Source organism: Klebsiella sp. K47 (assembly GCF_051858335.1).
GTDB classification, from domain to species: domain Bacteria; phylum Pseudomonadota; class Gammaproteobacteria; order Enterobacterales; family Enterobacteriaceae; genus Klebsiella; species Klebsiella pneumoniae.
The window spans coordinates 1-56272 of record NZ_JBPYUI010000003.1; the positions used below are offsets into that span (position 1 = coordinate 1).

Consider the following 56272-nt stretch of genomic DNA (forward strand, 5'->3'; position numbering starts at 1 on the left):
GGCGACGTAATGGGTGCGGTGAAAATCGCCTAAGGCGGCCTGCAGCGCAGCGAGATCGCCCGCCAGCGCGTCGGCGCTGCCTACCTGAAAGCGGCGAAACGCCGCGGGCGCGCTGGCGGCGTGGCGCACCGCGGCTTCCCGGCGCGATGGCTCATGCTGCTGGATCAGGCGGTACTCGGCGTCAATCACCGCCACTTCGCGCTGAATATCTTCCCTGAGCAGCAGCGGGGCCTGCAGCATCTCCTGTAGACGCGCGACACCATCAGCCAGAGCATCGGCGGCAACCTCGAAAAAGAACGCGCTATGGCGAGCCAGGGTGGTGGCATTCACGCTTCCGCCCTGGCGCTGCACCCAGCCCATCAGTCGGTCATCATCCTGGTAGCGCTCTCCGCCGTAAAACAGCAGGTGTTCCAGCAGGTGCGCCAGCCCAGGGAAGCGCGACGGTTCGTGGTGGCTGCCGGCGGCGACCCGCGCCAGGGCAGCCGCGCGATCCGCCTGCGGCTGATGGACCAGGGTGGCCTGCAGGCCGCCCGGCAAAGTGACGGTGCGGGTCGCCAGCGTCATTACAGGTCCCGGGTTTGGTAGATCAGCTGCGAGCGGGTACGGTTGCGGAACTGCAGCTGGCTGACTTTTATGTCGCTGCAGGCCGCTTCGCGCCGGGCCTCGAGGATTTTGTGATGATGCGGAGATTTGCTGCACACCGGGTCGGCGTTATCGGCGCTGCCGGTCAGCATAAAGGCCTGGCAGCGACAGCCGCCGAAGTCCTTCTCTTTTTCATCACAGGAGCGGCACGGCTCCGGCATCCAGTCATACCCGCGGTAGCGATTGAAGCCGAATGAGTCATACCAGATCGATTCCAGACTCTGCTCCAGCACCGACGGAAACGCCACCGGCAGCTGGCGCGCGCTGTGGCAAGGCAGGGCGGTGCCTTCCGGGGTGACGCTGAGGAAAATCGATCCCCAGCCGCCCATGCAGCCTTTCGGCCGCTCTTCGTAATAGTCCGGGGTGACGAACAGCAGGTTGGTGAGGTTGCCGCTGGCGGCCATTTTCTGCCGGTAGTCAGCGACCACCTGCTCGGCGCGGGCGATCTGTTCCCGGGTCGGCAGCAGCCCTTCGCGATTAAGAAACGCCCACCCGTAGAACTGGCAGGTGGCCAGCTCAACGTCATCGGCTTCCAGCTCAATGCACAGCTCGATAATTTTATCGAGCTGGTCGATGTTGTGCCGGTGGAGAACGAAGTTGAGCACCATCGGGTAGTCGCGCGCTTTCACTGCTTTGGCCATGGCCAGCTTCTGCTGGAAGGCTTTTTTGTTGCCGGCCAGCGCGGCGTTGAGCACTTCATCGCTGGCCTGGAAGCTAATCTGGATATGGTCCAGCCCGGCCTCGCTGAAGGCGTCCAGTTTGCTCTCCGTCAGCCCTATCCCGGAGGTGATCAGGTTGGTATAGAACCCGAGGTCGCGCGCGGCGCGGATCAGCTCCGGCAGATCTTTACGGGTCAGCGGCTCGCCGCCGGAAAAGCCCAGCTGAACGCTGCCCATCGCCCGCGCCTGGCGAAAGACCTCGATCCATTGTTCGGTGGTCAGCTCCTTATCCTGCCGGGCGAAGTCCAGCGGATTGGAACAGTAGGGACACTGCAGCGGGCAGCGGTAGGTCAGCTCTGCCAGCAGCCACAGCGGCGGATTGACGGTGGGTTTACTCTGGCTCACGGCAGGTGATCCACTTCTGTTGACAGGCGATCTGCAGGAACTCGATGACGTCGTCATCGACGCCGCCGGCTTCCGGGAAACGTTCATTAAGCATGGCGATAATCGCCGCGACGTCGCGCCGGCCATCGACCAGCTCGAGGATCGCCGCGGCGGTCTCATTGAGTTTGGCCATACCCTCCGGATAGAGGATCACATGGCTCTCCTGGGCGGCTTCCCACTGCAGTCGGTAGCCGCGACGAAAGGCAACGATGGACGTTTTTTGCATGATTACACCAGTCGGGTCGTGTGCCAGGCCGCCTTGTCGGTGACCGTGTGATAGGGCGGGCGCTGCAGGGCATAGGCCATGGTCATGGCATCGAGCATCGACCACAGAATGTCGAGCTTAAACTGCAGGATCTCCAGCATCCGGTTCTGTTTTTCAGCGCTGTCGCAGTAGGCCTTCGCCAGCGCCAGACCATGCTCAACGTCGCGATTGGCCTGGCTCAGACGACTGCGGAAGTAAAAATAGCCTTCCTCTTTGATCCATGGATAGTGCTGCGGCCAGCTGTCGAGACGCGACTGATGGATCTGCGGGGCGAACAGCTCGGTCAGGGAGCTGCAGGCCGCCTCCTGCCAGCAGGCGCGACGGGCGAAATTAAGATAGGCATCCACCGCGAAGCGAACGCCGGGCAGCACGTGACGCTCGCTGAGCAGATCGTCGCGGCTCAAACCGACCGCTTCCCCCAGCCGCAGCCAGGCTTCAATCCCGCCGTCCTCGCCGTGGCTGCCGTCGTGGTCGAGGATCCGCTGCACCCATTTGCGCCGGGTCTGCGCATCCGGGCAGTTGGCCATAATCGCCGCGTCTTTCAGCGGAATAGTGGTCTGGTAATAAAACCGGTTCGCCACCCAACCCTGAATTTGCTCGCGGGTCGCGTCGCCGTTATGCATGGCGATGTGGTAAGGGTGGTGAATATGGTAGAAGGCGCCTTTAGCCCGCAGAGCCTCTTCAAAGGCCTGCGGCGACAGCGTGTCAGTGATCAGCATGCGGTATCCTGAAGGGTGATTGCCATCCCGTCCCAGCTCACTTCGATCCCCTGTTGCGTTAGCGCCTGGCGCTGGGGAGACTGCTCGTTAAGGATCGGGTTGGTGTTATTAATATGAATGAGAATTTTGCGTTTTGCCGGCAGAGAGGCCAGCAGGGCCATCATCCCGTGCTCGTCGCCGAGCGCCAGGTGGCCCATATCGCGGCCGGTATTGCGCCCGACGCCGGCGGCCTGCAGCTCGTCATCCTGCCAGACGGTGCCATCGATCAGCAGACAGTCCGCTTTTTGCAGCCACGGCAGAAGGGTTTCATCCGGCTCACCCAGCCCCGGGGCATAGAACAGCGTCTGCCCGTTGCGGCGGTTTTCGATAAACAGCGCCACGTTATGACCCGGCAGCGGCCGGTCGCGATACGGCGAATAGGGCGGCGCGTTGCTGGCGATAGGCACCGCGGTAAACTGCAAATCAGGACAGGCGTCAACGGTAAAAGGCTGCTGCGGAGCGATGGGATGATGCACCAGGCCGCCGTTCCAGTGCTGCAGCATGGTAAACACCGGGAAGCCGGTGGAGAGATCCTCATGAACCTCCGGGGTGCACCAGACCTGATGTGGGCAGCCTTCCCGCAGGCTCAGCAACCCGGTGGTGTGGTCGATCTGGCTGTCGGTGAGAATAATGCCGCCGATATGCGTTCCGCGCAGTACGCCGGCTTTATTTAACTCGGGGGTATGGGCAATCTGCTGGCTGATATCCGGCGAGGCGTTGCACAGCACCCACTCTTTACCGTTGTCGCTGACGATAATTGACGACTGGGTGCGGGGGACAGCCTGAATGGTGCCATCGCGCAGACCCTGACAGTTGGCGCAGTTGCAGTTCCATTGCGGGAAACCGCCGCCGGCGGCGGAACCGAGGACTTTAATGAACATGAAGACGGACCGGGTAATGAATGAAGGTGCCCGCGCGAACGGCGGGCGGGGCGATTAACGGTTAGAAATGTACAGCGTCACTTCCAGACCGAGACGTAAATCGATAAAAGCAGGTTTCTTCCACATGTTTTGTTCCTCTTAAAAATGACTACAGGCCTCACGGATAATGGTGGATCTGTGACGGCTGCCGCATATTGCGCTTCACCGGGAGAGAGATCAACCCGGAATCTGTAAGGAATTAACTTTATGTTTACAATATAACCTATTGTTGCCAAACATTTTTTAATACTCGTAGCCAGTTACGCCACAGCAGCTTATCCAGCATCAATTGATCATAGCCGCTAGCGCGCAACGTATTGATAAGCCGCGGTAAGCCGGCCACATCGCCCAGCTCGTCCGGCAGGGTGATGCCGTCAAAATCCGAGCCAAGGGCCACATGATCCTCACCCATTATGTTAATAAGATAGTCGATATGCCGGACAATGGTGGTTAAGGGCGTGTCGCTATCGCGCCGGCCGTCGGCGCGCAGGAAAGCATTGCCGAAATTGACGCCCACCACGCCGCCGCTGTCGCGGATCGCCCGCAGTTGCTGGTCGGTCAGATTACGCGGCTGCGGGCACAGGGCGTGGGCATTGGAGTGGGTGGCCACCAGCGGTGACGTCGAGTGATGGGCGGTATCCCAGAACGCTTTTTCATTCATATGAGACACGTCAATCTGCATCTTCAAGGCATTGGCCTGCTTAATCAGATCGATACCTGCCGCTGTCAGTCCAGGCCCAGTGTCCGGGCTACCGGGAAACGAACCGTTAACGCCGCTGCCGAAGCGGTTCGCAATATTCCAGAACGGACCAATGCTGCGGACCCCGGCGGCATAAAAGGCCTGCAGGTCGCGGCCCTCGCCATCAAAACCTCCGGCACCCTCAATATGCGCCACCATCGCCAGTACCTTATCCTCGCGGCAGCGTTCGATATCCGACGCGCTCAGACACAATCTCAAGCGTCCAGCGGAGTGGACGATAAGTTGCTTCAGGATGGCCAGTTGCTGCCAGAGGATATCGATCGGATCCCATCGTTGGCTGGCGTATTGCGGCGTCATACGGGCAATATATTCCTGCGGTGGCACGAATAGCGCGAATAGCCCGCCGGCAAATCCGCCTTGCAGCATGCGCGGATAGTCGAGATGGCCGTTCTCTATCCCGGCAAAGAAGGCGCTCACCGGATCCTCGCGATGGTGAAGCCAGAGATTCAGCAGCAGGTCATTGTGACCATCAAAAATCGCCATAGCGGGTTTCTGCGTTCTTAAGTGGTGAAAAATGCCTGCCACGGTAACGGATTTATCTCCCGGGGCAAGCATAAATTCACATGCCCGCAACAATTGCCAACCTCGACTTTGTATCACACTGTATCTCGCGGTGCTGCGCTGACATTAAGAGATAAAAATGGCCCCGGTCGGGCACATGGCGGATACAAATTTCCGCTTTACTGGTCACGTACTCTCTTGATGACGATAAAAGGTGAGAAAACGATGAACAGATTATCCCTGATCCGCTATACCAGCGCCGTGGCGCTGGGGTTATCCACCCTGTGGTCCGCCGCCGTTTGCGCCGCTGAAGACGCGGGGGCGTTCGACAAGATCCAGCAGATCCGCGCCGGCGACCTGAATATTGGCTACGTGGATATCGGCCCACGCGACGGCCAGCCGGTGATCCTGCTGCACGGCTGGCCCTACGACATTCAGAGCTATGCCCAGGTGGCGCCGGCTCTAGTGCAGAAGGGTTACCGGGTGATCGTGCCGTATCTGCGTGGCTACGGCACGACCCGTTTCCTCTCCGCCAGCACGCCGCGTAACGGTCAGCCGTCGGCGATGGCGGCCGATATTGTCCGTCTGATGGACGCCCTTAACATCAGGCAGGCGGATCTGGCCGGTTTTGACTGGGGCGCGCGCACGGCGGATATCGTCGCCGCGCTGTGGCCGCAGCGGGTGAAATCCCTGGTCTCGGTGAGCGGGTATCTGATCAGCAGTCAGCAGATTGGCGAATAACCGCTGCCGCCGCAGGCTGAGCTGTCGTGGTGGTATCAATTCTATTTTGCCACCCCGCGTGGGGAGGCCGGTTACCGGCAAAACACCCACGACTTTGCGAAATTTATCTGGCATCAGGCGTCGCCGCAGTGGCAATTCAGCGACGCGACCTTTGCCAAAACCGCCCGGGCGCTGGATAACCCGGACCATGTGGCGATCACCATCAGCAACTACCGCTGGCGCCTGGGGCTGGAGAAAGGGGAAGCGAAGTATGCCGGCTATGAACAACGGCTGGCGGCGCTACCGCCGATAACCGTGCCCACCATCACCCTGGAAGGGGCTAATAACGGCGCGCCGCATCCGGCTCCCGCCAGCTACCGTGCCAAATTTACCGGTAAATATGAGCACCGGGATCTGCCGGGAGCGGTGGGCCATAACCCGCCGCAGGAGGATCCGACGGCGTTTGTGCAGGCGGTGGTGGACGCCGATCGTTTGTAACCCGCGCCTTGCCGGAGGCGCGACGTTGCGCTTCCGGCAACACGGCTTATGCTTGTGAAGAGTTTATTTTGCCGCAGGAGCAGCCTTTGGAGCGTATTGACCACATCCTGGTCGTCGACGACGACCGCGACATCCGGGAACTGATTGTCGACTATCTGGAAAAATCGGGATATCGCGCCAGCGGCGCGGCGAACGGCAAAGCCATGTGGTCGGTACTCAAAAACCATCAAATTGACCTGATTGTGCTGGATATTATGATGCCGGGCGAGGATGGCTTAACGCTCTGTCGCCAGCTGCGCGCCAACCCGCAGCAGGATATCCCGGTGCTGATGCTCACCGCCCGCACCGATGACAGCGACCGGATCCTCGGCCTGGAAATGGGGGCTGACGATTATCTGATTAAGCCCTTTGTGGCCCGCGAACTGCTGGCGCGCATCAAAGCCATTTTACGCCGCACCCGGGCGCTGCCGCCCAACCTGCAGATCACCGAGGCGGGCAGGCTGATCGTCTTTGGCGACTGGCTGCTCGATACCGCCGCCCGTCATCTGCTGGACGACAGCGGCGCCATCGTCGCCCTCAGCGGGGCGGAGTATCGGCTGCTGCGGGTGTTTCTCGACCATCCCCAGCGGGTGCTGAACCGCGATCAGCTGCTCAATCTGACCCAGGGACGCGACGCGGAACTGTTTGAGCGGTCAATTGACCTGCTGGTGAGCCGACTGCGCCAGCGGCTACGGGAGGATGCTCGTGAGCCGGCCTACATTAAAACGGTGCGCAGCGAAGGCTATGTGCTGTCGGTACCGGTCTCCATTCGCGAGAGGCATGAATGAGGTTCTGGCCCGCCTCGCTGCAGTCGAGGCTGATGGCGCTGCTGTTTCTGGCGCTGCTGCTGGCGAATACCTTAACCCTGTCGCTGCTGTTTTATGAGCGTATGAGCAGCGCTCGCAGCGTGATGCTGGGCAATCTGGCTTCCGATGTCGCCACCAGCGTGGCGATCCTTGACCGCCTGCCGGCCGCTGAGCGCCCACAATGGCTGCCGAAGCTGGCGCGCGGCAATTATCGCTATCTGCTGGACACCGGGGAGCGCGGCGATTACCCGGACAGCTGGCGCGCCCGGGACGCAGCGCGCTCCCTGCAGGAGGCGCTGAGCGCGCAGTATCCGGTAAGTATTGTGGCGATCCCCGGCCCGCGGCAGCATATTCAGGCCCATATTACCCTTCACGACGGCGCGCCGTTGACCCTCGACCTGTGGCCGAAACTACCGGCCATCGCCCGCTGGCTGCCGGTGGTGCTGATCGCTCAGTTTGTCCTCCTGCTGGCCTGCGCCTGGTACGCGGTTCGCCAGGTATTGCTGCCCATCTCCCGCTTTACCCACGCGGTAAATGCCCTGGAGCCGGCCAGCGACACGGCGGGAACTATGGCCGAGCAGGGGCCGGAGGAGGTGCGTCGCGCCGCTCGCGCGTTTAACGCGATGCAGGCGCGCATCCACGATCATCTGCAGGAGCGAGCGCGGATCCTTGCCGCCATCTCCCACGATCTGCAAACCCCGATAACCCGAATGAAGCTGCGGGTGGAGATGGCCGACCAGCCGGAACTGCGCGATAAGCTACTGCAGGATCTCGACAATATGACCCGTCTGGTGCGGGAGGGCATCGCCTTCGCCCGCACCTCGCAGCCGCTGGAGGAGGCGCGACAGCGGCTGAATCTCGATGCGTTTCTCGACACCATCGTCTGCGATTATGCTGATGTCGGCCGGCCGGTCCAGTTTTGTCCCGAAGAGACCGCCGGGGTGGTGTGGATCCCGCCGCAGGCTCTGCGCCGGGTGATGACTAACCTTATCGATAATGGGCTGAAATTCGGCACCACGGTCACGGTAACCCTGACCCGCGACGCCGCCGGGGATGTCACCCTCCATGTACTGGATGAGGGGCCGGGGATCCCGGAGGCCGCGCTACAGGCGGTGCTGCAGCCGTTTTATCGCCTGGAGGACTCACGCAATCGCGATACCGGCGGCACCGGTCTGGGACTGGCGATCGCCGCGCAGCTGGTCAGCCAGATGGACAGCGCGCTGCGCCTGGCCAACCGCCCGCAGGGCGGCCTGGACGCCAGCGTTCGCCTTGCCGCGGCGGGATTGTATCCTGATGTATCTCCGGGGAAGACGGATAATTAAGCCGACAATTCTCCCCCTTTCCCGACACATTCGCCTTACATGGCCTTGCTGTAATGTCGTGGCTGCCACTCTCGGCAGCGACGGCATAATGAGGAGAAGGCGATGTCGATATTAATTGCATTTTTGGGCGGAATGTTAACCCTGCTGAGCCCCTGTACACTGCCGGTGATCCCGCTGCTTTTCGCCAGCGTCCGGGGCCGTCGGGGGCAGATGGCGATCATGCTGGCAGGAATGGCGCTGATGTTCGGCGCTGTCTCCTGGCTGGTGACGGTCGCCAGCGGCTGGGTGGTGAATCTGACCCTCGCAGGCCGCGGTCTGGCGCTGGCGTTCTTCGCCCTGGTCGGGCTGAGTCTGCTTTCGCAACGCGTCGCGCAACGGCTGACCTCACCCCTGGTAGCGTTGGGGAATCAGCTTAACGATGCCAGTTCACGCCAGCGCGGCTGGATCGGTTCTCTGCTGGCCGGGCTGGCGGTGGGCCTGCTGTGGGCGCCGTGCGCCGGGCCGGTATTGGGGGCGATACTTAGCCTGGGCTTTGTGCATCCGGGGCAGGCGACTACCGGCGGCTTGCTGCTGGCCTACGGCAGCGGCGGGGCGCTGATGTTATTCATGCTGGGGTGGTGCGGGGCGGCGTTGATCACCAGATTGCGTCGCGGACAGGCGTTCGGCGAACGGCTGCGCCGGTTGGCAGGGGGGGCAATGCTGGCCTCGGTGGCGCTGATCGCCAGCGGCGGCGATCGCTATCTGCAGAGCGCTGGTGGACTGAGCCAGGCGCTGGAGCAGCGGCTGGCCGCCCGTCTGCCGCAGCCGGAGCAAAAGACCAGCCTCCAGCCGATCGCCGCGCCGCAGCCCAGCAGCGCGATGCCCTCTCTGGCGGGGGGCAGCGCATGGATCAACAGCCCGGCGTTAACTCCGGAGCGTCTGAAGGGCAAAGTGGTGCTGGTGGATTTCTGGACCCGGGAGTGTATCAACTGTCAGCATACCCTGCCTTACGTGCGCGACTGGGCGAACAAATACCGCGCGGCGGGCCTGGTGGTGATTGGCGTTCATACCCCGGAATATCCCTGGGAGCGTTCGTTGCCCCTGCTGCGCCAGGCGGTGAAGGACTGGCGGATAACCTACCCGGTGGTGGCGGATAATGAGTACGCCATCTGGAACGCCTTCGGCAATCAGTACTGGCCGGCGCATTACATTTTCGACGCTCGCGGGCAGCTGCGTTATACCGCCTTCGGCGAAGGGGATTATGCCCGCCAGGAGCAGGTGATCCAGCAGCTGCTGCAGGAGAGCAAAGCCTGACCCGCGGCGCAGGCGTCTGGCGGACGGAACCCTCCAGCCCTTATACCCATTGCCGGGCGGCGCTGCGCTTGCCCGGCCTACATCAGCGCGCAGGGATGGCGTGACAGTGTCACCTGTCGAGCCATTCCTGCAGGGCCTCGGTCATCAGTTCGCCGAGCAGCGCCACGGCGGCGGAATGGTGTTCCTCACGCGGGGTTTGTCGCAGGCTAACGGCCAGACTTCCTGGAGCTGGCAGGAGTCCTCCTGCGGGGCGCAGGTTGCCTGGCATGCCGATGCGGGTGCGTATCGTCAGGCCCAGCCCGGCCTGCACCGCTGCCCAAATGCCGCTCAGGCTGTGGCTGACGAACACCACCTGCCAGGGGATCCCCGCGGCATCGAGACAGGCAATGGCGCGGGAGCGCATCAGGCACGGGCTGTCGAACATCACCAGCGGCAGCGGCTCGCCGGAGACCAGCAGAGCGCGAATGTCCAGGTCAGGATGCGCAATCCACGCCAGCGGGCAGAGACCCAGCCCGGGACCCTGATCTTCGGTTTGCCACAGCAGCGCCAGATCCAGCGCCTCTTCCGCCAGCGCCTGGCGCAGCGGACCATTGCGATCCACCCTGGCGACTATCCGCACCTGCGGATGATGCCGTTTAAATTGCCCGAGGATCTCCGGCATCAGCGATTCGCCAAAATCTTCCTGCATACCAAGGTGGATCTCGCCGGTGAGCCGCTCACCCTGCAGCGCGCGCAGGGTTTCATCATTGAGCGCCAGCAGGCGTCTGGCGTAGCTCATCAGCTTTTCGCCTTCCGCGGTGAGCACCAGATGGCGCCCCTGTTTGGTCACCAGCGCCGCACCGCACTGACTCTCCAGCTTTTTAAGCTGGGCGCTGACCGCGGAGGTGGAACGCGACAGGCGCAGCGCTGCCTGGGCGAAACTGCCGCACTCCATGCCGGTCACAAAGCTGCGCAGGGCGTCGAGATCCAGCCCTGGTAAGCGTTTCTCCATCATCATCCCCATTTTCAGGACGTTTATCCTGAACGTTGTTATTTTCGAGATAGTACTGTGGCATCGCGAGAGGCAGGGGTCAACGGGCCCTGCGAAGAGAGCATTAGCGGTGCGGAAAGAAATAAAAAAAGCCGATAAGGACATTATCGGCTTATTGCAGGCAAGGCTGACAGCGGGGCGGCAGGCGCCGCCTCGCTAAGGCAGGTTATTGCGCCAGCAGCTCCTGAGCGGTGCGCTCCACCAGGTTCAGCAGAACCTTCACGTCATCCAGCGTCACCACCGGGTTCAGCAGAGTCAGCTTCAGGCAGGTAACGCCGTTGTGCTCGGTTACGCCGACGTTAGCGCGGCCGGAGGCCAGCAGGGCGTCGCCGACCCGCTGGTTGAGCAGCGCGATAGCCGCCGCGTCGCTCCCGGCCATCTGCGCCGGACGGGAACGGAACAGCACGCTCGCCAGCTGCGGCTGCATCACCAGCTCCAGCGTCGGCTGCGACTTCACGTACTCCGCCACGTTTTTCGCCATCGTGACGCCGTGATCGATGATCGCCGCATACTGTTTCTGGCCCAGCGCTTCCAGACCCATCCACAGCTTCAGCGCATCGAAGCGACGGGTGGTCTGCAGCGACTTAGACACCAGGTTCGGTACGCCGTGTTCTTCATCGAACTCGGAGTTCAGATAGGCCGCCTGATAACGCATCAGCTCGTAATGGCGCGCGTCCTTCAGCAGGAAGGCGCCGCAGCTGATGGTCTGGAAGAACTGCTTGTGGAAGTCCAGGGTAACGGAATCCACCAGCTCCAGACCGTCAAGGTAGTCGCGATACTGCTCAGACAGCAGCAGGGCGCCGCCCCAGGCTGCGTCAACGTGCAGCCAGATCTGATGTTCCGCAGCGATACCGGCGATGTCGCGCAGCGGGTCGATAGCGCCCGCGTCGGTGGTGCCGGCGGTGGCGACGATCGCCATGATCTGCTCGCCGTTAGCCTGCGCTTGCGCAATCTTCGCCTGCAGGTCGGACACGTTCATCCGCGCGAATTCGTCGGTTTTCACCAGCGTTACCGAGCGGTAGCCGAGGCCCATCAGCGCCATGTTCTTCTGCACCGAGAAGTGGGCGTTTTCCGAGCACAAGACTTTGTACTTGCGGATATCCCCCGGCAGCCCATCCTGCTGGATGGAGTGGCCCTGACGGGCGAAGAAGGCGTCGCGCGCCAGCATCAGGCCCATCAGGTTGCTCTGGGTGCCGCCGCTGGTGAAGACGCCGGCGTCGCCCGCCGGAAAACCGACCCGGGCGCGCAGCCATTCGATCAGCTTCATCTCGATAATGGTTGCCGACGGGCTCTGATCCCAGGAGTCCATGCTCTGGTTGGTGGCGTTAATCAGCACTTCCGCCGCCTGGCTAATCACCAGGCTCGGGCAGTGCAGGTGCGCCACGCACTGCGGGTGATGCACCGACAGGCTGTCTTTCAGGAAGTACTCGATCGCACGATCAATCGCCGCCTGGTTACCCAAACCCTGTTCGTTAAATTCAAGGGAGATACGCTCACGCAGCTCGTCAACGCTTTTCCCCTGATACATCTCAGGTTGCTTCAGCCACTGCACAACGGCCTGGCTGGTCTGCTCGATAACCTGCTGATAGGCTTCAACGCTCTGCGCTGAACCAGCAAGAATCGGATTCAATGTGGACATGGCGGTCACTTACTCCACTCAGACCGGTTTTACGCCGGCGGCCAGCAGGGCCTGTTCAAATTTGTCGAGGAACACGTCCAGCTCCGCGTCGCTGATCAGCAGGGACGGCAGCAGGCGCAGCACGCAGCCGTGACGACCGCCACGCTCGAGGATCAGGCCCGCTTCGAAGCATTTCTTCTGCAGCAGGGCAGAGAGTTCGCCGTCAGCCGGGTAGCAGCCCATGTGATCCTGCGCTTCGTTCGGCTTGACGATTTCGATACCGATCATCAGACCGAGACCGCGAACGTGGCCAATCACCGGGTAGCGTTTCTGCAGCTCGGCCAGTTTACCTTTCAGCCACTCGCCCTGGGCGGCGACTTTGTCGGCGATCTTGTTGTCGCGCAGATGACGCAGGGTGGTCAGGCCGGTGGCCATCGCCAGCTGGTTGCCGCGGAAGGTGCCGGTGTGGTGACCCGGTTCCCAGGCGTCGAACTGCTTTTTAATGCCCAGCACCGCCAGCGGCAGCCCGCCGCCAACCGCTTTCGACATCACGATGATGTCCGGCTGAATACCGGCGTGCTCGAAGGCGAAGAATTTACCGGTACGGGCAAAGCCGGCCTGCACTTCATCGACGATCAGCAGAATGCCGTGCTCTTCGGTCACTTTGCGGATGCGCTGCAGCCACTCGACCGGCGCCGGGTTCACACCGCCTTCGCCCTGAACGGCTTCAAGGATCACCGCCGCCGGTTTACGGACGCCGCTCTCCACGTCGTTGATCAGGTTTTCGAAGTAGTAGGTCAGGGCTTTCACGCCGGCTTCGCCGCCGATGCCCAGCGGGCAACGATACAGGTGCGGGTAAGGCATGAACTGGACTTCCGGCATCATGCCGTTAACCGCCGCTTTCGGCGACAGGTTGCCGGTGACGGACAGCGCGCCGTGGGTCATCCCGTGATAGCCGCCGGAGAAGCTGATCACCGCGGTACGACCGGTGTATTTTTTCGCCAGCTTCAGCGCGGCTTCCACGGCGTCAGCGCCGGACGGGCCGGTGAACTGCAGGCAATATTCTTTCCCTTCGCCCGGCAGGCAAGAGAGCAGGTATTCGGAGAAGCGATCTTTTAACGGGGTGGTAAGATCGAGAGTATGTAACGGCAAGCCGCTGGTAATGACACTTTGGATGCTCTGCAATACATCAGGGTGGTTGTGGCCCAGAGCGAGAGTACCGGCGCCCGCGAGGCAGTCCAGGTACTGTTTGTTATCCGCATCCGTCAGCCACACGCCTTCGGCTTTAGTGATAGCCAGCGGCAGCTTACGCGGGTAACTCCTGACATTCGATTCGAATTCGGCCTGACGGGCCAAAAAGGTTTCGTTGTTTGCGTCTAATAAATCGGCACGTAAAGTATCAATACGGACTTTATCCGTCATCATATCACTCCCACAACCAGCATTGCGGTTGAACGCTGGTTGAATAATTGGTGTAAGAAATTGAATTGGCATTCATAAAGCGCGCACAATATATGGCTTTTTAAATCTGCATTCAACGTTTTATTGATTGCGCTATTTTGACGTTATTCTTACCAGGGGCAAAATTAACGTAACTTGCTGAATTATAATAGAACAACGCTCTGTCACTATAACCCTTTAAAGTGTAATTATTAGTGAGAAAGTCTCTATATTTTTATTGCCGCTACGTTAAAGCGCTGACGGAATGCCTTCCGTCAGCGATAGCAAGACTCAATGCAGTTCCACCGCATAATTTGTTAAAGGTGTAACTTTTTTCACCAACTTATTGTTATATAAAAACTGTTCGTAAGTCTCGTAGCGCGCTTTATCAAGCGCTGCCGGATCGGTGGCGAACAGGGGCACGGTTTGCAACCACGCCTGGTGGTTGAGTTCGGTCCTAAGCTCCGGGTGGGCGGCGGCGAACGCCTCCCAGCTCTTCTGCGGATGGGCGCGCAGATAGCCCACTCCCGCCTGCAGGGCGGTGAGGAATTTACGGATCTTCGCCTCTTGAATTGCGTCGCGATGGGCGACAATCACCAGCTCGTCATAGGCCGGCACGCCGTAATCTTCGACGTTCATCACTACCGGCGTTTTGCCCTGCAGCTTCAGCTCCTGCGCTTCTATATTACGATAGCCGCCGATAACCGCGTCCACCTGGCCGGCCAGCAGGGCGCTGGTCAGCTGGAAATTGACGTTCACCAGTTTGATGCTGGCCGGATCGATCCCTGCATGTTGCGCCATGGTCGCCAGGGTGGCCTGCTCAATGCCGCTGACCGAGTAGCCCACCTTCTTGCCTTGCAGATCTGCCGGGGTTTTGATCTGCTTATCCAGGGCGATAACCGTATTCAGCGGCGAATTAATCAGAGTCCCTACACGCACCAGCGGTAACCCTTCGTCAGCAAAGAAGTGCACCTGCGGCTGGTAGGTGATGGCCAGATCCGCTTGACGGGCGGCCACCATGCGCGGAGGCAGCGCGGGATCGGAAGGGGGGATAATCCTGACGTCCAGCCCCTGGGCCTTAAAGGCGCCGATCTGCTCGGCCACCATAATCGGCGCATGGTCGGGATTAATGTACCAGTCCAGCACCAGCGTCAGCGGTTCATTGGCCAGCGCGTGGCCGCTGAACAGGGCGGTCAAGGTTGCCCCGGCGAATAGCGACTTTTTCATCTGTTTTCCTTTATTACGTCATTCTTATTCCGGCGACCAGTCGATCAGCCGGTGTAGCAGGGTATCTACCGCCAGCCACAGCAGGAGGGTCAGTAGTACTAAAATAAACAGCGCGGCGAAGCAGATATCGGTTTGCAGTCGCGCATTGGCGTTGAGCATGACGTAGCCCAGCCCCTCGGCGGAGCCGACCCATTCGCCGATGATCGCGCCAATGGGCGCCACCGCCGCCGCCATGCGCAGGCCAGAGCCCAGCGCCGGCAGGGCGGCCATCAGGCGGACATGTCGCAGTTGAGCGCCGAAGGAGGCATTCATGCTGCGCGCCAGATCGAGATACTCCTGGTTGACCCGCCGCAAGCCATCAAAGAAGGCGGAAGTCACCGGAAAGAAAATCACCAGCACCGCCATCGCCACTTTGGCGCTCATGCCAAAGCCCAGCCACAGCACCAGCAGCGGGGCGAGGGCAAAGACCGGGATCGCCTGACTGGTGAGCACCAGCGGCATCAGCCAGCGCTGCAGACGGGGGGAGAGGATCATGCCCAGCGCCAGGGTGACGCCGAGCGTCACGCCCAGCGCCAGGCCGCTCAGGATCTCACTGAGCGTGATAAGCGTATGCCAGCCGAGATAGGCGCGATTTACCCATAGCGCCTCGGCGACCGCCAGCGGGGACGGTAAAAGAAAATGGGGAATGCCGCTGCGGCTGGCCAGACCCCAGAGGAGCATCAGCCCGCCGAATACCATGCCGCCGCGCCAGAGACGTCCAGTCATGGTTGGGCCCTCATCAGCTGCTGCAGCAGGGCGGCCTGGCCGATCAGGAGATCGGGCGCGTCCGGCGCGCGCGGAGGTGTGCCGGCGAGGTGATGGCTATCATCAATGTCGCCGTCGGCCGCCGAGAGGACCAGCAGGCGGTGGCTCAACCGGCAGGCCTCCTGCGGATCGTGGGTGATAAGCACCACCGTGCGACCGGCCAGCAGGGTGGCCGCCAGGGTCTGAATCCGCGTACGGGTGAGGGTATCCAGCGCCGAGAAAGGCTCATCCATCAGCACGATGGGGCGATCCTCATACAGCGTGCGCGCCAGCGCGGCGCGCTGACGCATGCCGCCGGAGAGAGTCGCCGGGCGGGCGTCGGCGCAGGATGAAAGCTCAACCTGTTCAAGCAGCGCGGCGACCCGGGCACGATCGACTTTTTCACCGCGCAGCCGCGCGCCGAGGGCGACGTTGTCCCGAACGCTCAGCCAGGGGTAGAGCAGATCTTTCTGCCCCATCCACGCCAGACGGCCCTGAATAGGCTGCCCATCGCTGGCGACCACTTCTCCCCGGGTGGCGGGCGCCAGACCGGCCATCACCCGCAGCAGGCTGGTTTTGCCGGCGCCGCTGGCGCCGAGGAGCGACACCCACTGCCCGCCGGGGACCGTAAACGACAGGTTGTCGAACAACCGACGGTCGCCGACATGCAGGCTCAGGCCACGGACCTCAATACCCGGCGCCGTCACGCCCGGGTCTCCGCCGTCGCGTTGAGGCCCATCTGCCAGAACTGCGCCTCAAGGCGGGTGGCAGTGGTGAAAATCTCGCTCAGCTCAGTGATCCGGGCCTCGCTCCCGCGCTGCTGCCACACCGTTTCCAGCAGCGCCAGCGCGGCGTTGACGCCGTGCAGATAGCCTTCATCGCCATAGTTGCGGATCCACGAGGCGTAGGGGTTATCGTCCAGTCGGGTGGCGGGATGCTGCAGCAGGCCGAGACCGATTTCCGCATAACCGGCCACGCAGGGCATCAGCGCGACCAGTAGATCCAGCGCGTCACCCGAGTGGCCAATATCCAGCACGTAGCGGGTATAGTTAATGGTTTCCGGCGCTTCAGGCTGGGTAGCCATCTCCTGCTCGCTAATGCCCCACCGGGCGCAGTAACCGACGTGCAGCGGCAGTTCGTTGAGGATGGCGTTCATCGAGGCGGCCGCGGCCCGCATCTCCGGCAGCGTGCGCAGTTTACTCACCAGCAGCGCATAGCTGCGGGCAAAGTGGATCAGAAACAGATAATCCTGGGTCAGGTAGCGACGAAATGCGCTTTCCGCCAGGGTGCCCTCGGCAAGCTGCTGGACGAAAGGATGCGCCACATAGCGCTGCCAGTCAGCGGCGGCCAGCTGGCGTAAACGGCCGTAAAGACCTTGGCTAAAAGCGGGAACGATCACAGGACCTCCATTTATTCAGGGGAGATCCGGGCGTGCAGGGGTGTGAACAGGCAATGGCGGTAATGCTGGCAAAATTGCCGACCCGTCCCTTCGCTGGCATGACCCAGATCAGGTTCAAAGGGTTCGGCTTGCGCCATCTCAGCCCTCACGGGACACCCCTCGGTAGCGCTATGTTATACGACATTCACCTTTTGAATACAATCACCGCGCCACCTTGCCGCAGGATGATGGTAATGGGGGATAGCCAGCGCTTTTCCGCGCGTAATAGTTTCGTTGTCGGCGCTGAATACCGTTTTTAACTAAAACCGCAGGCGCTATCTGCCGGTAAGATGCGCGCACTTTTATTGCTGTGGAGAGGCTGTTGATGCGTAAAGCCTTCTGGCTATTATTCGCGCTGGCGCTGCCGGCGCTGGCGCAGGATCCGGTGCTACCCGCCGTGACGGCGATCCATACGGCGCCCACCCTCGGTGAGCTGCCGCCGCCGGAGTCGCTGCGACCGTGCTGCGCTTTTGGTTACGACCTGCACGTGCGCGCGGCGGGCATTCCGATCCCGATGTACCAGATCGGTAATGTGTTGACTCTGGGTACGCTGGGTAAGCACCATTACAACGACAGCGCGTTCGGTGCGGTGAAAAATCTGCTGGGGCTCAGCGAGGAGCAGAACGGGCTTATCTATACCCGCCGCGGCGGGTTTATTGATATCGCCCATGTGCGCGATACGGCGGACAACACCTTTTATCTGTTCAATCGTATTGCGCCGACGCTGGGCCAGGCGGGGCGGATCTACTACAGTGAAGAACTGGGCGTGCGCCGCGTGCAGCTGAATGCCTTTACGCCGCCGGCGGGCGTCAGGCAGCGCTATCAGCTGGCGGCCTGGCTCGCCGGGCATCTGGCCTTCGAAATCGCCCAGTGGCATGAGATCGCCCAGTGGTATGGCTTCCAGTCGGTCCCCGGGTTTTCCGAAGAGATTTCCGCTTTTTCGCCCGAGGATCTCTACTCCAATTTACTGGGCGCGAGGCTGGCGATTAATGTCATCCTCAGCGGCCACGGCGGTTCGCTGGAGGATTATAACCAGGCCATGGATGCGGCGCTGAAACAAGTGCTGACCCGGCTGCTGGTGGCGACGCGCGGAGAGACGGAAGCGATGTTTCAGCAGATCGACGGCGACTGGTGGAATAGTCACCGGCGGGTGCCGGATAAGTTTCTGGTACTGAAGCGTAACTACGATCTACAGGAAAACCGGCTGCCGACGCCGGTCCCATTCGAAACCATGCCGCCGTATCGCCTGACCATGCCGGAGCAGGTCGGGGGATTCCGCTTACGCGACCTCGGCGAACTGCAGATCTATCCAGGGCACGATATGCAGGCATTGCCGGTTCCCGCGCAATACTATGGCGCCGGAGCGTTCCAGGGGCTGGCGGACCGCGCCCATGAGGCGGATAAAACCCAGCTGGCGCGGACAGAAAAATAGCCGTAAAGGCTCAGGACGAACGCCCTGAGCCGGCGAGTTAGCGGAAGTCGACCCAGCAGGCACCGTTGTCGGCAGAACGCACGCAGTTTTCCACCCAGCGGACGCCGAACGCCCCGGCGCGGGCGTCCGGGTACCAGAAGTCGGCCAGCAGCGCCTCGTCGCGACGGTCGGCGGCATCCATGGCGATGGCGAAGCGGCGATAGAGATTCGACCATGCCTCAAACAGTCCCTCGGGATGGCCGCCGCCGATGCGATCATCCTGACGCGCCAGCGGATCGAGATAGTCCATACCGCGCTCGAGGATGCGCACGGGGTCGCCCTGGATTTCGTAGCGTAGCTGGTTGGGCTGTTCATCCCACCATTCGAGACTGGCTTTTTCACCGATGATTCGCACCTTTTGCCCGTGCATCGAACCGCAGTTGACGGCGGAGCTCCACAGTGAGCCGATGGCCCCATTGTCATACTCCATCAGTACATGGGCGTTATCTTCCAGCGGCGCGCGGCTTTTGACGAAGCTTTGTCTGGCGCACATCAGCCGGGTGATCTTCAGCTGCGGGGCCATGGTTTCGACCAGAAACAGCGGATGGGTGGCCAGGTCGCCCAGCACATAGCTGGGGCCGACGAAGCGGGGATCGACCCGCCAGCGGGTACTGGCGTTTTCCTGTTCCACCGGCTGGGCGTGAAAACCGTGGGCAAACTGCATATTAACGATACGGATATCGCCCAGCAGCCCGTCGGCGATCATCTGCCGGGCCTGCAGGATCAGCTGGTGGCCGGCATAGCCGTAGGTCACCCCGATGATCTTGCGCCGCCGCTGGCTGAGCGCCACCAGCTCGTCAGCTTCCTCGCTGCTGAAGCACAGCGGCTTTTCGCACACCACGTGCAGCCCGGCCTCCAGCGCGGCCCGGCAGATGGCATAGTGGGTGTTATTTGGCGTGGCAACTGACACCGCCTGAATGCCGTCAGGCCGGGCAGCCTCGCCGCGGAACAGGCTTTGATAGTCGGCGTAACAGCGGTCGGGATCCACCCCCAGCCGTTGGCCGAACTGGCGTCCGCGCTCGGCATCAATATCAAAGGCGCCGGCCAGCAGCGTGAAGGTGTTATCGCGCAGCGCTGCAGAACGGTGAATATAGCCGATCTGGCTGCCGTCGCCGCCGCCGACCATGCCCCAGCGCAGGGTGCGGTCGAGAGGTTTTAAACCGTTAATCATGTCGTGCCTCCTGTCAGAATCCGACGTCGCGCAGATAGCGCAGACTTTCCGTGACCGCCTGCAGGCTGCCTGCGGCATGGCGCGGGTCGCGCTCTTGTTCAAGGGTTATCCAGCCCTGATACCCCCGGCGGGCAAGAAAGTCTTTGATAGCCGGATAGTCAATGGCGCCGCTGCCGAGCGGGCACATCACCCCTTCGGCGCAGGCAGTGAAGAAGTCGATACCTTCATGGATAGCGCGCTGATAAACCTGCGGGTCGACATCCTTGAAGTGCAGATAGTCCAGGCGGTGGTAATAGCGATCCAGCCAGTCGAGCGGATCCATCCCGGCGTAATAGAGATGTCCGGTGTCCAGACACAACCCGGCGACGTGGTGCGGGATATCGTTGGCCAGCCGCTCGATCTCATCCGCGAATTCAATGCTGCCCCCGGCGTGCGGATGGATAACCGCCCGCACACCGTACTCCTGCCAGGCGAGGGTGCTAAGGGCGATAATGTGCTCCATCATGCGCTGCCAGTCTTTGTCATTGAGGCGCGGAGCCAGCGCGCCGCGCCCGGCAAAGCGCGCCCGTTCGGGGTTGCCGAAGTCGATAATCACCAGATAGGGCGGCTGGAAAGGGCGGCCCGGGATCGGTTCGGCAGCGGCTACCTGCGACAGATTGCGGCAGATTTGATGGGTCAGCGCCACCAGGGTGGGGAAATGGGCCTCGCTCACCAGATCGTCAAAGATCGTGCCGGCGACCAGCGACAGCTGATGCTGCTCCAGCGCCGCGCGCAGGCTGGCCGGATCGGTGGGGAGATAACCCCAGGGGCCGAGCTCAATGCTGCGATAGCCAGCCTGCGCCGCCTCCTTAAGTACGGTAGCCCAGGCAGGGAGGTTAGGGTTTTTCGGGTCATCGACGCCCCAGCTGCAGGGGGCGTTAGCGATAGGATGTATCATGTCGGCTTCCTTTTTCATACAAGGGATGCCGCTGAGTATTGAATAAAGATTTCATTGTCAACAATGATGGAATTTTGATTTTATGATAATCGTCATGATTTTAATTGATGGATATTTTGATAATTTTTTATCAAGTCGAGAGGTGGCGCGGTCCGCCCGATAACCATCTCCGCTGGAGACGGAGCCGGAAATTTACATATTTTCTTTGGTGATGATATCGAAAGGCTGAGGGAGTGAAATCACCTCGCTATGGGGGCGTGAAGCGGCGTCCGCCATGGCGCGCAGCGTAACGGCGGCAAACTCATCCAGCCGGTGGTTAAGCATGATGTCGATGGTGCCATCGATCAGGGCCAGTTCACTGTCGCTGAGCGGACCGTGGCAGACCAGAGCGATCTCCTGCTGACGGCCGCTGTCGCGCAGCGCGTCGACGATCCCTTCGACGCCGCCGCAGGGGGCGTAGATCGCCTGCAGGGCCGGGTACTGAGTCAGCATCTGTTCCGTCACGGTCCTGGCGATATCCGCCCGTTCATGACTGCGAACCGGCTCAAGGATCTGTTGCCCCTTGCCCTGTTCTCGCAGGCAGGAGCGAAAGCTGATCTCACAGCTTTCCTGGCAGGTAAAACGATTATCGCCAATGATAATGCCAATTTCGCCATTCCCCCGGCATAAGCGCTCGATAAACCAGGCGGCTGTGCGCCCGGCTTTATGATTATCGAGGCCGATATACCCGCTGCGCTGGGGGACCGATAGATCGGAAAGCAGGGTGAACACGCGCACGCCGCGGGCGGCGGCCCGGGCCACCGCGTGGCGAATCAGCGGGTGATCCAGTGCCACCAGGCCGAGCACCTCCACTTCATCGCTGAGTCGGTGAATGGCCTGAGCCATCGCTTCCACCGCATCGATGGCAAAATGCAGTATCACCGGCGCCTGGCCCGCCGGTAGCCATGGGGCAGCCTCGCGCGTCAGCGCCCGGGCCAACGGCAGGTAGAAGGAGTGGCTCTCCTGCAGCAGGATAAAGCCCATTCTGATCGTGACCGGCGCTTTGCCGGCAGCCAGGCGATAGTGGGGCTGCTCGAGGGTAAAACCCAGCCGGCGGGCGGCCTCCAGCACGCGCCGCGCCGTGGACTCTTTCACCGCCGCGCGCTTATTGAGCACCCGGTCGACGGTGGCTACGCCGACGCGCGCTTCACGCGCAATGTCGGCAAGGGTGATTTTAGTGGCGATTTTGTTCAAGGTAATTGTCGCTATGAATGAGCGTAATGATAGAAACTATCACGGTTAGCCTGGGCAGAAAAGCGACTCTCTGCCCGCCCTGGCCTATGCCGCTGCGCCTGCCGGGTAACCCCTGTTGGCGATGCACACTCTGTGATCAAAAGCGACTACCCGTTCTGGCATTGCTGCTATGCTGTTGAAATAAAATTATTATTAAAGGCAGCATCGCTTCTGTTGGTTAAACTGCGCGCAAAGTCACCCTCAGAGGGCTTTACTGGGCGCATAACCGACTATACTTGGCGCGCTCGCGCGTAATTGCGGTTTCTCGGTGTCTATTTTGCTTTCACTTTAAACCAGCGTTGGGGCTGCACAGCGTTAAGTGCCGTTCCGCGCCGGCAGTGGGTCGGTTTGGGGCCTGTATGTTATTAAAAGAGCTGGCTGTTTTTGAGGTCTTAAGCACCCCGATATGGGTAGTTCATCCTTTTAACGAAAGGGTGGTCTATGCCAATCAGGCTTCCCGGACATTGAGCGGCGAGATGTCGCTCAATGAGATGCGTAACGGTATTTATTCCACCTGTCCGGAAACGCAACTGCAGCACTACCTTCGCTATCTCGACACCATGAGCGAGATATTCGAAGTCTGGACGTTACCCACCGCCAATGGGTTGCAGTCGGTGTATTGCAAAACCACCCTGATTGATACCGAAGACTGTGGTTGCTTGCTGCTGTTTGAAGCCGTGAAGCTGCTGGCGCAAAACCAGTCGATTCATACCGGCTCCCGCCGCTACCAGCGGCGTAACAATGGCTTTTTCGCTCGCTTTTTTATGACCAATACCGCGCCGATGCTGTTGATCGACCCTCATAAAGATGGCCGGATTGTCGATGCCAATATTGCCGCGCTACGTTTTTATCATTATTCCGATGAGGAAATGCGCACCAAACATACCTGGCAAATAAATACCCTGGGCCGGGACGTCATCCCCATTATGAATAATATTGCCAATCTGCCTGGCGGTCATAAACCGCTTAATTTTACGCATATTCTGGCTGACGGCTCGCTACGTCATGTCCAAACTTATGCCGGGCCGGTGGTGCTGTATAATATTCGACTGATGCTATGCATCATTCACGATATCACCGAAGAAGTGCATCTGAAAAAAGAGCTGGAATTTTCCGCCGCCCACGATCCGTTAACCGGCTTGCTTAATCGCCGGGAGTTTCACCGTCTGGTTGAGGCGCCAACTTTTATCCCCCGGGGTTATTGTCTGCTGTTAATCGATATCGATCATTTCAAGAGCATTAATGATATTCACGGCCATCAAAAAGGCGATGAGGTCCTGCTGGTGCTCTCTCGTATTCTGGAAACGTCGGTCGACCGCGAAGATAAAATTTATCGCTGGGGTGGAGAAGAGTTTCTGCTTTTTTTGCCCCATTCGCCGATCGGCCGCGCGCTGATACTGGCGGAGGGGATCCGCCAGGCGGTTAGCGAATACCAGACGCTGTCGGTGACCGTCAGCATCGGCGTGGCTGAACATCATGACGGCGAAACGGTTGAACAACTGTTTTCCCGCGTCGATAAAGCGCTGTATGCGGCAAAAAATGACGGGCGTAATCGGGTCTCGCGCATGCCTTTTGACAGCTCTGAGCGACGGCGCAGTAGAGATGGCGCCGCCTGAATAAGCCCCCGCCTGTAGTGGGTTAGCCTGCGTTAAGGTGGCAAACAAGGTATGGTGCGTTTTCTCGTTCTTTTCAGGAAGTGGGACTGGCTGAGGGGTCAATCCTGACACCACACCCGCTCGCCGTTCACCCACGTCTCGCTGATATTGCGTTCATCACCCAGGGTCATCAGCACGAACAGCTGCTCATAAATGTCATGGCAGCGGCCTATGCGCAGGCGCTGCAGCGGGGTGACCGCCGGGTCAATCACCACAAAATCCGCCTCTTTGCCCGGCTGGAAATTGCCAATTTTCTCCTCCAGCCGCAGGGCGCGCGCCCCGCCGAGGGTGGCGTGATAGAAGGCCTCGCTGGCGCGCAGGCGATAGCTCTGCAGTTGTCCTACCTTGTAGGCCTCGCCCAGCGTCCGCAGCATGCTGAAGGTGGTCCCGGCTCCGACGTCGCTGCCGATGCCCATCCGCACCTGGTGCTGCCAGCAGGCGGGCAGGCGGAACAGCCCGCTGCCGAGAAACAGATTCGACGTCGGGCAGAAGGCGACTGCGGACCCGGTGTCATGCAGGCACTGCCACTCGGCATCATCGAGATGGATCCCGTGAGCGAAGACGCTGCGTTCGCCGGTGAGCTGATAGTGATGATAGACATCCAGATAGCGCGCATGCTCAGGCCACAGCTGTTTAACCCAAGCGATCTCCTCCCGGTTTTCACTGAGATGCGTCTGCAGCCAGGTGTCGGGAAACTCGGCCCGCAGGCGCTGCACCGCCTCCAGCAACCCCGGGGTCGAGGTGGGGGCAAAGCGCGGGGTGATGGCATAGCCCAGCCTGCCGCGCTGATGCCAGCGGCGGATCAACGCCCGGGTCTGCTCGTAGCTCTCCCCGGCGGTTTCGCACAGGTAGTCGGGCACATGGCGATCCATCATCACTTTCCCGGCGATCAGGCGCATATTGAGGCGCAGCGCTTCGCTGAATAACGCCTCCACCGATGCCGGATGCAGGGTACAAAACACCAGCGCGGTGGTGGTACCATGGCTTATCAGCTGATTTACAAAAAACTGCGCTATCTCCTGGGCATACTCCGCATCGGCAAACTGGCTCTCCACCGGGAAGGTGTAGGTGGTGAGCCACTCCAGCAGCTGTTCGCCAAAGGCGCCGATCATCTCGGTCTGCGGATAGTGAACGTGGGCATCAACGAACCCCGGCAGCAGCAGCTTACCCCTCAGATCGACATAGCCCTTCAGGGGATGCAGCAAGGTTTCCCCCTCATGCCATGGCAGCAGGGCGATAATTTTCCCCTCCTGCAGGAACAACAGGCCATCATCGAGATAGCGGGCCTGGGCGGCCACCTCATCCGGGGTCTCTGCCACGCCGGCGATATCAAAAAATGCACCGCGCACCGCGGTCTGGTAATCCATCATCGAACCTGCCTTCTCTTAACGCTCTGGGAATAGTGATAAACGGCAAGATTGGTGCCAGTTTGCAGTCTGCCGCGGCCAGACGCCGCGGCAGAAGGGGAGGGTTACTCTTTTTGCGCCACCGCGCCGGAGCGGAAGGCGGCTTTCGCCTGCACTTCGCGCTCGTCGCGAGCCAGCCAGCGGTAGGTGGTGGCGCCGAGGAAGACGCCGATAAACCAGCTGAAGTTCGCCACTTCATGCAGGGCCGGAATAAAGCTGATAATCAGCCCCAGGCCCACCGACGGCAGCAGGGCGGCAATCGCTTTCGGGTTAAAGCCGTTGCGGTACCAATATTTACCCTTCGGCGTATCGTCAAACAGATCGTCCACTGACACCCGGCCGCGTTTGATCAGGTAGAAGTCGGCGATCAGGATGCCAAACAGCGGGCCAATAAAGGCGCCCAGCACGTCGAGGGTATAGTGGATCAGCTCCGGGGAGTTAAACAGGTTCCACGGCGTCAGGAGTATCGAGCCCACCGCGGCAATCATCCCGCCGGTACGGAAGCTGATTTTCTGCGGGGCGCAGTTGGAAAAATCGAAGGCCGGCGAGACGAAGTTAGCCACGATATTAATGCCGATGGTGGCGGTGATCATGGTCAGCAGGCCGATGGCCACCGCCAGATCGTTACCCACGCGGCTGACGGTTTCGATCGGGTCGGTGATCATTTTGCCAAACAGCGACTGGGTGCCGGAGACAATCACCACGGTCACCACCGAGAATAGCAGAAAGTTAAACGGCAGTCCCCAGCGGTTACCGCGGCGGATCTCGCCCATGCTTTTGCCGTAGCGGGAAAAGTCACCGAAGTTAAGCAGCGGCCCGGAGAAGTAGGAGACCACCAGCGCCGTGGCGGTGATCATCTGCCAGGTCTGCTCGCCGGCGCTCAGGGGTTTGCTGGCGAGGGTAAAGGAGATACCGTCCAGACCAGTCTTGTATACAATCCAGCCGGCCAGCGCCAGCATCACCACATAAACCGCCGGACCGGCGATATCGATAAAGCGTTTGATGGCGTTCATGCCATGCCAGAACACCATCGCCTGCAGCAGCCACATAGTGGCGAAGCACAGCCAGCCGAGGGGCGACAGCCCGAGAAAGCTGCTGCTGGTCAGCGAGGCAAGGGAGGGCCAGAACTTGAGCAGGACCAGCATCAGGGCATTCGCCGCCAGATAGGTCTGAATGCCGTACCAGGCAAAGGCGATCAGCCCGCGGATCACCGCCGGGATATTGGCGCCGAAAACGCCAAACGCCTGACGACAAATCACCGCGTAAGGCACCCCGGCCATCTGGCTCGGCTTCGCCACCAGGTTGGCGCACAGCTGGACAATACAGATGCCCACCAGCAGGCAGAGCAGAACCTGCCAGCTGGCCAGCCCAAGCGTAAAGAAGCTCGCCGCCACTACGTAGCCGCCCATGCTGTGCACGTCCGACATCCAGAATGAAAAGATATTGTACCAGCTCCAGTTCTGGTCGCGGGTCGGCGCCAGATCGTCATTACATAGCCGCGGACTGTAGCCGGCGGCCGCCTTGTGAGTCTTCGTCTGCTGCGTGTGGGATGAATGTGGCATGAAACCTGCTCCTCTGAATGAAAACCCTTTGATATGGATTGCTGAGGCTATTGCAGGATCCAGGCCAGAATGATGAATCTTGTATACAAAAATTAAATTTTATGTATACGATCTGCTATCGATAAGTGAAACCGGAGTGGGTTAATGAATAATGAACATCGTCTCCAGGCCGCGCCAGCGCTGCAGGACAAGGACGAAAGCATTTACCAGGCGCTGATGACGGCTATCGTCGAACATCAGCTGCCGCCGGGCAGCAAACTGCCGGAAGAGGCGCTGGCGGAGGTGTTCGCCGTGAGCCGCACCGGCATCAGAAAGGTGCTGCAACGACTCGCCGCTGTGCAACTGGTCACGTTGACGCCCAAACGTGGTGCACACGTCACCAGCCCGAGCGTGGAAGAGTCCCAGGCGATCTTTCGCACCCGGGCGCTGCTCGAGGTCGCCAATCTCCCCGATGTGATCGCGCGCTGTCAGCCGCCGCATCTGGCGGCGCTGGAGAACATTATTCAGCGTGAACAGCAGGCCCATGCGGCGCACGACGGCCCGGCGGCGATCCGCCACTCCGCTGACTTTCATATTCAGCTGCAGGCTATCTCCGGCAACCCGGTGCTCACCGAGATGGTGACCCGCCTCAGCCAGCGCTCCTCTTTAGTGATTGCCGCCTGGGGCGCCCCCTGGCGACAGGGCTGCCGTTGCGACGATCACCAGCAGCTGGTCGGTTTGCTGCGGGATAAAGCCCTGCAGCCGCTCAGCGAGGCGCTGATGCACCATTTTGATCATATTGTCGCCAGCCTGTGCTTCGAGCGCGATGGCGTCAGCCTGCCCGATTTTTCCCGGCTGTTCGCCGGCCACAAGGAGTCGTGATGTCTTCCGTTCGTATACAAGTGATTAACCCCAACACCAGCCTGGCGATGACTGAAACGATAGGCGCCGCTGCGCGTGCGGTCGCTGCACCGGGCACCGAGATCCTTGCGGTCTGTCCCCGCGCCGGGGTGCCGTCAATTGAGGGCCACTTTGACGAAGCCATCGCGGCGGTCGGCGTGCTGGAGCAGATCAGGGCCGGACGCGAGCAGGGGGTGGATGGGCATGTGATCGCCTGCTTCGGCGACCCGGGGCTGCTGGCGGCGCGGGAGCTGGCCCAGGGGCCGGTGATCGGTATCGCGGAGGCGGCAATGCATATGGCGACGATGGTCGCCACCCGTTTCTCCATTGTGACCACGCTGCCGCGCACGCTGATCATCGCCCGTCATTTGCTGCACCAGTACGGATTTCATCAACACTGCGCGGCGCTGCACGCCATTGACTTGCCGGTGCTGGCGCTGGAAGACGGCAGTGGCCTGGCGCAGGAGAAAGTGCGTGAGCGCTGCATTCGCGCTCTGAAAGAGGATGGCAGCGGGGCGATTGTTCTTGGCTGCGGCGGGATGGCGACCCTGGCGCAGGAGCTGACCCGCGAGCTGCGGGTGCCGGTGATCGATGGCGTCAGCGCGGCGGTGAAGATGGTGGAGTCGCTGGTCGCGCTGGGCCTGGCGACCAGCAAGCATGGGGACTTAGCGTTCCCGGAGAAAAAAGCGTTAAGCGGACAGTTTCAGTCGTTAAATCCATTTTAAAAGGGGCAGGAGATGGGAGAGAACCAGGAACACTATCCTCGCGATCTGCGAGGTTATGCAGGGGAGCCGCCGCACGCGCGCTGGCCGGGCGGGGCGCGGATCGCGGTGCAGTTTGTCCTCAACTATGAGGAAGGCGCGGAGAATCACGTCCTGCATGGCGATGCGGGTTCGGAACAGTTCCTGTCCGATATTATCGGCGCCGCCAGCTACCCGGCGCGCCATATGTCGATGGATTCACTCTATGAGTACGGCAGCCGGGCAGGGTTCTGGCGCATCCATCGCGAGTTCAGCCAGCGCGGGCTGCCGTTGACGGTCTTCGGCGTGGCGATGGCGCTGGCGCGGCATCCGGAGATTGTGGCGGCGATCAAGGCCGCGGATTACGATGTGGTCAGCCACGGCTGGCGCTGGATCCACTATCAGCACATGGATATTGCCGAGGAGCGCGAGCATCTGCGCAAAGCGGTGCAGGTGCTGACCGACCTGTTCGGCAAACCGCCCACCGGCTGGTATACCGGCCGCGACAGCCCTAACACCCGCCAGCTGGTGGTGGAGCACGGCGGCTTTGACTACGACAGCGATTATTACGGCGATGATTTACCTTTCTGGAGCGAAGTGACCTGCAGCGACGGCAGCCAGCGGCCGCACCTGATCGTGCCTTATACCCTCGACGCCAACGACATGCGCTTCGCCACCGCCCAGGGATTCAACACCGCGGAGCAGTTTTATACCTATCTGAAAGACAGCTTTGACGTGCTGTACGCCGAGGGTGAAACCGCGCCGAAGATGATGTCCGTGGGAATGCACTGCCGGCTGCTGGGGCGCCCGGGCCGTTTCCGCGCGCTGCAGCGTTTCCTTGACTATATCCAGCAGCACGACAAGGTGTGGGTCTGCACCCGGCAGCAGATTGCCGACCACTGGCGCGAAACCCATCCGTATCGCGGGTAGCTTGTTGCCCCTGAACCTGGCCCTCTCTCCAGGGAGAGGGCTCCGCCCGGCCGCGTCTGTTACACCGGTTTACCAGAATGTAATTTGATTATTGAATAAGCATGGCGAGGAGTACCAGGCACAGCAGCAGCACATAGATGCGCGCATACCATACATCAGGTACCGCAGGGATTGCCCGGCGGCTAAACACTATCCCGGCCCAGCCGGTCAGGACGAGCAGGCCTAAAATTTTCAGGCTGATAAACCCCAAAAATCCGCTCAGCGGAATACTGTGCCAGCCAATGACGGCATAGGTCACAGCCCCGCATAGCGCCACGGGCAAAGAAAGCGGGTTGGATGCGCTAACGCACTCCTGCATTGCATACCCGTGTCGCCGTAGCAGGGGCACAGTCATGACGCTGCCGCCCACGCCCAGCAATGCGGCGATCGTACCGATAATCACACCGCCGCCGGTGACCACTGGCAGGGACAGGCGACGCCGAGCGCTGCCCGTGAAAAAACCCTTGCGCAACAAACAATCGCTGATGGTTGCCAGCATATAGAGAATAAACAGCGCGCGAACAATATTCTCGCTCAATATCCCCGCCAGACAGGAGCCCACCACCGCCCCAATGGCAATAAACCATAACAACGGAAACAGCGTCTGCGCGGTAAGCCTGCCCGCCCGCCAGTTTCGATAGCTGACCCAGCCGGCGTTAAATATCATCACCGCCGTTGAGGTAGCCACCGCGACATGCATGGCGTTGCCCGCAATCGCCGGCTGCCGGAGCATCAGTTGATAGACAAAGGGCACCACCACAAAGCCGCCGCCGAAGCCGAACAGCACCGTGGTAATGCCGGTAGTAAAGCCTGCCAGCGCAATAATAACGATCTCATTCAAGAGAGTATCCCCGACCTGAAAATGAGCGAGCAGCTTATACCGGTCGCGTACTGCTTCCCATTTGCGTAGCGCTCAATTACCTTTGTAAATCGGTCAGAGGGAGGCAGGTGTGCGCAACGTAAAAATTGACGAGGTCGATCGACTCGATCGTGATGTGGTGGCGTTAGGTAATGACTATGCGCAGGGATTTATCCTGCCCCCGCACCAGCATCGTCGCGCACAGCTGCTGTATGGCGCGACCGGACTGATGTATGTCACTACGCAGGACGGAGAATGGGTGGTTCCTCCGCAACACGCTGTCTGGATCCCCCCTGAAACCGTGCATGCCGTCAGATTTGCAGGGGTGACCACGCGTAGCTTGTATATTGAGCCAGATTGTGTGGCCGCTTTGATTAAATACCGTCGTTGCGAAGTGATCAGCGTCTCGCCGCTGTTGCGCCAGCTACTGCTTGAGGCTGTGGATTTACCACCGTTGTACGACAGCCCACGCGATCGCACGCTGATACAGTTGATGTTGCTGGAACTGGCCGCCATGCCGGTCCGCGAATTTGACATTCCGTTGCCGCAGCATCCGGCGCTGCTGGCGCTTTGTCAGGCTTTTTTGCTTAACCCCTCTATCCATGATCCTGCGGCGCGCTGGGCCAGGGCGCTGTTTATGAGTCCTAGTACCTTTCGCCGCCATTTCCTGAAGCAGTTGGGCCTGTCGTTTTCCGCCTGGCGACAGCGAGCCTGCGTGGTGAGCGCCCTGGCATGGTTGATAGCAGGCAAACCGGTGAACGAAGTGGCATTATCCCTTGGATACGACAATGCGTCCTCTTTCGCCACCATGTTCCGCCGCGTGACCGGGCAGCCGCCGTCGTTTTATCACCCAGCCTGATGCGTCGGGGAAGGGGACTCCGGCAGCATGTGTCGGAAATGAATGTCGCTTTTATGGCGTTGCTATGCGTTTACGCGGTCATAAGACAGAAAATCCAGGAAGGCCTGGCTTCGTCTTCAGGTACCCCTACATTTAGTGGTGGCTACATCCAGGCGGTTTATCTATTCTGCCTGTAACCGTGAGAAGACCGGAGTCTCTCTTTGTGAACCATCTTATCGTTGAAAAAATCATCATCATCATTCTTCTCGTCCTGTGGGGATTCGATACCTTCAGAACCAGGAAAAGAAAACGCTATGATCCCGCGATTGAAGCCGCTGATGCCAGCGAACGTTATCAATGGCGCTATCTGAGATGGGGGTTTCGAATCATACAGGTGGTAGCGGGAGTGTATATCGTCGTGCAGCTGATTCAGGTTTTACTGAGATAGAGGCATGGGCAGAGTTGCTTTTCGCGTCGACAAGGGGAAGCGTTCGCTCTGTGCCAGAGCAGACGTTAACGTCGATAACTACGTCACTTCTGAAGCTGAACATAACCATTATCAGCTACGCTTGTTCCTGTTTTTCGTCGAGAGCTGAGAACTTGCCTGCATATCAAAGGAGGGTTTTTAGATGATAACATTTCAAATAACGGCTTATGTGACCCTGCAATGATGCAAGTGATACTGGTTCGACACGCGGAAACAGAATGGAATGTAAAAAATATTATTCAGGGACACAGTGATAGCGCATTGACGCTTCGTGGGGAGCGTCAAACATCAGCTTTATTGGCAGCGTTTGCAGAGAGTGATTACCGGGTAGAATGTGTTTACGCGTCTCCACTTGGCCGGGCCTGGCAAATGGGACAGCGCCTGGCTGAGCGTCTTTATTGTTCACTGATAGCTGAACCGGCTCTGAAAGAACAGGCTTTTGGTCAGTTTGAAGGCATGACAACCGTAGCGCTGCTGCAAAATAATCCGGACGCCGCAGAAGCATTATTCACCCTGGATGCAGAGTATTGTCCGCCAGGGGGTGAGTCTCTCTCAGATGCTTCGCAGCGAATGATACATTTTTTATCCAGTCTGGAAAAAAAACATCATCATCGAACAATATGTATTGTGTCTCACGGGCAGGTCATTCAGGGCGTGCTTGCGACATTAAAAAGTGGATCTGTGGATGATTTTCACCGCTATGCACAACCCAATGCGAGTTACGCCGTTTTCGAGCTGATTAATGGAAGCTGTACCGTTCTAAGCTGGGGGATCGCGACACATTTACGTCACCTGGATTAGCCGTTACCTTGCTGTCATTCAAATCGATGATGATTGAAGTACAACGTCCGCTTCTTGCCCGCATCGAACGGAGGTTACATAGCGGAAATATGTTTTCGGACTCTACCAGGATGCCTTTCATCGAAACGTTTATGACTTTCCTTCTCGCACTGACGCTTCTGGAGATTTCTCCTGGGCCAGACATGATGCTGACTATCGCCACCAGGAGCGGACGTTCAGATGACTGGGGATCCCCGGTTATATCCTCCCGTTTTTTGACGTCAGAAATTCATAGTTTTATGCCCAGGTTTTGATATTTCAGAGGAACTGGTAACAAAAGCATGTTGAGGTAGAACTTTTTTAAGTAAAAACATATTGGTGTCAGGATCTGGATCTGCGCAATAATCATTCACAACGATAAGGCGGTAATCCAGATCAAAAGCTTGTCCGACTGTGGAAAGCACCACACGACTGGTAGTTACACCCGTAAGAATCAGGTTTTCGATGCCTTGAGCACGAAGGATCATCTCAAGTTCAGTAAACGAGAAAGCTCCGACTCTGCGTTTGACGATGACGACTTCATTTTCTGCTGGAGCAACATCAGGATGAATAGCCGTGCTCTCGTTATCAGCCATAAAAACTCCATTCTCCTTAATCGAAGCGAAGATAGTGTTGTTTTTGCTGACCTCTGGATACCCTTGCGGAATCCGACGCTGACATAAATGACCGGTACGCCTGCTGTGCGCGTAGCGGCAATCAGCGGAAAGCCGCCTCCGCCTTCTTGAGGCAATCAATTCAAGCAGACGTAGCCTGAGGGCGAGGGGTATTGCGATATCCTAATATAAGTCGCCAGTTTTGATGACAGAACGACAAAAATCCGCTTTTCGCTCACAGCGGATCTTCACCTGCGTTAGCTCGTCCGCTCCTCCCTTAAAGCTGCCCTTTACGGCAGACTAGTGCCAGGAGCGGATGTTGCATGCCCACAGGAGCGCGATGGAAATGTAGCAGTACAACTTATCCCTATCGTCAAAAAATGGCACTAACTGAAAGATGTCAATCTGCTTCCTCATATATATCTACATTCCCCCCTATTCATTAATAAAGGATGGATGAAGATGCTGAGAGGTAAAAGAGCTGTAATTACCGGTGGTGGCACGGGATTTGGTCAGGCGCTGAGCGTATGGTTAGCGCGAGAAGGCGTCGAGGTGGATTTTTGCGCGAGGCGCGCTGATGACATTCAAAAAACTTGCAGTATCATTACGGCTGAAGGCGGAATGGCGAAAGGGCATCTTTGTGATTTAACCCTACCTGAATCCCTTTCTCAGTTTTCTTCACAGTTGTTAACTTTAGACAAGCCCATAGACATTTTAATCCTCAATGCTGCTCAGTGGCTTTCAGGAACGTTAGACGATCAATCAGACACAGAAATCATAAATACTATCAGTTCAGGCCTGACAGGTTCTATTCTGCTGACTCAGGCATTGCTACCCGGGTTAAGACGTTCAGAAAGTGCGGATATCGTCTCAATTATATCTTCATGTGGGATTCCTAATTTTACAGATTCAATTGCGCACCCCGCTTTTTTTGCCAGTAAACACGGGCTTAGCGGGTTTACAACTAAACTTTCGTACCAGTTGTCTAAAGAAAATATACGTGTGACTGGGTTGTATCCCCCGGATTTCGAGCTGACAGGGTTAGAGGCGTTTGTCGATAGCCAGCCCAAAATGGGGGAACGTCTGATGAATGGGCGTTCAGTCTGGGAAACAATTCGCTTTGTGCTGACTCAACCCCGTAATTGCCATATCAGGAGCATCTACTTTGAAGGCCCAACTCGCGAAAAACTGGCAGTCAGAAGCTGAGTCTGCGACGTTTAACAGTGTAGCCAACGTCCGCTGATCGCTCATATCAGACCTTCAACTCAGATAGCTTGTCCGCTCTGTGCCAGGAGCGGACATTAAAATCAAAACCGATGGCAAGCTCACCGAGCATAACATTATGCTTGCGCTGCTTTGTAACGTGCTTCCAGCTTATGCAGAAAGTCAAAAAGCACTTGGTTCATTTCACTGTAATCGTGCGCCCGGAGGGCTTCAGGCGTGTCAACGAAACGATTTTCTGCTGCACGGCTCAGGTCTTTCTCAGAATGAGCGATCAGCCGTTCTACAACGTCCAATGTGAGCTCCATGTGGCACTGGAAACCAAAGACGCGGTCTGAATAGGCAACGATCTGCCGCGGACAGCCTTCGCTGTAAGCAATAATTTTAGCCTCCGGCGTCAAACCTGGCATGTCGTTATGCCAGTGACCCACTGCCAGTGTTTTCCCAAAGTGAGAGAACATCTCATCCTTACTGCCGTCTTCGGTCAATGTGATCGGGAATTTACCAATCTCTTTTTCCGGGCTATGAGAGAACGGCGCGCCCAGCGCTTCACCAATGAGCTGTGAACCCAGGCAGATACCGATCACCGCCTTACCGGTTTTAACCGCGGAAGCAATCAGCGCCTGTTCCGCTTTAGCATTAAAGTGCGGGCACGCTTCAAGCGTGGTGTCAGGATCTTGCGGACCGCCCATAACGATAAGAAAATCGATGCCTACGGCGTCATCAGGTAGCCGATCGCCTGCATAGACGCGTGAGTAAGTTACATCATGACCCTGGTTTATTGCCCAGGTTTCATATGCGCCCGGGGCTTCAAAACTTTCATGTACGATAAAGTGTACACGCATGAGGTTAAGCTCCTGTAATATCTTTGATGATCAGGATGATAAGTCACGCACCCATTGCCTAAGGCTCTACTCCGGGTGGTTCCAGTTTCGATATGATAATGGCAGGGGCTAAATCTGAAATGCCAGGTAGTATAGATAAAGCGCCAAGACATGATGAAGCCACAGGCTGGTCCAGTACTGCGATAAGCTATCAACGCGGCGAGGCAGATCCTCCCCATCATCATGTTGAGGGGCAGCTACTCTTCGCCACCAGAGGGGTTATGCTGGTGCAAACAGAGAGCGACCGTTGGGTGATCCCTCCTCAACGGGCATTATGGCTACCGCCTCTGCATATCCATAGTTATCATCTGCTTTCACAAACCGATCTCAGGGCGATCTATTTCAGCAGTAGCCTTATCGCAGAATGTACGAGCTTTACGAAGAGTCAACAGGTGCATGTGATCACGGCTACGCCCTTAGTCAAAGAGCTTATCGCTGGGCTGTTCAGTGAGGACTACGCCAGACCGAGTCAACGGAAGATAGCGTTGTTGCTTCTGGAAATTCTCAGCGAGGCTCCACCTTTAACGATGGCGCTTCCCATGCCGAATGATGAGCGATTATTCAGCGCGGCCAGATCGCTACTGGTCAATCAGCGCTGGGAAGCATCGCTGAGCGAGCTGGCTTTTATGTCGGCCATGTCGGAACGGACCTTTTCCCGATTGTTTATGAAGGATACAGGCTTTAGTTTAAGAACATGGAAGCAGAGAGCCAGAATTTGCGCTTCGTTGGATCTTCTCGCGAACGGTGTTCCAATCAAACAGGTCGCTTACCAGCTTGGTTTCTCATGCCCGGCGGCCTTTACCGCTGCTTTTCGCTGCATTTTGGGGGCAACGCCACGCGATTATGTGCCTTAAACCGGGAAACCCTCAAAGCGGTCTTTGAGACTGTCATGGGCATATTACCAGACGCAGAAACCCTGCGAGGGCAGGGATATCCCGCCTTTGCTGTTGAGAAAGGTAGTTTAATTTGCACCCGACACACTCTCATTGATTAAAGCACGGAGTGGAGATTACTGCGGTCCACAGTTCTGACAAACCGTGAAAGAGAAGGCTTGCATGAAGAAAAAAGGTGTCGCGATGTGTGATGAAATTACCTTATGACAGACCTTGCGGTGATTTACGGCACCGGGTGGTGGATTCCGGACGCTGTGAGCCGACTCATTGCTACGAAGCCTGATTCTGCTGTACCTCAGGCCATATGATAGCCTGCGCAACAATCACATCCTGCCCATTAATGCGTCCAGGGGAGTACTCCCGGGCCCTGGACATCTCCTGTGTGCCAAAAGCGGAAGTAGGCTGAAGATAAATTAGCATTGCTGTTAGTCGTGGGTTCTGCAGATGGGTAGAAATTGATAACTTAGGATGCAAGTTCGTCCCGCTCTTTCTGCAGTTTTCATCGAGGGGATATTCTCCGGAATAATTGTACCCATATACAAAGATAGTTCCGAATCGGAATGAGTTAATAATCGGTACAGCAGGCGTTGCGCTCGGGCCGACAATGATCGACCACGAAAAGCAGGAAGTATTACTTTGTCAGTAATACGATATCCTCTCAGAAAAGCGAGGTTTCCTTTCTGGCATATTAGCAACCCGGCGCGAACATCGTTTTCATAGATAATATATACTTCTCTCTCAGAAATATGGTCACACAACTCTTCGTCATCAACTGCTACCAAATTGCTTGCAGACAGTTCGCGAACTGTCTGCCATGTATGCTTATAGGCATCGCCCAGGGCCTGACAACACCAGTCAAAATCTTCGTATGTCGCCACTTGCAAAGAAAGAGATTTATCATTGAATTCAGGGGGTTCAGAAAAAGAAGTGGCATATATATACTGGTCGGGAATACCCTGCGGGAAGGACTGGCCTGGCACAAGAATGCGGACATACTGAGCTCTGAGTTGTGACCATTCCTTACTAATGAGTTCTAATGCAGTATGATTTAGGTCAGAATCCATACCTACAATATCAATAAAAGGTTTGTTAATATTTCCGCCCTGATAACGGGGGCCAGTAAGAAATTGCTTTCCATCAATTTTGAGTTTTCGTTGTAAAAAATATTCCTGACATAATCCAGTTTCTCTCCAGGGAAATCGCGCCGAGAAACTTCTGTCTGTACACCTCGATTCCTGCTCTGACAACCATTGTTTTAACCATGAACGTAGAGTAACTTCAGGCACAGGTAGCCTGGCATATTGAGAGAGCATGTAAGATAGCATAAAAAATATTTTGCCCTTGGATGTAAAAATGTTTTTTTAAACAAATCAGAATAGTTCTACTCTCATTTTATTACCAATTATAGCTGGCACGTCCGCTCCTTGCTCAATGCGGACCTTTAGCTCGATAGCTTGTCCGCTCCGCGCCAGAAGCGAACATTGTTATGAGTGGTCAGTGATAAAACGTCAGCCCGTTGACCTTGACTTACAGCACCTCAACCACTTCAAATTCTTCTGCGATCAACTCCATATCTTCAGAAAAATGACCTTCAGAGCTGAAAAATCTCTGATGCTCTTTCTTCCAGTATTCAAGGCTTAAATCGCCTTCACCTTCTTTGCGGGCGAACGCTTCAGTGACATCACAAAAACGAACCAGCTGCATCGAAATCAGTCTGATCACGCAAACTGGAACATTCTGACCATCAAGAATAATGTTATAACTCCCGACTCTCGGGGCAAATTCTTCCTGCTGGTAAGAGGCATAAGATCCGCAAGAGGCCGTTTTTATCCCTTTTTTGATCAGGTCAGCAAGCTCGTTAGCCAGTTCCGGACTGTCACCCATTTGCCAGGCATCTGCGCCGGGATATTTCTTTTTTATTTCCTCAACCTCAACCATGAAAATTCCTTCGTTATCGTCAATGAAAAGAAAAGCTATCCCTTTTTTAACATGAGCGGTCCCAACATAATAGGCGATATCATTATTTAGATAGTGTGGTCCGTTCTTCGCTCAAAACTGACCTTGATCGATAACTTCGGCTGGCTGGACAATGCGTCGATTCCATTCTCGATGAGCCGAATCGGCGCCATTGTCTCCCTGGGTATTGCGCTGTACTTGATTTACTCCTGCAGCAGGGCAAAAGCCGCAACGGTGGAAATCCCCCGTCGGCCAGTACCGCGGGGGAGCTGACGATTATTGCCAGCGTTTCAGCAGCAGGCTGGCGTTAACGCCGCCAAAGCCAAAACCGTTCGACAGCGCATAACGCATCTTCTGCGGGCGGGCCTGCAGCGCCACCAGGTTCATGCCTGCCGCGTCTTCATCGGGGTGATGCAGGTTCAGCGTCGGCGGCACCACCTGGTCACGCAGGGCCTGAATGGTGAAGATGGCCTCGATCCCGCCGGCCGCGCCTAACAGATGGCCGGTGGCGGATTTCGTCGAGGTAATGGCGACCGGATGCGCGCCAAACAGCGTTTTAATCGCCGCCAGTTCACCTTTATCACCGACCTGCGTCGAGGTGGCGTGGGCATTGATATGGTCAATCTCGTCGACGGTCACCCCGGCCTGGCGAATTGCGGTCTCCATGGCCCGACGTGCGCCGTTCCCGTCTTCCGGGCCCGCGGTCAGGTGATAAGCATCTGCGCTGGTGCCGTAGCCGACCAGCTCGGCCAGCGGCGTGGCGCCGCGCGCCAGCGCGTGCTCCAGCGACTCGATCACGATAAGCCCGGCGCCTTCTCCCATCACAAAACCATCGCGGTCACGGTCAAAGGGGCGGGAAGCGCTTTCCGGCTGGTCGCTGTAGGCGCTGGACAGCGCCCTTGCCGCGGCAAACCCGGCCAGGCTAACGCGATGAATTGCCGCTTCCGCGCCGCCGCAGAGGGCAATATCCGCCTCGCCGCTGCGGATCATCCGCGCTGCATCGCCGATGGCCTGGGCACCCGCTGCGCAGGCGGTGACCGGCGCGCCGATGGGGCCCCGGAAGCCGTGGGCGATAGACACATGCCCGGCGGCCAGGTTGGCCAGAAAAGAGGGGATAGTGAACGGCGAGAGACGACGCGGCCCGCGTTCATCGGTGGTATGTACCGCATTGGCGATCTCGCTGAACCCGCCGATCCCGGTGGCGATCACCGTGGCAGTGCGTTCCTGTTCGGCCTCGGATGCTGGCGACCAACCGGCCTGGGCCAGCGCTTCGCGGGCGGCGACCAGCGCAAACTCAATAAAGCGATCCATCTTTTTGCGCTCTTTCGCCGGGATGGTCGCCAGCGGGTCGAAGCCGTGCAGCGGATCGCTGTCAATGGACGGCACCTGGCCGGCCACTTTGCAGGGAATATCCGCGACCAGCTGCTCGCTGAGTCGGGTGATCCCTGACTTTCCTGCCAGCAGCGACTGCCAGACGTGCTGTACGCCGCAGCCCAGCGGGCTGACAATCCCCATCCCGGTGACGACAATGCGTTTAACGGAAACGCCCATAGTTAACTCTCCTGTAGTATCAGTGTGCCGGCGGCTTTTTCATCAAGGGAACCAGCAGCGCGGCAAGTAAAAAACCCATCATGATGAGGTAGAACTCATCGGAAAAGGCCTGGGTTCGCGCCTCCCGCAGCGCCAGCGCGGCATCCGGTGAGATCCCCGCGTGGCGAAGTTTGCCGCGCTGCGCTGAACAAAATCCTGGCGTTATTCAGATGGCCGCCAGGACGAGGACGCTTTTCTTACTGGCCGGATTCATTGCTGGCATCTCTGTAAGGTTCAGGCTGGAATTTTTGCCCGCTATCGCCTTCGCGTTTGCGCAGCAGATATTCATGACGATATTTCATCAGCGGCGAGGCGGCGGGGCCCGGCACCATGGCGTATTTACCCGGGATAATCTCTTCCCCAGTCGCTTTATCCACCATGACTGGCTCCACGTGGCGCTGGGTTGCCATTTCCACCAGCTGCATCTGACGCCCTTCGGGGGCGAAGTGGCGATTACCCCATTCCGCCAGCGCCAGCAGCACCATGCGGAAATCGCGGCCGCGCGGCGTGAGGTGGTATTCGTAGCGCGGCGGGGTGCTGCTGTAGCACACCTTCTCCAGCAGGCCGTCGTCGACCAGCGCCTTCAGGCGGCGCGACAGAATATTGGGCGCGACGTTGCTGCTTTTCTGAAATTCGTCGAAGCGGGTAAAGCCCGCAAAGGCGTCGCGCAGGATCATGATGCTCCAGCTGTCGCCGATGCGGCCCAGGCTGCGGGCGATGGGGCAGGGAGCGCGGCAAAGCGGTTCATTTTTCATGGGAGGTCCAGGTAGCAGGTGGCTTTTGCCAGCAAATTGACATAGTCACTATCAAAATGCAAGTTACTCTTCATGGTACCCGGAGAAGAAGCTGCTGCCGTTTCGCTACGCCGTTTCACCTTTGAATGCCGAAAACTGGACAGTCGCCGCCGCCTTATATCTGCTTGACCGTAATAAGAGATAAATATCGCTGATGGCAGATGAAACATTTTAATAATGATAAAAATCGATGTGCTGGGTAATGACCTTTATTGGGGGATACGATATAAGGTATGGCGACACTCAAATTAACATTCTCATAACTTATAAAGGTTAAATAAATGAAGCAGGTGGGTATTGTTGGTTGGCGAGGGATGGTGGGCTCTGTATTACTGCAAAGAATGATCGAAGAAAATGATTTTGACGGTATTTCAGCGCATTTTTTTAGCACCTCCAGTGCGGGCGGCGTGGGCCCGGTTATTAATGGTAAAAGCGACAAACTGAAAGATGCGAATTCCCTTAGCGCCCTCGCCGAAATGGATATCATCATCACCTGTCAGGGCGGGGATTATACCAAAGCCATCTATCCGGCGTTAATTAACCATGGCTGGCAAGGTTACTGGATTGACGCCGCTTCGGCGCTGCGGATGGATGAGAACGCCTGCATTATTCTCGACCCGGTCAACCGCGATAATATCGATCGCGCGGTAAAGCGGGATTGAAACTGTTTGTCGGCGGCAACTGCTCCATCACACTGAGCCTGATGGGGCTGGCCGGGCTGATCAAGGCTGACCTGATTGAATGGATGAGCGTGATGACCTACCAGTCTGCCTCCGGGGCGGGCGCCAAACAGGTGCGGGAATTAATCGCACAAAGCGCTTATATCAGTCAGCATTTATCCGCTGATGAACTGACATCATCAGGTTCCGTGCTGCCATTGGTAAATAAAGTGAGTGAGTTGATTAACAGCGCGGGCATGCCGGTGGAGAATTTTGGCGTCCCCCTCATGGGCAGCATCATTCCGTGGATCGACAGCGATCTGGGCGATGGAAACAGCCGCGAAGAATGGAAGGGCGAGGCGGAAACTAATAAAATTCTTGGCCTTGCGCCGGGTACCATCCCGGTCAATGGTTTATGCATTCGGGTCGGGGTGATCCGCTGTCACAGCGCGGCGATTACGCTGAAACTTAAACGTGAGGTCAGCGAAGCAGAATTTGCTGGGTTAGTCACCCATTCCCATCCGTGGGTAAACTATGTCCGCAATAATAAGCAAGAGAGTGTCAGTAAATTGACCCCGGCTGCTATTAGTGGTTCGCTGCAGGTAGGTATTGGCCGCTACAAGAAAATGTCGCTAAATAATGACCCAGTCTACTCGGTGTTAACGGTTGGCGATCAGCTATTGTGGGGCGCTGCGGAGCCCCTGCGCCGCATGTTAAATATCCTGCTGGGCAAAATATAGTTACGGTCATCCGGGGAAAGCCCTCGCGCGCAGGCGGTTAAGACAAATGTTTAACGAAGCGTTTGCGAACCTCCTTGTAGCCGTTATTTTCATAAAATTGATGCGCTCTGATTCTTTTTTCACTACTTGAAAGCTCGATCTGAGCGCATTGTTTATCACGGGCGAGGCGCTCTGCGGCCTGGAGAAGCTGCTGGCCTATCCCTGATCCACGTGACGATTCCTCGATGACCAGCGCGGAAATTAATGCCCATAAACGGTTCTCATGTACCGGTAAAATAAAATTGATAACGATTACGCCACACACGGCGTTTTCTGTTTCCGCCACCAGCGCACTCATCATGCTCTGCGGGGCAGTGATGCGTTGCGCTAAGATCGCCGTCTCCGTCTGATAGCCCAGCTGCAGAAATAGCGTTTGCAGCGAGGGGATATCTTTTGCTTCCGCAGCTCTGATGAACACCATGATATTCGACTCCAAATAGCATGTTACCGGACCGGAAGCGGGCCGGTGGATACCTTAGTCTCCGGTCCGCTCCCGTATACTCTACTCAGTCCATCAGACTGACCTGGGCGGCGACAATCCGCCAGCCGTAGGGGAAGCGTACCCAGGTCTGCTGCTGGCGGCCCAGGCGCGCGCTGCCTTCGCGGGTGAACTCGGTGCTGCACACCGCCATATCCGCGCCAAAGGTGGTAATGGTGGTATGGCGCAGATCGCGGGCCAGACCGGCGGCGGGGCGGGCGGCGCGAAAGGCGCGGATCGCCTCGATGCCATACAGATTTTCGCCGGCTCCCAGCCGTACGGTGCGCGGGTCGTGCCAGAATAGCGCATCCAGCGCCTCGATGTTATTGCTGACCAGCGCCTCTTCATACTGATAAAACGCCGCCGTCACCTCGGCGAGGATCGCCGGGCGGTCTACATTATCCAGATTGATCATGCTGCACTCTCCGCCACTCGGGCATCGGTAATGCCCATCGCTTCCAGCGCCCGCGCGGCGCGAAGACAGGCTTGTTCGTTAAACGGCGCGGCAATCAGCTGCAGGCCAATCGGCTTACCGCTGGCGGTACGCAGGGGCACGGTCACCACCGGCAGCCCGAGGAAGGAGATCGGCTGGGTCAGCATTCCCATGCTGGCGCGCACCGGCAGCGGCTGGCCGTTAATCACCATCTCCTCCGCGCCTATTGGCGTGGCGCTGCATGGGGTGGCCGGGGCGATCAGCACGTCGGCCTGGCTGAACAGGGATTTCATTGCCTGGCGAGCATGACGGCGAAAACGCTGAGCCTGCAGATACCACGCGGAGGGGATCATCGCGCCGGCCAGCAGCCGCTCGCGGGAGTGAGGTTCAAAGCGCTCGGGCGAGTGGTGAAGATCCGCCAGGTACTGATTGCCGCCTTCGCTGGCGCTGATGATAAAGGCCGCCGAGCGGGCCAGGGCGGCATCCGCGAACTGCAGCTCGCTGTCGGCGCTCAGCGCGTGGGCGACCCGATCCACGGCCGCCCGGGCGTCGTCATCGCACCAGGTGGTGAAATAGCCGCCCAGCCGCGCGCAGCGCAGCCCCTCCAGTCCGCGCTCCAGCAGGTTGCCGGTGCGCTCGCTGGCTTTATCAGCCTGAAAGTCATCGGCCGGGTCGCGCCCCTGCAGGGCGTCATACACCGCGGCGAGGTCGGCCACCCGGCGGGCAAAAGGACCAATATGATCCAGACTGGCGACAAACGGATGGCTGCCAGAGCGCGAGAGGCGACCGAAAGTGGGTTTCAGGCCAAAGATCCCGCACAGTGACGCGGGGACGCGGATCGAGCCGTTGGTGTCGCTGCCGAGGCTGAAATGAACCAGCCCGGCCGCCACCGCCGCGGCCGAACCGCCGGAAGAACCGCCGGCGATCCGCGACAGATCGTGCGGGTTGCGCGTCGCGCCATAGTGGCTGTTTTCGGTGGTAAAGCCGTAGGCGTAGGCGTCCATATTGAGCATCCCGCTGAGCAGGGCGCCGGCGCTGTGCAGCTGGCGCACCGCCCAGCTGTCGCTGGTCGCTGGCGGCCGGTCGCTCAGCAGTTCGGCGCCGGCGAGGGTGGTATGCCCGGCGACATCAAACAGATTTTTCACTGCGTAAGGAATCCCTGCCAGCGGCGGCAGGGGGCGCTTTTCCCGGCGCAGGGCGTCGATGCTGTCGGCCTCCGCCAGCATGCGCTGGGCGGTGACCTCGGTCCAGGCGTTGATCTGCGGATTCACGCGGGCGATATCGTCCAGCGTCTGGCGGGCGATCTCCCGGGCGCTCAGTTCGCCCTCGTGCAGCGCACGCTGGAGATCGGCGATAGTGAAGTGATGAAGAGTCATGCTTTATACACCCCCGCAATCTCCTCGCGCGGCCCGAGGGGATAGTCCATCAGCGGCTGCGCCATGGCGGCGATGCGTGCAAACTGGCGCTCCAGCTCTTCACGACGCGGCGCATCCAGCTCCATATCCAACAGGTGAGTCATCTGCGTCAGATACTCGCTCCAGTCTGGCTGTGTGGTCATGGTCTGCTCCTTAGTACCCGGCGGCGGCGCCGTTGCTGCGTGGATCGGTCGCCCCTTCAAGCAGACCGTTGGGATGGCGGACAATGGCGCCGGCGTGGCCCATCGCTTCGCTGAAATCGGCCAGCACTTCTACGTCATGCCCCAGCTCGCGCAGGCGCGCGATACAGGCGGGGGCAAAGCGTCCCTCCAGCTTCAGTGAGTCGGAGGACTGGCCCCAGGTGCGGCCCAGCAGCCAGCGCGGACGGGAGATGCTCTCCTGCAGCGACACCCCCTGCAGGATATAGCGGGTAAACAGCGCCGCCTGAGTTTGCGGCTGACCGTCGCCGCCCATCGAGCCATAGACCATCACCCGGCCATCGTTCAGGCGGGCGGCGGCAGGGTTGAGGGTATGGAATGGCTGTTTGCCAGGGGCCAGCGCCAGGAGATGCTGCGGATCGAGGCTGAAGGCCGCCCCGCGGTTTTGCCAGACGATCCCGGTGTCCGGGAGTACCACGCCGCTGCCGAACTCGTGATAGATACTCTGAATAAATGACACTGCCAGTCCGCTGTCATCCACGACGCCCATCCAGACGGTATCGCCCGGGCCTTTGCCGCGGCCCCAGGGGGAAGCGCTGGCGTCGTCGATGCTGTCGGCCAGCGGCTGCAGGGCTTCCGGGGTGAGCAACGCCTGTACATCCACATCCAGATGACGTGGATCGGTGATATGCGCATCGCGCAGGGCAAATGCCCGCTTGGTGGCTTCGACAATACGGTGCACCGTTTGCGCGTCGTCGGCATCGGCCATGTTCAGGCGGTCGGTGATGCCAAGGATCGCCAGCGACACCAGTCCCTGCGTCGGCGGCGCAAGATTCCATAGCGTGCCCTGCTGGTGCTGGAGCGTCAGCGGCGCCGGACGCCGGGCGCGGTGGGTCTGCAGGTCGCGGAGGGTGACAGGCATCCCCAGCGCGGCCATACCCTGCGCGAGACGCTCGGCCAGCGGCCCGCGATAAAAGCTGTCGAGACCGTCGCTGGCCAGCATGCGCAGGGTACCGGCGAGGGCGGGCTGGCGGAAGCGGCTGCCGGGCCGCGGGGCCTCGCCCGCTACCAGCCAGGTTTCGCTGAAGCCCGGCTGATGGCGCAGCTCTTCCAGTTTGCTGGCGGTGGCGTGGGCCTGCGAGGCAGTGACCGGAATGCCGTCTTCGGCATAGCCGATCGCATCGGCCAACAGGCGGGCCACCGGCAGCGCGCGGCCGGTTAAGTCGCGTGAAATACGCAGCGCCTCGTCCCAGCCGCTGACGGTGCCGGCGACGGTCAGCGCGGCCTGCGGTCCCCGGTGGGGAATATGCCGCTGTCCGGCGTAGGCCTCGAGGGTCGCCAGCGATCCGGCGGCCCCGCTGGCGTCAATGGCGATGGGGTCTCCCTCAGGCGGCACGATCAGCCAGAAGCCATCGCCGCCGAGGCCATTCATATGGGGATAGACGACGGCGATGGCCGCCGCGGCAGCCACCATCGCTTCAATGGCGCTGCCGCCCTCGCGCAGGATCGCCAGCGCGCTCTGACTGGCGAGGTGGTGGGGGGCCACCGCCATGCCGTGGGTCGAAACGTTGCTACTGTGCATAAATTATCCTTTCTGAACGAATCACCCGCAGAACACTGCAAAAGCTGTTCCATCTCTGAACGTTTCGTTTCATTGATAAAAACGATGACCAGAATTTTCCCACTGGCACGCTATGTGTAAGGCATAGCAGATACAGTATGATGAGGAATAGATGATGAAACGAAAGTTACAGGGGCGCTATGCAACAACTCGATGAACGACTGAAAGGGCAATACGCCTCGCTGTCGCCGCAGGAGCAGCGGGTGGCGGATTTCATCTTTGACCACTTTGACGACCTGATAAGCTACAATAGCGCCGAGCTGGCGCAGCTGAGCGGCGTGTCGAAAGCCACCGTCAGCCGGCTGTTTAAGCGCCTCGGTTACGACAAATATAAGGATATGCGCGATGAACTGCGCACTCTGCGTCAGAGCGGGATGCCGCTCACCGACCAGCGCGACGCGGTGCAGGGTAACACGCTGCTGGCGCGCCATTATAAGCAGGAGATGGCAAACCTCACCCAGTGGGTCAACGCCCTCGACGCCCGCCAGTTCGCTGAGACGCTGACGGCGATGGTGGCCGCCCGCCGCATTGTGGTGATTGGCATGCGCAACGCCTATCCGGCGGCGCTGCATCTGCGCCAGCAGCTGCTGCAGGCCCGCGGCCAGGTGCTGGTGCTGCCCCAGCCGGGTCAGAGTCTCAGCGAAGAGCTTGTCGATCTGACCGCCGATGATCTGGTGGTAATGATGGCGTTTCGCCGCCGGCCGCGAATAGTACGCCCGCTGCTGCAGCAGCTGCAGCGCGACGGGGTGCCGGTCCTGTTAATGTGCGAGCCGCAGGCCCACAGCCTGTTTCCGCTCTCCCGCTGGCAGCTCTGCGCGCCGCTGGACAGCGTCTCCGCCTACGATAGCTATGCCTCGGTCAACAGCCTGATTAATCTGCTGGCCAATGCCTTTCTCCATGAAACGCTCGACAGCGGTCGTCCGCGCATCCACGATATCGCCACGCTTTACCAGCAGCTGGACGAGCTGGAACAACGCTGATGGGGCGCCAGCGTGGTGCTGTGCATTATTATGGTGCAATAAAAACCACGTCATGGCGCCGCCGCTCTCTGAACACTTTTCCGTTAATGCTTGTCCTTTCTCACTTTTTGTTTTAATTCCTCGCCAACCCTCGCCTCGTCTGTATCTGGCACATTAGTTGCAAAAACAGATTCAAAGAATCTTTTGTTTCATGCTAACGTAACGGGTAAACATCATGAAGAAACTGTTGATCGCGCTGGCCGGGGCCGCTTGTCTCCTATCGTCTGTTTCTGCCGCGCAGGCTGACCAGCTCCAGGATATTGAAAAACGCGGCGTCATCCGCATTGCCGTACCCCAGGACTTTCCACCGTTCGGCTCGGTGGGCACCGACCTGCAGCCGCAGGGGTATGACATCGATATGGCGCGCTATCTGGCGAAATCGATGAAGCTCAAGCTGCAGCTGGTCCCGGTGACCAGCGCCAACCGCGTGCCGTATCTGCAGACCGATAAGGTGGACCTGGTGATCTCCAGCCTCGGCAAGAACGCCGAGCGCGAGAAGGTGATCGACTTCAGCCGCGCCTACGCCCCGTTCTTCCTCGGCGTGTTTGGCCCGAAAGGGGCGGAACTGAAGGACGCGGCCGCGCTGAGCGGCAAAAGCATCGGGGTGACCCGCGGGGCGGTGGAAGATATGGTACTGACCAGCGTGGCGCCGCAGGCGGCGCAGATTAAGCGCTACGAGGATAATAACACTACGCTGTCGGCTTACCTGTCCGGTCAGGTGCAGTATGTCGCCACCGGCAATCTGGTGGTGGCGGCCATCTCCCGGCAGAACGCCGACAAAGCGCCGGTGCCGAGCTTTATGCTGAAGGACTCGCCGTGCTTTATCGGTCTGAAAAAGAACGAACCGGCGCTGAAGGCGAAAGTGGATACCCTCATTGAGCAGGGCATTAAGGACGGCACCCTCAACGGTCTGTCTGAGAAGTGGCTGAAAGCGCCACTGCCTGCCAGCCTCGGCGCGTAAGGTCTGGGGATGACGGAGCAACTTCATTTCTCTGAGCTCTGGCCGCACTGGCCGGAGCTGCTGGCCGGCCTGTGGGTGACGGTGCAGTTGACGGTGCTGGCGACGATCGGCGGACTGGCGATCGGCATCCTCGGGGCGGCGATCCGCAGCGGTCGCCCGGGAATGCTCAGCCGGGTATGGGGCGGATATGTGGAAATCATCCGTAATACGCCGTTTGTGGTGCAGCTCTTTTTTATCGTCTTTGGTTTACCGAACCTCGGACTGAAGATGACCGCCGGTGAAGCGGCGCTGCTGGCGATGGTGGTCAACCTCGGCGCCTATAGCACCGAGATCGTCCGCGCCGGCATCCAGGTGACGCCGAAGGGCCAGTGGGAAGCCGGTCGCGTGCTCGGGCTCAGCCGGACGCAAACCTTCGTTCGCGTCGTATTGCCCCCGGCGCTGCAGCGGATTTATCCGGCGCTGGTCAGCCAGTGCATCATCGTGATGCTCGGCTCGTCAGTGGTGTCCCAGGTCTCCTATGAGGAGCTGACCTTCGCCGCCAACCTGATCCAGTCGCGGACATTTTTGAGCTTTGAGGTCTATCTGGTAGCCACCGGGATCTACTTAGCGTTATCGATAGCGATGCGCCAGCTGCTGATGGCGGCGGGGCGTAAATGGCTGGGGGTACAGGCCTGATGACCACTTTTACCGACTGGGACATTATCCGCAACCTGCTGCTGGCCGGTCGCTGGACGGTGCTGCTGTCGCTGGTCGCGTTCACCGGCGGGGCGCTGGTGACCTTACCGTTACTGCTGCTGCGCCTCACCGGCGGACGCCAGGTGAAACGGCTGATCCGCGGGTATATTGAGCTGTTCCAGGGCACGCCGCTGCTGATGCAGCTGTTTCTGGCATTCTTTGGCGTGGCGCTGTTCGGCGTCGACGTCTCGGCGTGGTCCGCCGCCTCGGTCGCCCTGACGCTCTACACCAGCGCCTTTCTGCTGGATATCTGGTTCGGCAGCATTCGCGCGCTGCCGAAAGGCCAGTGGGAAGCCTCGCGCTGTCTCGGGCTGAGCTTCGGCCAGACCCTGTACCGGGTGGTGGCGCCGCAAGCGCTGCGCATTGCCATCGCGCCGACCGTCGGGTTCGCAGTACAGGTGATCAAAGGCACGGCGCTGGCATCGATTATCGGCTTTGTGGAGCTGACCAAGGCAGGGACGATGCTGACCAACGTCACTTATCAGCCGTTTAAAGTGTTTGCCCTTGTGGCGCTGGGCTATTTCATTCTGTGCTATCCGCTGTCCCGCTACAGCCGCTATCTGGAGAACAAATTCAATGCCTCTCATCACCATTAATCAGATGCAGAAGTACTACGGCGACAACCATGTGCTGAAGGGCGTCGATCTGGATATCGACATGGGGGAAGTGATCTCGATCATCGGCCGCAGCGGCTCGGGTAAAAGCACCCTGCTGCGCTGTATCAATGGTCTGGAGGGCTACCAGGAGGGAAGCATCAAGCTCGGGGGCATGACCATCACCAACCGCGATTCCCAGGCCCGGGAGATCAGCCGCTCCATCGGCATGGTGTTCCAGAACTTTAACCTGTTCCCGCACATGACGGCGCTGGAGAACGTCATGCTGGCTCCGCGGCGGGTACTGAAGAAGTCCCAGGCCGAATGCCGGGAGCTGGCGCAGCGGATGCTGGAGAAGGTCGGTCTTGGCGACCGTCTGGATTACTATCCGGCCAATCTCTCCGGCGGCCAACAGCAGCGCGTGGCCATTGCCCGGGCGCTGGCCATGTCGCCGAAAGTTTTACTCTGTGACGAAATCACCTCGGCGCTCGACCCGGAACTGGTGGGTGAAGTGCTGAAGGTGCTGGAGCAACTGGCGGCGGAAGGTATGACGCTGATCCTCGTCACCCATGAAATGAATTTTGCCCGCGAAGTGGGCGACCGCGTGGTGTTTATGCATCAGGGACGCGTCTGGGAGCAGGGCGACAGCAAAACGCTGTTCGCCAGCCCGCAGACCAGCGAACTGAAACAGTTTATCTCCTCGGTGCGCGGTCTTAACTAACGTAAGGAATGGCAGATGGATATCACTCAGTTTTCGCAAATTAACCCGCCGCAGCGCCTGCTGATGGGGCCGGGGCCGATCAATGCCGACCCGCGCGTGCTGCGCGCCATGTCGAGCCAGCTGGTTGGCCAGTACGATCCGGCGATGACCCACTACATGAATGAAGTCATGGCGCTCTACCGCGGCGTGTTTCGCACCGAAAATCGCTGGACGATGTTGGTCGACGGCACCTCGCGCGCCGGGATCGAAGCGATTCTGCTGTCGGCGATCCGTCCCGGTGACAAGGTGCTGGTGCCGGTGTTCGGCCGGTTTGGTCATCTGCTGTGCGAGATCGCGCGTCGCTGTCGGGCAGAAGTGCACACCATCGAGGTGCCGTGGGGCGAGGTCTTTAAACCGGATCAGGTTGAGGATGCGATCAAGCGCGTGCGGCCGCGCCTGCTGCTCACCGTGCAGGGCGATACCTCCACCACCATGCTGCAGCCGCTGGCGGAGCTGGGGGAGATTTGCCGTCGTCACGATGTGCTGTTCTATACCGACGCCACCGCGTCGCTCGGCGGTAACCCGCTGGAAACCGACGCCTGGCAGCTGGACGCGGTGTCCGCCGGGATGCAGAAGTGCCTGGGCGGTCCTTCCGGCACCTCGCCCATCACCCTCAGCCCGCGGATGGAAGAGGTCATCCGCCGCCGCCGCTGCATTGAGCAGGGGATCCGCACCGATGCCCATCACGATGGCGTCGACGAGATGATCTACTCCAACTATTTCGATCTCGGCATGGTAATGGATTACTGGGGGCCGGAGCGCCTTAACCACCATACCGAAGCGACCTCGGCGCTGTTCGCCGCCCGGGAGTGCGCGCGCCTGATCCTCCAGGAGGGACTCGACAACGGCATCGCCCGCCACAAACTGCACGGCGATGCGCTGCTGAAGGGCATCCAGGCGATGGGGCTCGAGACCTTTGGCGACCTGCGGCACAAAATGAATAACGTGCTGGGGGTGGTGATCCCCAACGGGGTCAACGGCGATCAGGTACGCAAACTGATGCTGGAAGATTTCGGCATTGAAATTGGCACCTCGTTTGGTCCGCTGCACGGTAAAGTCTGGCGCATTGGCACCATGGGCTATAACGCGCGTAAAGACTGCGTGATGCAGACGCTCAGCGCGCTGGAAGCGGTCCTGAACTATCTCAGGTTCACCACCACCCAGGGCGCGGCAATGCAGGCGGCCTGGGATCACTATCGCACCGAGGCCATCCTATGAGTGATACCTTCCGCCAGCTGGCGGAGAGAGAGGCGGCGGCCAGCCGGGTGATGGCGCGCGCCGACCGGCTGGCCGCCCTCAGCGAAACCGCCGACGCCCTGACCCGGGTCTATCTGTCGCCGGAACATCTGCAGGCCAACCAGCTGGTGGGCCAGTGGATGCAGGCCGCCGGCATGATGGTATGGCAGGACAGCGTCGGCAACATCTGCGGTCGCTATGAAGGCGTGCAGGAGGGCGCGCCGGCGGTGCTGCTGGGCTCTCATCTCGACACCGTGCGCAACGCCGGGCGCTACGACGGCATGCTCGGCGTACTGGCGGCGATTGAGGTGGTCCAGCGTCTGCACCAGCAGGGGCGACGGCTGGCGAAGGCAATCGAGATCGTCGGCTTTGGCGATGAAGAGGGCACCCGCTTTGGCATCACCCTGCTCGGCAGTCGCGGCGTCACCGGCACCTGGCCTGAAAGCTGGCTGTCACAGTGCGATACCGACGGGGTGAGCGTCGCCCATGCGCTGGTGAATGCCGGACTCGATCCGGCGAGGATCGCCCACGCGGCCCGTCACCCGCGGGATATCGCCGCCTATCTGGAACTGCATATCGAGCAGGGGCCGTGCCTGGAGCAGGCGGGGCTGGCGCTCGGCGTGGTGGAGGCGATTAACGGCGCCAGACGGCTGAACTGCCGTTTTACCGGCGAAGCTGGCCATGCCGGCACGGTGCCGATGCTTCATCGCAAGGACGCCCTCGCCGCGGCGGCGGAATGGATGGTGCAGGTGGAAAACCTGACCCGCCAGCGCGGCGGTAACCTGGTGGCGACGGTCGGCACCCTGCGCTGTGCGCCGGGCGCGGTAAACGTGATACCGGGCGAGGTGCAGTTGACGCTGGATATTCGCGGCCCGCAGGATGCGCCGCTGACGGCGCTGCTGGAGGAACTGCTGGGGCAGGCGCAGGCCATTGCCGGGCGCCGCCAGCTGAGTTTCGCCGCCGAGGAGTATTATCGCATCGCCGCCACCGCCTGCGACAGTCACCTGCAGGCGGTGCTGAGCGAGGCGGTGGTGGCGGTGCAGGGGCGTTCCCTGACGCTGCCGAGCGGCGCAGGGCATGATGCTATCGCCATCGCCGAGCGCTGGCCATCGGCGATGCTGTTTGTGCGTTGCCTGGGGGGCGTCAGCCATCACCCGGCGGAGTCGGTCACCGCCGCCGACGTCGGGCTGGCTATCGACGCTTTCTCCCGGGCGGTAGAGAAGGTGGCCGACGCCTGATCGCGCCGGTCACCGTGCCCCGGCTGGCGGCTTTACACCGCCAGCTGGTTGACCACCTCGGCGACGGAGGTGATGGCATGGATGTTGCCGATCCCCGCGCCCACCGAGATATATCCCTCATCGGTATTCCCCTCCAGCATGCCCAGCCGCATCCCGCGCAGACCACCCATCGCCTGGGCCAGCTCGGTCCTGGAGGCGCCGGCCCGGTCCATGGCCACCAGTGTGTCGCTCAGTTTGCCGGGCAGCGCGCGGTAGTAGTCCGGCAGAGTACGGAACAGGCGCAGATCCAGACCGTTGGCGGCCACAATTTTCGCTTTCACCGAGTCGGGAACCCGGCTTTCGATGGTGCTGATAAATACCGAACCGGCGAAGACGCCCTCCGCCCCCAGGGCATGAACGGCGCGCGCGCCCCGGGCGTCGGTGATCCCTCCGGCGGCCATCACCGGAACCCGCTGTACCGCGTCAACGATCAGCGGGACGATGGTGAAGGTCCCGAGGGCGGTACCCGGCAGCGTGCCGCCTTCGTCAAAGCCGGTGGCGACAATAATATCCGCTCCGGCCTGCTCCGCGCGGCGGCTGTTCTCCGGCGTCGGGTTGATGTCACGATAGATAATGGTGATCCCGGCGGCTTTCAGTTCGTCGAACAGCGCCGGTTTTAACGAACCGTCGCCGTAGCCGGTGTAGACCACCACCTTAACCCCTTCCTCTTTGATCACCGGGAGGATCGCCGGCGTCCAGATGTCATTTTCCGCCGTCGGGATCAGGTTGACGCCAAAGGGTTTCTCCGTCAGCTGTTTGGTTTTGCGGATCTCTTCGCGCATTTTCTCGGCGGTGGCCTCCGGGGTGGAGACGGCGGTTGCCGCCGTCAGTCCGGCGTTCGGGCCCAGCACGCCAAGCCCACCGGCGTTGCCGACGGCCGCCACCAGACGAGCATCGGTTAGCCAGGAGAGGGGCCCCTGGACCACCGGTTTTTCAATACCCAGAATGCGGGCGACGCGGTTAGGTTGCATGCTATTTTTCCTTGTATGTTAATAAGTTATAAATGTGTTCGCCCCAGCGATGCGGCAATGAGGGCAGTGTAGGCGTCTTTATTGTTTTAAAAAATGAGCAAAAACTTTCATCACTATTATTAAATTAGTAATAATGTGAACTGATGAAGAGGTGTGGGGCGGGCCATCATGCAAATGAATCTGTTTGAAAATATTAAAATTTTTATTGAAATCGTCGATGCCGGCAGCTTTGCCCAGGCGGCGGAAAATTTGCAGATCCACCGACCGGCGGTGACCAAAGCACTGCAGCAGCTGGAGCAGGAGAGCGGGGTCCGGCTGCTGCAGCGCACCACCCGGCGTCTGTATCTTACGCCGGAGGGGGAAGAGTTTTATCGTCGCAGCAAACCGTTGCTCTCCCAGGCCGACGATCTGCTGGAGTCGTTCGCGCCGGACCGGCCGATCCGCGGTCAGCTGCGCGTTGATATGCCGATCGCCTTTGCCCGGCTGCTGGTGATCCCGCATCTGCCGGATTTTTATCAGGCCCATCCGGAGGTGGAGATTGTCCTCAGCAGCTCCGACGTACGCCGGGATATGCTGCGCGATGGTCTGGATTGCCTGCTGCGGGTGGGGGATCTTGAGGATGGCGACTATGTGGCGCGTTCACTGGGGGAGGTGGCGTTAACCACCTGCGCCAGTCCGGGCTATCTGGCGCGCTATGGGGCGCCCGCGACGCTGGAGGACCTGCAGTCGCATCTGGCGGTGAACTGGGTGAACAGCAGCAGCCGGCAGATTATGCCCTGGCGATTCCAGACCCCGGAGGGCATCAGGCAGATCGCCATTCCCGGTAAACTGGTGCTGGACAACTCTGAAGTCTTTACTGCTGCCGGGCTGGCGGGGCTGGGGATGCTGCAGGGGATGCGTTTCTTTTTGCAACCTTATATCGACAGCGGGCAACTGGTGGAAGTTTTGCCGGACTTTCCGGCGCCGCGTCGACCGTTGTCGCTGCTCTATCCGCACCGGCATCTCTCGCATAAGGTTCGGGTCTTTGCCGACTGGCTGCAGGGGCTGGTAGCGACCCTGGACTGACAATCGGCGCTGTCGCCTTGACTCTATCGGCTGAGCGTTTATATATAAAATGTGAATGCTATTAATGCAACGAATCACAAAGCTGGATAACGACTTAACCTGTAAGGGAATGCTGATGAAACTCTGGAATAAAACACTACTCGCTTCCGCCCTTTGCCTGACCCTGTTTGGCTGCGACGATGCGTCGAAAGTTGATAACAAACTGGATAAGGCTAAAGATAATGCGGAGCAGATGAAGGATGCCGCGGCGGATAAAGCGCAGGCAATTAAACAGGATGCGGATAAGCAAATCGATACGCTGAAAAGCCAGGCTGACGCCGAGGCCGATCGCCTGAAGGATCAGGCCAGCGCCATCAAGGCCGAGGCGGACAAGAAGGCGGACGCCATCGCCCAGCAGGCGAAAGCCCAGGCCGATGCGGTGAAGCAGAACGCAAAGCAGGAAAGTGACCGCATAGTCAAAGAGGCGGGTCAGATCAAAGACAACGCCATCGGTGACGCCAATCAGCTCTCGGCTGAAGCGGCGAGCAAAACCAAAGCCATCCAGGACAGTATCGCGAAGGATAAACAGAACGCCGCGCCGCCTGCCGCACAGCAGTAACTCGCGGTGTTTGCCTGACCCGCCGCCCGGAAATATAGGGAGCGGAGCCTGATAGATTGCCCGGCGGCGCTGCGCTTGCGCTGCCTACGCAGGAGCGCGTTGGCTGCGCAATGACCGGGTATCACCCTTTTGTAGGCCGGGCAAGGCGTCGCCGCCCGGCACATGGACCGCAATAACATCCTGCTCAGGGGTATCTTACGATACCCCTTTTTTATGCCCGCCGTGGGTTCAACGGTTTGGCAGCAGGGTGCCTTTCAGGCCGTGCGGCTCCGAGCGCAAATACTGCGACGGCACACGGACCTGGGCGCCAAGGCTGGCCGCAGCGTGCCACGGCCAGTGCGGATCGTAGAGTACCGCGCGGGCGAGGGCGATCAGGTCGGCATCGCCATTCTCCAGCGCCGCTTCCGCCTGCTGCGGGTCGGTGATCAGCCCCACGCCAATCACCGGGATGGCTACCTGCTGGCGAATATCGCGGGCGAAAGGCAACTGGTATCCCGGCCCAACGGTGATCGCCTGCTGCGGCGACAAACCGCCGCTGGAGACGTGAATATAGTCACTGCCCAGCGTTTCCAGCTGCTGGCTAAACTTAATGGACTGCTCGCAGTCCCAGCCGCCTTCGACCCAGTCGGTAGCCGACAGCCTGACGCCCACCGCCATGGTGTTGCCCACTGCCTCGCGGATCGCCTTAAAGACTTCCAGCGGATAGCGCATTCGGTTCTCCAGCGAACCGCCGTACTCGTCGCGGCGCTGGTTGCTGAGCGGCGAGAGAAACTGGTGCAGCAGATAGCCGTGGGCGGCGTGCAGTTCAATCAGCTCAAAGCCCAGCCGCTGGGCGCGCAGCGCGCTGGCGACGAAGGCCGCTTTGATGCGCGCCAGATCGGCATGGCTCAGTTCAGCGGGGGCGCGATCGCCATCGTGAAACGCCACGGCGGAAGGGGCGACGGTCTGCCAGCCACCATCGTTGAGCGCCAGCTGATGGCCTCCCTGCCACGGGGCGGCGCAGGATGCCTTGCGTCCGGCATGACCCAGCTGGATCCCCAGACGGATCGGCGACCAGGCCCGAATATCTTCGACTACGCCGCGCAGGGCGTTTTCGGTTTCATCATCCCACAGCCCCAGATCCCCCGGGGAGATACGCCCCGCAGGCTCTACCGCCGTGGCTTCCAGAATTAACAGGCCGGCGCCGGAGAAAGCCAGTTGGCCAAGATGGATCCGGTGCCAGGAGGTCGCCTTACCCTCGTCGGCGGAGTACTGACACATCGGGGCGATAACGATACGGTTATCAAGGGTGAGTTGACCAATTCGCGTCGCGCTAAAAAGATGACTCATGAATA

The 56272-nt window shown here is 59.4% G+C and carries 56 protein-coding genes, 7 pseudogenes and 1 riboswitch; of the genes and pseudogenes, 28 read left to right on the top strand and 35 right to left on the bottom strand.

The annotated features are described in order from the left end of the window. The 7 genes from pqqF to RRF55_RS03225 form a co-directional block, all read right to left on the bottom strand. Positions 1–564: pyrroloquinoline quinone biosynthesis protein PqqF (pqqF, locus tag RRF55_RS03195; RefSeq protein WP_439419087.1), on the bottom strand; the 564-nt coding region annotated here is incomplete at its 3' end. Beyond that, positions 564–1706 carry a pyrroloquinoline quinone biosynthesis protein PqqE gene (gene pqqE / locus RRF55_RS03200; RefSeq protein ID WP_004184158.1) on the bottom strand — a complete coding sequence of 381 codons (1143 nt, stop codon included), beginning with the start codon at positions 1704–1706 and terminating at the stop codon, positions 564–566. The genes pqqF and pqqE, both read right to left, overlap by 1 nt. Beyond that, a complete protein-coding gene (gene pqqD / locus RRF55_RS03205) occupies positions 1693–1971 on the bottom strand; it encodes a pyrroloquinoline quinone biosynthesis peptide chaperone PqqD (RefSeq protein WP_004143686.1) in 279 nt (92 codons plus the stop codon). The genes pqqE and pqqD overlap by 14 nt, the downstream gene beginning before the upstream one ends. Positions 1972–1973: 2 nt before the next feature. Beyond that, positions 1974–2729, bottom strand: a complete 756-nt coding sequence (pqqC, locus tag RRF55_RS03210; protein ID WP_004143685.1) for a pyrroloquinoline-quinone synthase PqqC — start codon at positions 2727–2729, stop codon at positions 1974–1976. After that, the gene (gene pqqB, locus RRF55_RS03215; RefSeq protein WP_032414973.1) at positions 2723–3649 is read right to left on the bottom strand and encodes a pyrroloquinoline quinone biosynthesis protein PqqB; all 927 of its coding nucleotides are present in this window, start codon (positions 3647–3649) and stop codon (positions 2723–2725) included. The genes pqqC and pqqB overlap by 7 nt, the downstream gene beginning before the upstream one ends. A gap of 54 nt (positions 3650–3703) precedes the next feature. Beyond that, complete coding sequence (gene pqqA, locus RRF55_RS03220) at positions 3704–3775, bottom strand: pyrroloquinoline quinone precursor peptide PqqA (protein WP_002905689.1); 72 nt, start codon at positions 3773–3775, stop codon at positions 3704–3706. Between the two features lie 136 nt (positions 3776–3911). Continuing rightward, positions 3912–4931, bottom strand: a complete 1020-nt coding sequence (locus RRF55_RS03225; protein ID WP_032414972.1) for a dipeptidase — start codon at positions 4929–4931, stop codon at positions 3912–3914. Between the two features lie 243 nt (positions 4932–5174). Between RRF55_RS03225 and RRF55_RS03230 the strand changes: the two are divergent. The 4 genes and pseudogenes from RRF55_RS03230 (at position 5175) to RRF55_RS03245 (ending at position 9627) form a co-directional block, all read left to right on the top strand. Continuing rightward, positions 5175–6167 (top strand): annotated as a pseudogene (locus RRF55_RS03230) (alpha/beta fold hydrolase). 86 nt (positions 6168–6253) lie between these two features. After that, on the top strand, positions 6254–6994 hold the full coding sequence (locus RRF55_RS03235; RefSeq protein WP_004176065.1) for a response regulator: 741 nt from the start codon (positions 6254–6256) through the stop codon (positions 6992–6994). Beyond that, positions 6991–8334 carry a sensor histidine kinase gene (locus RRF55_RS03240; RefSeq protein ID WP_064153347.1) on the top strand — a complete coding sequence of 448 codons (1344 nt, stop codon included), beginning with the start codon at positions 6991–6993 and terminating at the stop codon, positions 8332–8334. The genes RRF55_RS03235 and RRF55_RS03240 overlap by 4 nt, the downstream gene beginning before the upstream one ends. 102 nt (positions 8335–8436) lie before the next feature. Continuing rightward, entirely contained in the window at positions 8437–9627 is a 1191-nt protein-coding gene (locus tag RRF55_RS03245; RefSeq protein ID WP_075394932.1) for a cytochrome c biogenesis protein/redoxin, read from the top strand. 109 nt (positions 9628–9736) lie between these two features. On the opposite strand, the gene RRF55_RS03250 is transcribed toward RRF55_RS03245, so the two are convergent. The 7 genes from RRF55_RS03250 to tenA form a co-directional block, all read right to left on the bottom strand. Continuing rightward, positions 9737–10630 (bottom strand): LysR substrate-binding domain-containing protein, encoded by an 894-nt coding sequence (locus RRF55_RS03250; RefSeq protein ID WP_064153345.1) that lies wholly within the window; start codon positions 10628–10630, stop codon positions 9737–9739. A 193-nt stretch (positions 10631–10823) separates the two neighbouring features. Continuing rightward, entirely contained in the window at positions 10824–12305 is a 1482-nt protein-coding gene (locus RRF55_RS03255; RefSeq protein ID WP_074185276.1) for a pyridoxal phosphate-dependent decarboxylase family protein, read from the bottom strand. Between the two features lie 9 nt (positions 12306–12314). Next, positions 12315–13700 carry a diaminobutyrate--2-oxoglutarate transaminase gene (locus tag RRF55_RS03260; protein ID WP_002905540.1) on the bottom strand — a complete coding sequence of 462 codons (1386 nt, stop codon included), beginning with the start codon at positions 13698–13700 and terminating at the stop codon, positions 12315–12317. Positions 13701–14006: 306 nt separating this feature from the next. Then, entirely contained in the window at positions 14007–14942 is a 936-nt protein-coding gene (locus tag RRF55_RS03265) for an ABC transporter substrate-binding protein (RefSeq protein WP_002905537.1), read from the bottom strand. Positions 14943–14966: 24 nt separating this feature from the next. Beyond that, complete coding sequence (locus RRF55_RS03270; protein WP_004180004.1) at positions 14967–15707, bottom strand: ABC transporter permease; 741 nt, start codon at positions 15705–15707, stop codon at positions 14967–14969. Beyond that, positions 15704–16432 (bottom strand): ABC transporter ATP-binding protein, encoded by a 729-nt coding sequence (locus RRF55_RS03275; RefSeq protein WP_004180001.1) that lies wholly within the window; start codon positions 16430–16432, stop codon positions 15704–15706. Before RRF55_RS03275 ends, RRF55_RS03270 begins: the two co-directional genes overlap by 4 nt. Next, positions 16429–17124: a thiaminase II gene (tenA, locus tag RRF55_RS03280; RefSeq protein ID WP_032436411.1), complete on the bottom strand. Its 696-nt coding sequence runs from the start codon at positions 17122–17124 to the stop codon at positions 16429–16431. The genes RRF55_RS03275 and tenA overlap by 4 nt, the downstream gene beginning before the upstream one ends. A 68-nt stretch (positions 17125–17192) precedes the next feature. Next, positions 17193–17294: riboswitch (TPP riboswitch) on the bottom strand. Here tenA and RRF55_RS03285 point away from each other — a divergent pair. Both RRF55_RS03285 and RRF55_RS03290 read left to right on the top strand, forming a co-directional pair. Continuing rightward, positions 17295–17423 carry a hypothetical protein gene (locus RRF55_RS03285; protein ID WP_160512513.1) on the top strand — a complete coding sequence of 43 codons (129 nt, stop codon included), beginning with the start codon at positions 17295–17297 and terminating at the stop codon, positions 17421–17423. Positions 17424–17488: 65 nt separating this feature from the next. Further along, positions 17489–18595 (top strand): DUF4056 domain-containing protein, encoded by a 1107-nt coding sequence (locus tag RRF55_RS03290; protein ID WP_087791508.1) that lies wholly within the window; start codon positions 17489–17491, stop codon positions 18593–18595. Positions 18596–18632: 37 nt separating this feature from the next. Here RRF55_RS03290 and RRF55_RS03295 read toward each other — a convergent pair whose 3' ends face one another. The 3 genes from RRF55_RS03295 to RRF55_RS03305 all read right to left on the bottom strand — a co-directional run bounded on the left by RRF55_RS03295 (position 18633) and on the right by RRF55_RS03305 (position 21975). After that, a complete protein-coding gene (locus tag RRF55_RS03295) occupies positions 18633–19805 on the bottom strand; it encodes a Gfo/Idh/MocA family protein (protein WP_064153339.1) in 1173 nt (390 codons plus the stop codon). Positions 19806–19818: 13 nt separating this feature from the next. Then, positions 19819–20742, bottom strand: a complete 924-nt coding sequence (locus RRF55_RS03300; protein WP_040153575.1) for a TIM barrel protein — start codon at positions 20740–20742, stop codon at positions 19819–19821. 192 nt (positions 20743–20934) lie between these two features. After that, positions 20935–21975 carry a LacI family DNA-binding transcriptional regulator gene (locus RRF55_RS03305; protein WP_016531860.1) on the bottom strand — a complete coding sequence of 347 codons (1041 nt, stop codon included), beginning with the start codon at positions 21973–21975 and terminating at the stop codon, positions 20935–20937. Positions 21976–22373: 398 nt separating this feature from the next. On the opposite strand from RRF55_RS03305, the gene RRF55_RS03310 reads away from it, so the two are divergent. Then, the gene (locus RRF55_RS03310; RefSeq protein ID WP_014343088.1) at positions 22374–23630 is read left to right on the top strand and encodes a sensor domain-containing diguanylate cyclase; all 1257 of its coding nucleotides are present in this window, start codon (positions 22374–22376) and stop codon (positions 23628–23630) included. Positions 23631–23728: 98 nt separating this feature from the next. On the opposite strand, the gene guaD is transcribed toward RRF55_RS03310, so the two are convergent. Beyond that, positions 23729–25039 carry a guanine deaminase gene (gene guaD / locus RRF55_RS03315; protein ID WP_032414967.1) on the bottom strand — a complete coding sequence of 437 codons (1311 nt, stop codon included), beginning with the start codon at positions 25037–25039 and terminating at the stop codon, positions 23729–23731. A gap of 101 nt (positions 25040–25140) precedes the next feature. Next, positions 25141–26637, bottom strand: coding sequence for an NCS1 family nucleobase:cation symporter-1 (locus RRF55_RS03320; RefSeq protein ID WP_032414966.1), 1497 nt, complete (start codon positions 26635–26637; stop codon positions 25141–25143). A gap of 144 nt (positions 26638–26781) precedes the next feature. On the opposite strand from RRF55_RS03320, the gene RRF55_RS03325 reads away from it, so the two are divergent. From RRF55_RS03325 to puuE, 3 genes and pseudogenes are all read left to right on the top strand, one after another. After that, positions 26782–27498, top strand: coding sequence for a GntR family transcriptional regulator (locus tag RRF55_RS03325; RefSeq protein ID WP_004179987.1), 717 nt, complete (start codon positions 26782–26784; stop codon positions 27496–27498). After that, a pseudogene (gene hpxA, locus RRF55_RS03330) lies at positions 27498–28369 on the top strand (allantoin racemase). The gene RRF55_RS03325 and the pseudogene hpxA overlap by 1 nt, the downstream one beginning before the upstream one ends. After that, on the top strand, positions 28254–29186 hold the full coding sequence (puuE, locus tag RRF55_RS03335; protein WP_004224949.1) for an allantoinase PuuE: 933 nt from the start codon (positions 28254–28256) through the stop codon (positions 29184–29186). The pseudogene hpxA and the gene puuE overlap by 116 nt, the downstream one beginning before the upstream one ends. 88 nt (positions 29187–29274) lie before the next feature. Here puuE and RRF55_RS03340 read toward each other — a convergent pair whose 3' ends face one another. Next, entirely contained in the window at positions 29275–30066 is a 792-nt protein-coding gene (locus tag RRF55_RS03340; protein WP_021314009.1) for a sulfite exporter TauE/SafE family protein, read from the bottom strand. A 109-nt stretch (positions 30067–30175) separates the two neighbouring features. On the opposite strand from RRF55_RS03340, the gene RRF55_RS03345 reads away from it, so the two are divergent. The 5 genes and pseudogenes from RRF55_RS03345 to RRF55_RS03365 form a co-directional block, all read left to right on the top strand. Continuing rightward, a complete protein-coding gene (locus RRF55_RS03345; RefSeq protein WP_004891800.1) occupies positions 30176–30943 on the top strand; it encodes an AraC family transcriptional regulator in 768 nt (255 codons plus the stop codon). A gap of 202 nt (positions 30944–31145) precedes the next feature. Further along, complete coding sequence (locus RRF55_RS03350) at positions 31146–31370, top strand: hypothetical protein (protein ID WP_020802866.1); 225 nt, start codon at positions 31146–31148, stop codon at positions 31368–31370. 4 nt (positions 31371–31374) lie between these two features. Then, the gene (locus RRF55_RS03355; protein ID WP_032416208.1) at positions 31375–31518 is read left to right on the top strand and encodes a hypothetical protein; all 144 of its coding nucleotides are present in this window, start codon (positions 31375–31377) and stop codon (positions 31516–31518) included. 71 nt (positions 31519–31589) lie between these two features. Continuing rightward, positions 31590–32210 (top strand): histidine phosphatase family protein, encoded by a 621-nt coding sequence (locus tag RRF55_RS03360; RefSeq protein WP_074188176.1) that lies wholly within the window; start codon positions 31590–31592, stop codon positions 32208–32210. Positions 32211–32320: 110 nt separating this feature from the next. Continuing rightward, positions 32321–32425: pseudogene (locus tag RRF55_RS03365) on the top strand (LysE family translocator); the annotation flags it as partial. A gap of 45 nt (positions 32426–32470) precedes the next feature. Here the strand turns inward: RRF55_RS03365 and RRF55_RS03370 are convergent. Next, positions 32471–32979: pseudogene (locus RRF55_RS03370) on the bottom strand (isochorismatase family cysteine hydrolase). 325 nt (positions 32980–33304) lie between these two features. Between RRF55_RS03370 and RRF55_RS03375 the strand changes: the two are divergent. Beyond that, complete coding sequence (locus RRF55_RS03375) at positions 33305–34048, top strand: SDR family oxidoreductase (protein ID WP_019705128.1); 744 nt, start codon at positions 33305–33307, stop codon at positions 34046–34048. Positions 34049–34182: 134 nt separating this feature from the next. On the opposite strand, the gene RRF55_RS03380 is transcribed toward RRF55_RS03375, so the two are convergent. Continuing rightward, positions 34183–34908: a type 1 glutamine amidotransferase gene (locus RRF55_RS03380; RefSeq protein ID WP_064277329.1), complete on the bottom strand. Its 726-nt coding sequence runs from the start codon at positions 34906–34908 to the stop codon at positions 34183–34185. 119 nt (positions 34909–35027) lie between these two features. Between RRF55_RS03380 and RRF55_RS03385 the strand changes: the two genes are divergently transcribed. Next, positions 35028–35801: an AraC family transcriptional regulator gene (locus RRF55_RS03385; protein WP_023313215.1), complete on the top strand. Its 774-nt coding sequence runs from the start codon at positions 35028–35030 to the stop codon at positions 35799–35801. Between the two features lie 464 nt (positions 35802–36265). Here RRF55_RS03385 and RRF55_RS03390 read toward each other — a convergent pair whose 3' ends face one another. Together RRF55_RS03390 and RRF55_RS03395 are read right to left on the bottom strand one after the other, a co-directional pair. Further along, positions 36266–37165, bottom strand: coding sequence for a hypothetical protein (locus RRF55_RS03390; RefSeq protein WP_074188178.1), 900 nt, complete (start codon positions 37163–37165; stop codon positions 36266–36268). A gap of 202 nt (positions 37166–37367) precedes the next feature. Then, complete coding sequence (locus RRF55_RS03395) at positions 37368–37724, bottom strand: ASCH domain-containing protein (protein ID WP_074187136.1); 357 nt, start codon at positions 37722–37724, stop codon at positions 37368–37370. A gap of 177 nt (positions 37725–37901) precedes the next feature. On the opposite strand from RRF55_RS03395, the pseudogene RRF55_RS03400 reads away from it, so the two are divergent. Then, positions 37902–38069 (top strand): annotated as a pseudogene (locus RRF55_RS03400) (DMT family transporter); the annotation flags it as partial. 3 nt (positions 38070–38072) lie between these two features. Here the strand turns inward: RRF55_RS03400 and fabF are convergent. From fabF to RRF55_RS03420, 4 genes and pseudogenes are all read right to left on the bottom strand, one after another. After that, positions 38073–39347, bottom strand: a complete 1275-nt coding sequence (gene fabF / locus RRF55_RS03405; protein WP_004179968.1) for a beta-ketoacyl-ACP synthase II — start codon at positions 39345–39347, stop codon at positions 38073–38075. A 19-nt stretch (positions 39348–39366) separates the two neighbouring features. Then, a pseudogene (locus tag RRF55_RS03410) lies at positions 39367–39542 on the bottom strand (DHA2 family efflux MFS transporter permease subunit); the annotation flags it as partial. 41 nt (positions 39543–39583) lie between these two features. Next, positions 39584–40141 carry a winged helix-turn-helix transcriptional regulator gene (locus RRF55_RS03415; protein ID WP_048331856.1) on the bottom strand — a complete coding sequence of 186 codons (558 nt, stop codon included), beginning with the start codon at positions 40139–40141 and terminating at the stop codon, positions 39584–39586. Continuing rightward, the gene (locus RRF55_RS03420) at positions 40138–40260 is read right to left on the bottom strand and encodes a hypothetical protein (RefSeq protein ID WP_032414960.1); all 123 of its coding nucleotides are present in this window, start codon (positions 40258–40260) and stop codon (positions 40138–40140) included. Before RRF55_RS03420 ends, RRF55_RS03415 begins: the two co-directional genes overlap by 4 nt. Before the next feature lie 201 nt (positions 40261–40461). Here RRF55_RS03420 and asd point away from each other — a divergent pair. After that, positions 40462–41579, top strand: a pseudogene (gene asd, locus RRF55_RS03425) (aspartate-semialdehyde dehydrogenase). 37 nt (positions 41580–41616) lie between these two features. On the opposite strand, the gene RRF55_RS03430 reads toward asd, so the two are convergent. The 5 genes from RRF55_RS03430 to hpxW form a co-directional block, all read right to left on the bottom strand. Continuing rightward, positions 41617–42039, bottom strand: coding sequence for a GNAT family N-acetyltransferase (locus tag RRF55_RS03430; protein ID WP_004176111.1), 423 nt, complete (start codon positions 42037–42039; stop codon positions 41617–41619). Positions 42040–42124: 85 nt separating this feature from the next. After that, on the bottom strand, positions 42125–42511 hold the full coding sequence (gene hpxZ / locus RRF55_RS03435; protein WP_002905421.1) for an oxalurate catabolism protein HpxZ: 387 nt from the start codon (positions 42509–42511) through the stop codon (positions 42125–42127). Continuing rightward, entirely contained in the window at positions 42508–43905 is a 1398-nt protein-coding gene (locus RRF55_RS03440; RefSeq protein ID WP_032414957.1) for an AtzE family amidohydrolase, read from the bottom strand. The genes hpxZ and RRF55_RS03440 overlap by 4 nt, the downstream gene beginning before the upstream one ends. Continuing rightward, entirely contained in the window at positions 43902–44087 is a 186-nt protein-coding gene (gene hpxX / locus RRF55_RS03445) for an oxalurate catabolism protein HpxX (protein ID WP_004179955.1), read from the bottom strand. The genes RRF55_RS03440 and hpxX overlap by 4 nt, the downstream gene beginning before the upstream one ends. A 10-nt stretch (positions 44088–44097) precedes the next feature. After that, a complete protein-coding gene (gene hpxW / locus RRF55_RS03450; protein ID WP_032414956.1) occupies positions 44098–45684 on the bottom strand; it encodes an oxamate amidohydrolase in 1587 nt (528 codons plus the stop codon). A gap of 179 nt (positions 45685–45863) precedes the next feature. Between hpxW and hpxU the strand changes: the two genes are divergently transcribed. The 7 genes from hpxU (at position 45864) to hpxK (ending at position 52265) form a co-directional block, all read left to right on the top strand. Next, positions 45864–46703, top strand: coding sequence for a MurR/RpiR family transcriptional regulator HpxU (gene hpxU / locus RRF55_RS03455; RefSeq protein ID WP_032412266.1), 840 nt, complete (start codon positions 45864–45866; stop codon positions 46701–46703). 214 nt (positions 46704–46917) lie between these two features. Further along, a complete protein-coding gene (locus RRF55_RS03460) occupies positions 46918–47703 on the top strand; it encodes a transporter substrate-binding domain-containing protein (protein WP_004143665.1) in 786 nt (261 codons plus the stop codon). A 9-nt stretch (positions 47704–47712) separates the two neighbouring features. Beyond that, a complete protein-coding gene (locus RRF55_RS03465; RefSeq protein ID WP_023313206.1) occupies positions 47713–48378 on the top strand; it encodes an amino acid ABC transporter permease in 666 nt (221 codons plus the stop codon). Continuing rightward, complete coding sequence (locus RRF55_RS03470; protein WP_023313205.1) at positions 48378–49034, top strand: amino acid ABC transporter permease; 657 nt, start codon at positions 48378–48380, stop codon at positions 49032–49034. Before RRF55_RS03465 ends, RRF55_RS03470 begins: the two co-directional genes overlap by 1 nt. After that, positions 49015–49752: an amino acid ABC transporter ATP-binding protein gene (locus tag RRF55_RS03475; protein ID WP_004143660.1), complete on the top strand. Its 738-nt coding sequence runs from the start codon at positions 49015–49017 to the stop codon at positions 49750–49752. Before RRF55_RS03470 ends, RRF55_RS03475 begins: the two co-directional genes overlap by 20 nt. 15 nt (positions 49753–49767) lie before the next feature. Continuing rightward, positions 49768–51009 carry a pyridoxal-phosphate-dependent aminotransferase family protein gene (locus RRF55_RS03480; RefSeq protein ID WP_004224900.1) on the top strand — a complete coding sequence of 414 codons (1242 nt, stop codon included), beginning with the start codon at positions 49768–49770 and terminating at the stop codon, positions 51007–51009. Next, positions 51006–52265, top strand: a complete 1260-nt coding sequence (hpxK, locus tag RRF55_RS03485; protein ID WP_099663904.1) for an allantoate amidohydrolase — start codon at positions 51006–51008, stop codon at positions 52263–52265. The genes RRF55_RS03480 and hpxK overlap by 4 nt, the downstream gene beginning before the upstream one ends. Before the next feature lie 32 nt (positions 52266–52297). Here hpxK and RRF55_RS03490 read toward each other — a convergent pair whose 3' ends face one another. After that, on the bottom strand, positions 52298–53275 hold the full coding sequence (locus RRF55_RS03490) for an NAD(P)H-dependent flavin oxidoreductase (protein ID WP_004179941.1): 978 nt from the start codon (positions 53273–53275) through the stop codon (positions 52298–52300). Between the two features lie 174 nt (positions 53276–53449). Between RRF55_RS03490 and RRF55_RS03495 the strand changes: the two genes are divergently transcribed. Together RRF55_RS03495 and RRF55_RS03500 are read left to right on the top strand one after the other, a co-directional pair. Then, positions 53450–54340 carry a LysR family transcriptional regulator gene (locus RRF55_RS03495; protein ID WP_004218747.1) on the top strand — a complete coding sequence of 297 codons (891 nt, stop codon included), beginning with the start codon at positions 53450–53452 and terminating at the stop codon, positions 54338–54340. A 64-nt stretch (positions 54341–54404) separates the two neighbouring features. Then, entirely contained in the window at positions 54405–54938 is a 534-nt protein-coding gene (locus RRF55_RS03500; RefSeq protein WP_004179939.1) for a hypothetical protein, read from the top strand. A 228-nt stretch (positions 54939–55166) separates the two neighbouring features. Here RRF55_RS03500 and RRF55_RS03505 read toward each other — a convergent pair whose 3' ends face one another. Then, positions 55167–56267: an NADH:flavin oxidoreductase/NADH oxidase gene (locus RRF55_RS03505; RefSeq protein WP_002905225.1), complete on the bottom strand. Its 1101-nt coding sequence runs from the start codon at positions 56265–56267 to the stop codon at positions 55167–55169. Between the last annotated feature and the right edge of the window lie 5 nt (positions 56268–56272).

Bases quoted from the DNA above. Each gene is read 5' to 3' on its own strand.
- RRF55_RS03225 (WP_032414972.1), bottom strand. From the start codon at position 4,931: ATGGCGATTTTTGATGGTCACAATGACCTGCTGCTGAATCTCTGGCTT.
- RRF55_RS03475 (WP_004143660.1), top strand. From the start codon at position 49,015: ATGCCTCTCATCACCATTAATCAGATGCAGAAGTACTACGGCGACAAC.
- RRF55_RS03380 (WP_064277329.1), bottom strand. From the start codon at position 34,908: ATGCGTGTACACTTTATCGTACATGAAAGTTTTGAAGCCCCGGGCGCA.
- RRF55_RS03385 (WP_023313215.1), top strand. From the start codon at position 35,028: ATGCCAGGTAGTATAGATAAAGCGCCAAGACATGATGAAGCCACAGGC.
- pqqB (WP_032414973.1), bottom strand. From the start codon at position 3,649: ATGTTCATTAAAGTCCTCGGTTCCGCCGCCGGCGGCGGTTTCCCGCAA.
- pqqD (WP_004143686.1), bottom strand. From the start codon at position 1,971: ATGCAAAAAACGTCCATCGTTGCCTTTCGTCGCGGCTACCGACTGCAG.
- hpxU (WP_032412266.1), top strand. From the start codon at position 45,864: ATGCAACAACTCGATGAACGACTGAAAGGGCAATACGCCTCGCTGTCG.
- RRF55_RS03265 (WP_002905537.1), bottom strand. From the start codon at position 14,942: ATGAAAAAGTCGCTATTCGCCGGGGCAACCTTGACCGCCCTGTTCAGC.
- RRF55_RS03245 (WP_075394932.1), top strand. From the start codon at position 8,437: ATGTCGATATTAATTGCATTTTTGGGCGGAATGTTAACCCTGCTGAGC.
- RRF55_RS03375 (WP_019705128.1), top strand. From the start codon at position 33,305: ATGCTGAGAGGTAAAAGAGCTGTAATTACCGGTGGTGGCACGGGATTT.
- RRF55_RS03300 (WP_040153575.1), bottom strand. From the start codon at position 20,742: ATGATACATCCTATCGCTAACGCCCCCTGCAGCTGGGGCGTCGATGAC.
- fabF (WP_004179968.1), bottom strand. From the start codon at position 39,347: ATGGGCGTTTCCGTTAAACGCATTGTCGTCACCGGGATGGGGATTGTC.
- RRF55_RS03505 (WP_002905225.1), bottom strand. From the start codon at position 56,267: ATGAGTCATCTTTTTAGCGCGACGCGAATTGGTCAACTCACCCTTGAT.
- RRF55_RS03270 (WP_004180004.1), bottom strand. From the start codon at position 15,707: ATGACTGGACGTCTCTGGCGCGGCGGCATGGTATTCGGCGGGCTGATG.
- RRF55_RS03325 (WP_004179987.1), top strand. From the start codon at position 26,782: ATGAATAATGAACATCGTCTCCAGGCCGCGCCAGCGCTGCAGGACAAG.
- hpxK (WP_099663904.1), top strand. From the start codon at position 51,006: ATGAGTGATACCTTCCGCCAGCTGGCGGAGAGAGAGGCGGCGGCCAGC.
- RRF55_RS03470 (WP_023313205.1), top strand. From the start codon at position 48,378: ATGACCACTTTTACCGACTGGGACATTATCCGCAACCTGCTGCTGGCC.
- RRF55_RS03480 (WP_004224900.1), top strand. From the start codon at position 49,768: ATGGATATCACTCAGTTTTCGCAAATTAACCCGCCGCAGCGCCTGCTG.
- RRF55_RS03490 (WP_004179941.1), bottom strand. From the start codon at position 53,275: ATGCAACCTAACCGCGTCGCCCGCATTCTGGGTATTGAAAAACCGGTG.
- RRF55_RS03495 (WP_004218747.1), top strand. From the start codon at position 53,450: ATGAATCTGTTTGAAAATATTAAAATTTTTATTGAAATCGTCGATGCC.
- RRF55_RS03320 (WP_032414966.1), bottom strand. From the start codon at position 26,637: ATGCCACATTCATCCCACACGCAGCAGACGAAGACTCACAAGGCGGCC.
- RRF55_RS03290 (WP_087791508.1), top strand. From the start codon at position 17,489: ATGCGTAAAGCCTTCTGGCTATTATTCGCGCTGGCGCTGCCGGCGCTG.
- hpxZ (WP_002905421.1), bottom strand. From the start codon at position 42,511: ATGATCAATCTGGATAATGTAGACCGCCCGGCGATCCTCGCCGAGGTG.
- RRF55_RS03355 (WP_032416208.1), top strand. From the start codon at position 31,375: ATGGGCAGAGTTGCTTTTCGCGTCGACAAGGGGAAGCGTTCGCTCTGT.
- RRF55_RS03295 (WP_064153339.1), bottom strand. From the start codon at position 19,805: ATGATTAACGGTTTAAAACCTCTCGACCGCACCCTGCGCTGGGGCATG.
- RRF55_RS03460 (WP_004143665.1), top strand. From the start codon at position 46,918: ATGAAGAAACTGTTGATCGCGCTGGCCGGGGCCGCTTGTCTCCTATCG.
- guaD (WP_032414967.1), bottom strand. From the start codon at position 25,039: ATGATGGATTACCAGACCGCGGTGCGCGGTGCATTTTTTGATATCGCC.
- RRF55_RS03360 (WP_074188176.1), top strand. From the start codon at position 31,590: ATGATGCAAGTGATACTGGTTCGACACGCGGAAACAGAATGGAATGTA.
- RRF55_RS03240 (WP_064153347.1), top strand. From the start codon at position 6,991: ATGAGGTTCTGGCCCGCCTCGCTGCAGTCGAGGCTGATGGCGCTGCTG.
- RRF55_RS03415 (WP_048331856.1), bottom strand. From the start codon at position 40,141: ATGAAAAATGAACCGCTTTGCCGCGCTCCCTGCCCCATCGCCCGCAGC.
- RRF55_RS03430 (WP_004176111.1), bottom strand. From the start codon at position 42,039: ATGGTGTTCATCAGAGCTGCGGAAGCAAAAGATATCCCCTCGCTGCAA.
- RRF55_RS03260 (WP_002905540.1), bottom strand. From the start codon at position 13,700: ATGATGACGGATAAAGTCCGTATTGATACTTTACGTGCCGATTTATTA.
- hpxX (WP_004179955.1), bottom strand. From the start codon at position 44,087: ATGACCACACAGCCAGACTGGAGCGAGTATCTGACGCAGATGACTCAC.
- puuE (WP_004224949.1), top strand. From the start codon at position 28,254: ATGGGAGAGAACCAGGAACACTATCCTCGCGATCTGCGAGGTTATGCA.
- RRF55_RS03285 (WP_160512513.1), top strand. From the start codon at position 17,295: ATGTTATACGACATTCACCTTTTGAATACAATCACCGCGCCACCTTGC.
- pqqC (WP_004143685.1), bottom strand. From the start codon at position 2,729: ATGCTGATCACTGACACGCTGTCGCCGCAGGCCTTTGAAGAGGCTCTG.
- hpxW (WP_032414956.1), bottom strand. From the start codon at position 45,684: ATGCACAGTAGCAACGTTTCGACCCACGGCATGGCGGTGGCCCCCCAC.
- RRF55_RS03310 (WP_014343088.1), top strand. From the start codon at position 22,374: ATGTTATTAAAAGAGCTGGCTGTTTTTGAGGTCTTAAGCACCCCGATA.
- RRF55_RS03250 (WP_064153345.1), bottom strand. From the start codon at position 10,630: ATGGGGATGATGATGGAGAAACGCTTACCAGGGCTGGATCTCGACGCC.
- RRF55_RS03395 (WP_074187136.1), bottom strand. From the start codon at position 37,724: ATGGGTGACAGTCCGGAACTGGCTAACGAGCTTGCTGACCTGATCAAA.
- RRF55_RS03440 (WP_032414957.1), bottom strand. From the start codon at position 43,905: ATGACTCTTCATCACTTCACTATCGCCGATCTCCAGCGTGCGCTGCAC.
- RRF55_RS03465 (WP_023313206.1), top strand. From the start codon at position 47,713: ATGACGGAGCAACTTCATTTCTCTGAGCTCTGGCCGCACTGGCCGGAG.
- RRF55_RS03390 (WP_074188178.1), bottom strand. From the start codon at position 37,165: ATGCTATCTTACATGCTCTCTCAATATGCCAGGCTACCTGTGCCTGAA.
- RRF55_RS03500 (WP_004179939.1), top strand. From the start codon at position 54,405: ATGCAACGAATCACAAAGCTGGATAACGACTTAACCTGTAAGGGAATG.